We start from the raw sequence: 57,671 nt of genomic DNA, 5'->3' as shown, positions 1-57,671 counted from the left end.
TGGGAAGCACCCCGCCATTACATTGACCTGGATGTGTACGGCGACAGCGCCCTGTATAAGATGCCGCGTTTCTGGCAGCAGGCCGTGGAGCTGTATACTGAAGATACCTTGCAGGCTTACGGCATTGTGCCCTGGCACATCAGCCTGATGAAGTACCAACTGACGCAGGCGTTTAAGGAGCGGGACCTCGACCGTATCCTGCGCCTCAGTACCGAGATGGGGCATTATGTGGCCGATGCCTGTGTGCCGCTGCATACCACCCAAAACTACAACGGCCAGTTTACCGGCCAACGCGGCATACACGGTTTCTGGGAATCGCGCCTGCCAGAGCTGTTCTCCGGCAATTATGACTTTTTTGTAGGCCAGGCACAGTATATTGAGCAGCCACAGCTGCGGGCATGGGATTTAGTAGCCAGTGCTCATACCGGCCTCGACTCTGTGCTTTACTTTGAAAAGCAGCTGACACAGGCGTTTGACGAGGAAAAGAAATACAGCTTTGAGGTGCGAAACAGCCTCACCACCCGCGTTTACTCCCGCGCCTTCTCAGAAGCTTACAGCGACAAACTGAACGGGCAGGTAGAGCGGCAGATGCGCTTGGCCATCCGCACAATTGCCAGTTACTGGTATACCGCCTGGGTAGATGCCGGCCAGCCAGATCTCAGCACTTATCCAAAGGTGCTCACAGCAGAGGAGCAACAGCGGCTCGAAATGGAGAAAAAGGAATATGAAGCAGGTCCGCACAAACCCCGTGAAGAAGGCGACAATTAAGCATCTGGCAATTCTTATAACGCAGGCTCACTTACAGGCTCCGTCTCGTGCAGTTTAAGCAAATCCAATACAATTTCTCCTCTTGTGTCCGAATTATAAACTTCTTTAAAGCGCACATCCCACAGTATTTCATTAAACCGATAGGAGAATCGGGAGTGGACTGTCTGCCCATATGCTTCGTCATAGCCCTTTATCAGGACCAGCACCTCCGCACGCTTCTCTTCTAATTCTTTTGGAGTTACATTGTAAAGCGGACTTTCTTCATCAATGTGATGCATGATTGTCCAGCTTAGCGGGAAGAAATAGAGCGAAGACTGCTCCAGTTTCAGGTTATAGTAGTGCCGACTGAAGTTGGTGTCCTGCACCATCAGCATGACCCTGGCCTCCATCTCAAGCAGTACACTATTGCGCTTATTGGCAAGCCGGAACTGCAGACTCTTTCCCCCTTCATGAGGAGCAATAATCGCGTTATTACTGTATAATATACGAACATGCGGCTTGGCGAAACGGCTGAACACGACACCGGTAATAATTGCAAAACCCACCCAACCCATAAAGGACTCTAGGGTAACCACCAGGTTCGTAGCCATACCGTGCGGTGCTAAGACGCCATACCCTACTGTCGTAAATGTCTGCACACTAAAGAAAAAAGCGTTAAGAAAAGGCGGAAGGCCAGGCTCTATACCATGCAGGTTTTCTACACCACACCACAGGTACAGCAGGGCAAACAGGCTATTAATGAACAGGTAAAAGCACAGCAGAAGAAAAGAAAGCCGCCCTACAGAGATGTTCTTCAGGTATTGGTAGGCATCGTACAGGCGCAGCTCTCTTCCCAGCTTCACAATGTTAAACGAGCCATCCTTGTTTATCAGGCGCTTTGTCCGGCTATTATACTTTTCTCCTAATCCAGGATCTATGGTTCGCCTCCACATCATACTTTTAGGTTCGATCAGTTGCGGTAAGATACAAAAGTATAGTGAAATGTATGTATCTCAGCGCATACCTCTCAGCCTGAAAACAGGCGGCACGGTAGATGCCAGCAGGCTGATTAAAATTGACTCTAACCCCAAAGCTTATACAGCTGAAGCGCTTGCTAACCTCTTAGCCTCCGGACCAGGCGCATCCGGGCTTCCCGCATGAGCTTCACTCCTTTTGGCAGGCGGTTGTACTTTAGCACTGGGATGGGCTTTACTTCGGGGCCGAAGCTTTTGTAAAAGTGGAGGATATCCGGCTCCCGCTCATCAGGGCTCTCAAAGTCGAACAGCACCTCCTGCCCGGCGTGTTCCCGAATCATATGGTCGATGAGAAGGGTGCGGCCATTCTGCTTCCGGCCGTGCTGCGGGGCAGCGTTGAAAATATAGACAATACGCCCGCCCCAGAAAATGAAAAGGCAGCCGCTGTTTTGACGCCCTTGTTTATCCACGGTATAGTAAAGCTTTCCCACCCCCTTCTCCTTCAGCACCTGGTACAACTGCCGAAGCATTTCGTAAGCCCCTTCTGCTACACCGCCATAAATACGCGCTGCTGTTTCTTCTTTAAAAAACCGGATGATGGGTTCTATGTCGTCACTCTCCTCTATTTGCAGGGCTGCATTCTGCGCGCGCTTCAGGTTCATCTTTCTATCGCGGGAGTAGCCCGTATACAGCTGCTCATAGCTGCTGCACAGGTTCAGGTACAGCGTTAAGGTATGCTCTACCTGCACCTCTGGCCGCGGCAAGGTGGGCAATTGGTTATCGGTGTTAAAATGATAGTCTGCCACGTACCGGAAACGCCTGTATATTTCCTCTGTAAAGGCCTGATAGGTAGCTGGGGGTATACTCGTCTCTAAAGCGTAAACTCCCAGCTGCTGGCAAAACAAGGGCTGCTGCACGTAGCGCATGCCCAGCTTACGCCGCCACGGCACTGGCATCACTGCCTTATATATACCTGCTGCGTCTGCTTCCACCACGCCTTCCCAGTCAGGCGACACCACATCAAGGTACCAGGACATGGCGTATACCTGCCGCTGCGGTGAAAGCGCTACCACGGCATTCCACTGCTCCAGGTCAATGTCTGCGTGTTTTAGGTAGAGAACCGGCATGAGGTATAGATGGTAGGGCTTTGAGGAGGGCTGCAAGATACAAAAGTGCGGCAACATCTATAACGCATTCTCTGCTCTATACAGGGCAAACAGAAAAGACGCAGGGTTTCATTTTGAACATGCCATAACCCAGAAGAGGCTGCCCTCTTCGGACAGCCTCTTCTGGGTTACACGTTGGAGTAAAAGATTTAGGATACTACCAAAGCAATAGTACCTACGATGGTAAAATAGCCAGCGATAAGCCAGTAGGCTACCGCATCACTATTGGAGTAAATTTTTTTCATAATTGACATCCATTAAAGTTAGAGAACACTTTAAACCTCTGGCTGTCTATAACTTAGTTTACGAAACGAATTTAACTTTGTTAAATATTATCATATAAAAAAGAAATATTTATACAAAGTTGCAACACTGATGATTAGATAGTCCAATCGCCCCAGGAGCTTCTTCTACTGTTTGAAAATTATCAACAAAGAAAATGGCCTAATTCTTTGGAGTGCGCGTGGTGAAAACCTTGGTAAGCGGAGAGGCCAGGCAATTCTTTTAAGAAAGGAAAAAAACACAAAAGGCCGCTGCAATTAAGCAGCGGCCTTTCCATAAGCAGTATCAGAAATTAGTTAATACTCCTGAATATACTCCTATACCAGTTTTTTATAACGGATGCGCTGCGGCTCTGCATCACCCAAGCGCTTCTTCTTATTCTCCTCGTACTCGGAATAGTTACCCTCAAACCAGTATACCTGAGAGTCGCCTTCAAAAGCAAGGATGTGGGTACAGATACGGTCCAGGAACCAGCGGTCGTGGGAGATGATCACGGCGCAACCGGCAAAATTCTCCAGTCCGTCTTCCAGCGCACGAATGGCGTTTACGTCCAGGTCGTTGGTTGGCTCATCGAGCAGTAGCAGGTTACCACCTTCTTTCAGCGTCATGGCCAGGTGCACGCGGTTACGCTCCCCACCCGACAGTTTGTCTACTTTCTTCTCCTGATCGCCACCCGTAAAGTTAAACTTGCTCACATAGGCGCGGGATACCACCTGGCGGCCAGCCATCATCATGTGCTCGGTACCACCGGAAATCACTTCAAATACAGACTTGTTTGGCTCCAGTTGGGTGTGCTCCTGGTCCACGTAAGAAATCTGCACGGTAGAACCCACTTCAAAGTTACCGGCATCGGGCTTCTCCTGCCCTGTAATGAGTTTGAACAAGGTTGTTTTACCAGCACCGTTCGGGCCGATGATCCCTACAATACCACCCTGCGGCAGCGCAAAGTTCAGGTCTTCAAACAGCAATTTATCGCCATAGGCTTTGCTCACGTGGTTTACCTCAATTACCTGGGAGCCCAGGCGCGGGCCATCCGGGATAAACAGCTCCAGTTTCTCTTCTTTCTGATTAGCGTCTTCTCCGGCTAGCTTATCATACTGGCTGAGACGCGCCTTTGATTTGGCATGGCGTGCTTTTGGAGCCATACGCACCCACTCCAGCTCACGCTGCAGCGTTTTCTGGCGCTTGCTCTCCGATTTCTCCTCCTGCGCCAGGCGATTCGCCTTCTGCTCCAGCCAGCTGCTGTAGTTGCCTTTCCATGGAATACCTTCGCCACGGTCCAGCTCCAGAATCCAGCCGGCCACATTGTCAAGGAAGTAGCGGTCGTGGGTTACGGCAATCACAGTGCCTTTGTATTGCTGCAGGTGCTGCTCCAGCCAATCCACCGACTCTGCGTCGAGGTGGTTGGTTGGCTCATCCAGCAACAGCACGTCCGGCTCCTGCAACAGCAGGCGGCAAAGGGCTACGCGGCGCTTCTCACCACCCGACAGGTTTTCTAACTTCGCATCTTCCGGAGGCGTACGCAACGCATCCATCGCACGCTCCAGGCGGTTGTCCAGTTCCCAAGCGTTCAGCTGGTCCAGTTTCTCCTGCACCTCGCCCTGGCGCTCGATGAGCTTGTTCATCTCATCGTCCGTCATCTCCTCAGCAAACTTCATATTGATTTCGTCGAACTCGCGCAGCAGGTTCACTACTTCGCTCACGCCCTCTTCCACCACCTCACGCACTGTTTTGGTCGGGTCCATCTGCGGCTCCTGCTCCAGGTAACCTACCGTATAGCCCGGAGACCACACCACCTCACCCTGATACTCTTTCTCAACACCTGCAATGATTTTAAGCAAGCTCGACTTACCAGATCCGTTCAGACCCAGCACCCCGATCTTGGCGCCATAGAAAAATGATAGGTAAATGTTTTTAAGCACTTGTTTCTTTGGCGGGTAGATCTTGCTTACCCCAGCCATCGAGAAAATTATGGTTTCGTTACTCATGCCGTAGATTATAGTGTTATGCTAATATTTCAATTAATAAAGCGGAGGTTTGCTGCTCTCTGCCGCTGCCTCCTATCTCTCTGATATTTTATTTGTTAAAGAATTACAAATATCGTAAAAATTCATGCTACGCGCTTCACAAAATTGGTTGAAATCATTAAACTTGTAAAAAAACTGTATGGGTATAGTATGTCCCGACTTATTTTAGCACCAGATAACCGATTAATGTAGTGTTACTAAATTAACTTTACTATATAGAAGTAATTAAAACGCTGCAGGTGAACCTGCGTATGCAAAGGTTAGTCTAATTCTGTCGCCTTACCCTATTTTTTCGACCCATAACCCTATCCAGTTAATGGAAAACAACGATCTATTGGAAGAAGCCAAAAAGTATGGCTTTATTCAGGACCAGCAAGTGTGGCTGAAGCCCTTTATGAACTACCCCGCACGGCAGGTAGGCGAAGTGAAAGAGTCTGAGGATGATTCGCTGGTGTATTTCGCGAAGCGTTTCGAGATGTTTCAGGACAAAGTGAAGAATTTGCTGGAGCGCATTGAAACCTCAGAAAACAAAGGCTCCTTTCTGATGAAAGTGCTGCACATGAAGGAACAGGTAGGAAGCTACGATGCCTTAGGTGACTTTGAGAGAATCTACCATACCCTCAGCAAGGCGGAGGAAGACATAAACGAGACAATAAAGCAGAACCGCGAAAAGAACCTGACCACCAAAATTGCGCTCACACAGGAGGCCGAGGCCCTGACCAACAGCATTGAATGGCAGGAGACAACTGAGAAGCTGAAAGAACTGCGGGGTACCTGGATTAAAACAGGGCCTGTGGAGAAAGAGCTGACAGAGGAGATTGAGGAACGCTTCAGAACGGCTATTGAGAACTTCTTTGAGCGGAAGAAAAACTTCTTCGAGGACAAGAAGAAGATGCAGAACCGCATCTACGACAAGTACCGCGATCTGATTTCGCAGTCAGTAGCCCTGCAGAATTCTGAAGACTGGGAAGGCACCACTGCCAAACTGAAGGCTTTGCAGAACCAATGGAAAGAAGTAGGCGGTACCCTGCCACGCAAAACCATGACGCGGCTATGGACAGATTTCCGGAAGGCGCACAACCATTTCTTTGAGCGCCTGAAGAAGAAAATCAACAACGAGAAAAACGAGTCGAGGGGAAAATACTACGAGACCAACTTTGAGCGTAAAAAAGAACTGGTAGAGGAAGGCGAGCAGCTTTTGCAGAAGCACACCCTCGGAAACGCTGTAAAGCGCGCGAAAGAGCTGCAGGCAGAGTGGAAAAAAGTAGGCCCTGTTAGCCCCGAGGTGTCGGATATGATCTGGGAGCGCTTTATTAAGGCCTGCGACAAGGTGTTTGAGATGAGCAGCCTGGAACATTATATCCGGAAGCGCCAGCAAACCGCTAACGAGCCCCTATCTGAGACAGATGACCTGCAGGCCCGCATCAATGCGCTCAAAGACTTCATTAAATCAGACAGAAACGAGCTGGAGGTACTGGAAGACAACTTAGGCAAGCTGAGTGACACTCCTGGCAACGATACTTTCCGTAACATGCTGCAGGGTAAAATCCGAAACTTTAAGCGCAAGATCAACACGAAGACAGAGATGATCGAAGCATTTCAAAACCAGCTTAGCACTATCAGCAGATAACAATATCCTCCTGTTATAGTCATTGACAACTTTCTTATGAACAGCACCTGTTGCACCCGCAGCAGGTGCTGTTTTACTAGTACTCTGTTCACCCCATGTCTCTCCTGTAGCTGTTGTTATAGATGCTCTAAAAAGGCAAAAAAATATTACACCCTTTTTGAACATTTGCTTATTTTTTGCGTTGTGTTGGTAAAAACAGACAAAAAAAGCAAGTTTATTTATGCTGAAAATTTTTGTTTTTGTTTTTATTCATACTTTTGCAAACCATTTCAAAAAGCCAATATTTTAAAGGAGAAAATACTATGTACTGGACACTAGAATTAGCATCATATCTGGAGGACGCACCTTGGCCAGCCACTAAAGATGAACTTATCGATTTTTCTATTCGCTCAGGTGCCCCAATGGAAGTTGTAGAGAACCTGCAAGCCCTTGAGGACGACGGACAGCCTTACGAGAACATCGAAGAAATCTGGCCTGACTATCCTACCAAAGAGGATTTCATGTTTAACGAAGACGAGTACTAAGATTAGTTATGAATGATGAATTAAGAATTATGAATGGTTTATCTTGAAACTGTCTGTAATTCATAACTCATAATTTGTAGTTCATAATTGATTTAAGCTTGATCATTGAAGTAAAAAACCTGGTTGCGGGCTACGGACAGCGCGTCCTTATCCGCAACCTTTCTTTTTCTGTACCAGCCCCCACTTTTATCGCCATTATAGGGCATAACGGCGCTGGTAAAACTACGTTCTTTAAGGCCTTTCAGCAGAAGGTTGCTTACGAAGGGCAACTGCTGGTGCAGGGCAAAGACCTGAAGCAACTCGCTGACGCGACAGAACAGGGCCTGCTCTCCTACCTTCCTCAAAAGAATACTGTTGGCTTCCCCATCAAAGTACACGACCTCGTGGTGATGGGGCTGTTCCGGAAAAAGCGATTTTTCCAGAACTACAATGCCGCTGATTACGAACTGGCCGCTCAAACACTCGCGCAACTGCAGCTCTCCCACCTCATCGACCATGACTTTACGACACTTTCCGGTGGCGAACAGCAACTGGTGTGGCTGGCACAGCTCATACTACAGGACGCTGCTATAAACCTGCTGGACGAGCCGACGCAGCAGCTCGACGTGTACTATAAAAATCAGGTGTTTAATCTACTACAGCAGTGGGTGCACCAGCAGAAGAAAACGGTGCTCTGCATTACCCACGACCTGCAGAACCTGCCACAGCTGCAAGGTTACCTCCTCAACCTCTCCAAGCCTGCACCAACTTTGGAAGCCATCACACCCGAATCCGTACAGGCCAATCAGGCCTTTCTGGAAGCAGGGCGACAGCCGGTGCTGTAAAACTTAGAAAAAAGGCACTAGATTAAAGACAGAAGACCTCTTTACTGGCGCCGGTATCTAACCGGTGACGCACAGTGGGCGTGAGTCTCCAGACTCACTTGTAATGCAGCCGCTCAAGGAAAATGAGCCTTATAGCGGCTACTGCTCCTTTGCAAAAGCCTCCGCCAATACAAGGTCTTCCGGAGTTGTTATTTTGATGTTGCGGTAACTCCCTTCTACCAGCACAATCTTCTCCCCTAACTGCTCTACCACCGAGGCATCGTCCGTGAAATGCTCCTGTTCCGCTTGTTCATAAGCCCTGCGCAGTATACCTGTCCGGAAACACTGTGGCGTTTGCACCAGCTTATAGTTGGCCCGCGGCACAGCCTGGTTTCCCTCCGGTGTGAGCTCCCTGATGGAGTCTTTGGGCGATACCGCCACAACGGCACTGCCATGTACTGCGGCTGCCTCGAAAGCGGCTTTAATAGTAGTTGTTTCCACAAACGGCCTCACGCCATCGTGCACCGCCACCAGCCCCTCTCCCTGCACCGCATCCAGGCCATTCTTAACAGAGCCAAACCGTGTTGCTCCGCCTGCTACCGCCATATGGAAGATTTTGAAGCCGTGTTTTCGGCAGAGGTCGCGCCATGTATTCAGTTGCTGCTGCGGTAGCACCACAATCAGGCGCAAGTCAGGGTTATACTCATAAAACCGCTCTATGGTATGCATCAGGATGGGCTTGCCAGCCACCTCTATAAATTGCTTGGGCACCTCGTGCTGCATCCGGCTGCCTGAGCCGCCTGCCACTATGATTGCATATTCCGGAAGTTGAGACATGGGGAGTTTGGGAGTTAGAGGGTTTGGGAGTTAGAAAGTTAAAAGGTTAGAAAGTTAGAGAATGTATCTCAGGAGCGAAGCATGTATAAAACAAGATGCCCCGACTTGAGTGGCCGGGGCATTTTTTAAAAGATTTATCTGGCAGCTACTACAGCACCAGCATTACGTCGCCGTAGCTGAAGAAGCGGTATTTCTCCTTAATAGCCTGCTGGTACGCTTCCATAATCAGCTCGTATCCACCAAAGGCAGCCGTCATCATCAGCAGCGTAGACTCCGGCATGTGGAAGTTCGTTACCAGTGAGTTCGCAATTTTAAAATCGTACGGAGGGAAGATAAAACGGTCTGTCCAGCCTTCGTTCGCTTTCAAGCGGTTATTAGCCGACACAGAAGACTCAAGGGCCCGCATGGTAGTGGTACCAATAGCTACTACACGCTTTTTGTTATCAAGCGCATTGTTAACCATGCTTACAGTCTCTGCCGGAACCATAAAGTTTTCTGAGTCCATTTTGTGCTTCGTCAGGTCTTCCACATCCACCGGGCGGAAAGTTCCTAAGCCAACGTGCAGCGTCAGAGGAGTAACGTCCACACCTTTTATTTCAAGGCGCTTCAACACTTCTTTTGTAAAGTGCAAACCAGCAGTAGGGGCAGCCACGGCACCTACGTTCTTGGCATACACTGTCTGGTAACGTTCCCGGTCTTCAGGCTCGGCCTCACGCTTGATGTACTTCGGAAGCGGTGTTTCGCCCAAATCGTTGATGGCTTTGTAGAATTCCTCATCCGAGCCATCGAACAGGAACTTGATCGTGCGGCCGCGGGATGTGGTGTTGTCGATTACTTCGGCCACCAGGTCGCTTTCGCCAAAGTACAGTTTGTTTCCTACACGGATTTTACGGGCAGGGTCTACCAGCACATCCCACAGGTGAATGTCTTTGTTTAGCTCACGCAACAGGAATACTTCTATTTTAGCGCCTGTTTTCTCTTTGTTGCCATAAAGGCGTGCCGGAAATACTTTTGTATCGTTCACCACCATCACGTCGCCTTCGTCAAAGTACTCCAGGATGTCTTTGAAAACGCGGTGCTCAATCTTTCCCGAGTCGCGGTGCACTACCATCATACGGGACTCATCGCGGTTTGCGGAGGGGTGAGTGGCTAAATATTCTTCAGGGAGGTCGAATTTAAATTCGGATAATTTCATATATTAAATATTACGGTATTTAATGTGTTCTGCTTCTGATACGTTAACAGTTAAACCACCCATAGGGGTTCATATATACCCGTTCTGTAGAAACCAAAAAATCAAGCCGCAAATTTACTCAGTTTGGCCGAATATTTATTACTTTTAAGGAAATTACTTAGACCCTTTATAACCTGACTTAGAAAAAAACTATGATATACATCCGCCTTGTAGCAGAAAGCTTTCGGTTTGCGTGGCAGGCGCTTCGGGCAAACATGCTGCGCACTTTTCTTTCCCTGCTGGGGGTAACCATCGGTATCTTCGCCATTATCTCTGTGTTTACGCTGGTAGACTCACTGGAGCGTAACGTACGGGATAGTATGAGCTTTATAGGTGAAAAAGTTATCTATGTTCAGAAATGGCCATGGGCTTTCGGAGGGGGGGGATATCCCTGGTGGAAATATTTTCAGCGTCCGGAGCCTACCATCCGGGAATTTCGCCAGCTGGAGCGGCGCCTCACCATGGATGATGGTATCGCCATCTTCTCTGACAGGGGAAGCAATACCTTTAAGAGTGGCAACAACAGCTTCAGCGATGCCACTTTGATGGGTGTATCTTACCAGTTTAATAATGTGATGGAGGTGCCTGTTGAGAGAGGCCGCTATTTTATACCACAGGAGGTAGACGCGGGCCGGAACGTCATCATTATCGGAAGCGAAGTAGCCGAAACGCTCTTCCCCAGGCAGGAACCAATAGGGCAGCAGATTAAAGTAGGCGGCCAGCGGTTTAGCATTATCGGGGTCTTCGAGAAGCAGGGAGAAAGCTTGTTTGGCGGACCGCCATTCGACCAGATGGGCATGATGCCGTATATGGCGTATAGCAAAATGTTCGCCACCGGGCCCAACGGCGTAGGTTCTACTATTGTGGTAAAAGGCCGAGAGGATGACCCCGGACTACTGGAACTGGAGTATGAGACGCGCGGCATCATGCGCACGATACGCGGCCTGCGGCCCCGCGATGAGGACAGTTTTGCTATGAACCGCCCTGAAATGGCCACACAGGCTATCAGCGGTTTTTTTGAGGTGGTAGGTTTAGCCGGATGGGTAATAGGAGGCTTCGCTATACTTGTAGGAGGGTTCGGCATTGCCAACATCATGTTCGTATCAGTAAAAGAGCGGACCAATATCATCGGGATACAAAAGTCACTGGGTGCCAAAAACTATTTCATCCTGTTTCAGTTCTTGTTTGAGTCGGTGTTCCTGAGTGTGTTAGGCGGCGCTGCCGGCATCCTGCTGGTGTTCCTGCTCACGCTTATTCCGCAGGACATGATGGCGGTAGGACTTTCAGCAAGCAACATTATACTGGGGCTTGGCGTATCGGCCGTGATAGGGATGCTCTCAGGTATCATTCCAGCTGTTCTGGCCTCTAACCTGGACCCTGTTATTGCCATCCGATCCAAATAAACCAAAATTACCAGGCTACTGTAGTTCTCCTCACAATGCTGCAGGCCGTATAAGAATTTTTGATACGAAACGCGCCTGCTATAAAGGTGCTGGGGAGCATTAGCTCCTGATGAAGATGTATAAATTATGACGAAACTTAGAAAGACGAGTAAAACAAAACTGCAGGAGGAAACCGTGAACACGGGAAGTGGACAGACGATTCTAAAACCTGATGTAAACGAAAACAAAGCACGTTCAGTAAGTGATTTGCGCGAAAGTGGCGAGTCTACTGCGGCGCCTGCCTCTGATGAGGATAAAAGAATACGCCAGGCTTTTGTTGACAAAGACTGGAACGAGATAAAAATCGCCGACTCCTGGCAGATATTTAAAGTAATGTCTGAATTTGTGGAGGGCTTTGAGAAGCTGGCTAAAATAGGCCCCTGCGTTTCGATTTTCGGTTCGGCCCGCACTAAAAACACGCACAAGTATTACCAGATGGCAGAGGAAATTGCCGCTAAGCTGGTGCGCCACGGCTATGGAGTGATTACGGGTGGTGGCCCGGGCATTATGGAGGCTGGTAACAAAGGCGCTCACTCTGAGGGTGGCAAGTCTGTTGGTCTTAATATCCAGCTGCCGTTCGAGCAGTTTAACAACATTTATATCGACTCTGATAAGCTCATCAACTTCGACTATTTCTTTGTGCGCAAAGTCATGTTCGTAAAGTATGCGCAGGGTTTTATCGTGATGCCAGGCGGTTTCGGAACACTGGATGAGCTGTTTGAGGCGATCACGCTCATTCAGACAAGAAAAATTGGTGCCTTCCCGATTGTATTGGTGGGCCGCTCTTTCTGGGGAGGCCTGATGGAATGGGTGGAAAATGTGATGCTGAAGGTGGAAAACAACATCAGCCCCGAGGACATGGAATTGGTGCATATTGTGGATGACGCCTCTGAAGCTGTTAAGATCATCGACGACTTCTACAGCCAATACCTGCTGTCTCCAAACTTCTAACGCGATACACTATTTCGGTATACTTAAAACAGAAAAGCAGGCCCTATCAGGGTCTGCTTTTCTGTTTTAGAGGAAAAGATCCGAAATTACCTTATTTTTGCTACACCCACCTTCGGGTACAAATACATTAAACCCTCCTGATGTCTGATAACCGCGCCACTATATTAGATTGCTCCCTCAGCCTGTTTGCCGCCAAAGGATACGATGCCGTGGGGGTGCAGCAGATAGTGGAAGCCGCAGGCATTAAGAAGCCAACGCTTTACCACTACTTCGGCAGCAAGCGCGGCGTGCTGGAGGCGCTCATGCAGGAACAGTTCACTCCTTTTCTGGCGAGAATAAAAGAGGCCGCAACCTACAACGGGGACCTGCCACTGACACTGCAGCGTGTGGTGGAGAGCTATTTTCAGTTTGCCATGCGCGAGCCTACCCTCTACCAGATGCACCTTGCCGCCTGGTATGGCAACCCTGAAAGCGAAGCCTCACAGGTCATCACACCTGCCATCCGGGAGCAGCACCAACTGTTGGAGACTTTGTTTCAGCAGGCGGCGAAAAACCACGGCAACATGCGGGACCGCCACCAGGTATATGCAGCCACTTTCCTGGGTATGATTAACACGTACGTGGTACAGGCAAGCCACCACCAGGTGGAGCTAAACGCAGAGACAGTGAAGAAGGCGCTGCAGCAGTTTTCTTATGGAATTTACTCCTGAATTTTACAGAGTCACTTTTATTTTCTACCTTTGTATACCGAACGGTATGTACAATCAAAATAGAACGTAATAATGAAACATATAGCAGCCTCATGGGCTTCAGAAGCCATCTTCTACCATATCTACCCACTGGGCCTGTGTGGAGCCCCTTCTCATAATGACTTCGCATCTCCGGCAGCGCCACGATTAGAAGCCGTCCATAACTGGATTTCACACATAAAAAACTTAGGCTGCAACGCACTTTACCTCGGGCCTGTATTCGAGTCCGGCACACATGGTTATGATACCGCCGATTACTTCACCGTCGACTGCAGGTTGGGAACAAATGACACGCTAAAAGAACTTATCGTACAATTGCACGCCAATGGCATCAAGGTAATTCTGGATGGGGTGTTCAACCACGTGGGCCGCGACTTCTGGGCTTTCCGTGACCTGCTGGCCAATGGTGAAAACTCTCCGTACCGCGATTGGTTCGCTGGCGTAGACTTTAGCCGGAGCAGCCCCTACGGCGATGCCTTTGCTTACGAGGGTTGGAACGGACACCATATCCTGGTCAAACTGAACCTCGATCATCCGGACGTCCGTGCCCACCTCTTCTCTGCCATACAAATGTGGAAGGATGAGTTTGAAATAGACGGCCTGCGCCTGGATGCCGCTGACGTGATGGACCTCACCTTCCTCCGCGACCTGGCTGGCTTCTGCCATGGGCTGCAGGCCGATTTCTGGCTCTTAGGCGAAGTGATACACGGGGATTACCGCCGCTGGGCAAACCCGGAGATGCTCGACTCCACCACCAATTACGAGTGCTACAAAGGCCTTTTCTCCAGCCACAACGATAAGAACTACTTTGAACTGGCGCACTCGCTCAACCGGCTGTTTGGAGAGCAGGGCATTTATAAAAATCTACCGCTTTACTCCTTTGCCGATAACCACGACGTAAACCGGATTGCCAGCACCCTACAGAACCCAACGCACCTCTACCCGCTCCATATCCTGCTCTTTACCATGCCCGGCGTACCCTCTATTTACTATGGCAGCGAATGGGGAATCAGCGGCACCAAGCTGCCTGACAGTGATGCGCCACTGCGCCCGAAGCTGCTCCAGCCGGAAGCACTGGAGCAGAAGCCTCACCCGGCATTGGCAGATACCATCAGTCGTTTAGCCGGCATTCGTAAAAAGCATGCAGCCTTGAAGTATGGTAGCTATAAGCAGGTGCACGTCGCGCACGAGCAACTTGCCTTTGCCCGGCGCACGAAAGAAGAACATCTCATAGTAATAGTGAACGCTGCCAGTACGCCAGTCAATCTTTCTCTAAAGGTGGAGGAGCCTGATGGGCGCACACTGGTTGACCTGCTGGAGCCGCAACAACAGTTCAGCGTTCGGAACGGACAGGTGCAAATAGACGAAGTGCCGGCATGCTGGGCCAGAATATTACAGGTGCAGTAAGGAAATTTAGCTGAATATTTTAGCGCACCATACACCAGTAGCACGACTTAAGATGCCTGCTACTGGTGTATGGTGCGCTACTTATGTGTGGCATCCGGTTGAGTTGCAGACTTCGTGTAAGTTGACAGAAAAACAAAGCCCGATGTAGGCAAAAAGATGCTTTACCCTTCCCCGCCTCCTTTCGTACACTTCTGCATGAGTATAAGATCACTGCTTCTCGGAAGAGCAAAGAAAAAGATAAAGAAGAGGCTAAAAGTACAGGAAAAGCAAAACCTGGAAATGCGGGACAAGCTGGCCATGGAGCGTACGAAACTGGCGAATGAGCGAACTTTCCTGTCTTATATGCGCACGGGCACGGCGATGGTGCTGGCGGGGCTTACCTTCATTAAAGTTTTTGAGGATGACCCTTTTTATATTGGAGTAGGACTTGCCTTTATTCCTATCGGGTTAGGGATAACTATTTTTGGTTATTCCAGATTTTCCAAAAAGAGGCGGGAGGTGGCACAACACACGTACGCCTATGCCCCTACCAGCACGGCACATGCCGAGGTGGCCGAGCAGGAAGAGCCAGCCCCACAAAATGTATCGCCTTAGCAGCGCAATATTCTGCCTCGCCAAATCTCTTTCTTAACACTATAAAACGCACCGCCTCTAAACCAATTGCTACTGATTTCTGTTAAGAAGGGTTAGGATTTTGCTGCTGCAGAAGCCTGAGATTACGTACCTTTGCTATTTAAAAATTACACACGCTGAATGGCTTTCAACCCAGAGCAACAAATAACTACTGGCACCACTGCACCTAACACTGCCACCACCGCGCCTGCCATGGCCGGGGAAGCGCAACAGATAGAAGTATACGGTGCCCGCGAACATAACCTGAAAAACATTTCCATCAAGCTGCCGCGCTACAAACTGGTGGTGTTTACCGGCATCAGTGGCTCAGGTAAATCATCGCTGGCCTTCGACACAATTTACGCAGAAGGGCAGCGCCGCTACATGGAAACCTTCTCGGCCTACGCCCGCTCGTTTATGGGTGGGCTGGAACGCCCGGATGTAGACAAGATAGAGGGCCTCTCGCCGGTCATCTCTATTGAGCAGAAGACAACGAGCCGTAATCCTCGCTCCACAGTGGGCACCATCACTGAAATCTACGATTTTATGCGCCTGCTTTGGGCGCGTACCGCAGAGGCTTTTAGTTATGTGAGCGGCGATAAGATGGTGCGCCAGAGCGATGACCAGATTGTAAACCACATCCTGGAGAATTTTAGCGAAAAACGCGTCATTGTACTTGCACCGGTGGTGAAAGGCCGCAAGGGCCATTACCGTGAACTGTTCCAGCAGATCCGCAAGATGGGCTTTATACGGGCCCGCATAGATGGCGAACTGGTGGAGATTACGCCGAAGATGCAGGTAGACCGCTACAAAATCCACGATATCGAGATTGTGGTGGATAAGATTGTAGTGAAGGAGGAAGACCGTTTCCGCCTGTCCGGCTCCATACAGAATGCCCTGACGCATGGCAAGGGCACCGTGCTGATTCTGGACGCTGACACAAACCAGACACACTTCTACTCGCGCCACCTGATGGACCCTGCCACTGGTATTGCCTACGATGACCCTGCTCCGAACAGCTTCTCCTTCAACTCTCCTTATGGTGCCTGCCCTGTCTGCAATGGCTTGGGGGAGATACAGGAGATAACCGAGGAAACGGTGATTCCGGACAAGAGCCTGAGCATCCGCCGGGGAGGTATCGCCCCGCTTGGCGAGTACCGCGATATCTGGATTTTCAAGCAGATTGAAGCGTTGTTCAAGCATTTTAAGGCTTCTGTGGCGACACCCATCAAAGACCTGCCGGAAGACCTGCTGCACATCCTGATGTATGGCCTGGAGGAGGATCTGGAGGTAAGCACCAAGAAGGGCAATTATATTGTAGAGTTTGAGGGCATCATTAACTTCCTGAAAGGTCAGATGGAGTCAGATTCCGACAACATCCGCTCCTGGATTGAAGACTTTACCCAGACCTCCGTTTGCCCGGAGTGCAGCGGCTATCGCCTGAAGAAAGAATCGCTGCACTTTAAGATAGACGGCAAAAACATCGGAGAGCTGTCGGTGCTGGATATCAACAAGCTGGCCTCGTGGTTCGAGGGCCTGGAAGACAGGCTGAGTGAGCGCCAGAACGTGATTGCACGGGAACTGCTGAAAGAGATCCGGAAGCGCATTGGTTTCCTGCTGGATGTAGGCCTGGAGTACCTGAGCCTGCACCGCCCGGTGCGTACGCTGTCTGGTGGCGAAAGCCAGCGCATCCGTTTGGCTACGCAGATTGGTACCCAGCTGGTGGGAGTGCTTTATATTATGGATGAGCCAAGCATAGGCCTGCACCAGCGCGACAACGAGCGCCTTATTAATGCCCTGAAAGACCTGCGCGATTTAGGCAACTCCATTATTGTAGTGGAGCACGACAAAGACATGATCATGCAGGCGGATTATGTGGTGGATATCGGCCCTGGCGCCGGTATACATGGTGGCCAGGTGGTAACTGCCGGTACGCCAGCACAGATGCTGCAGGCAGGTACCACCACCGCCGACTTCCTGAGCAATCGCCGCGGCATCTCTGTGATGCGGAAGAAACGCCCGGGAACCGGACAGAAACTGCGCCTGATTGGTGCTACAGGCCATAACCTGAAAAACGTAACGCTGGAGCTGCCTCTGGGCAAAATGATTTGCGTAACGGGTGTGTCAGGTAGTGGCAAGTCCTCGCTGATCCACGACACGCTGTACCCTATTCTGAACACGCACTTCTTTAGGGCGAAGCGGGATCCGCTGTCATACAAAAAGATAGAAGGCCTGGAGCACATCGATAAAGTAATTGAGGTAGACCAGTCACCGATTGGCCGCACGCCGCGCTCCAACCCTGCCACTTATACCGGTGTCTTCACCGATATCAGAACATTGTTTGCGCAGCTGCCGGAGGCGAAGATAAGGGGCTACTCCCCTGGCCGCTTCTCCTTTAACGTGAAAGGCGGGCGCTGCGAGGCCTGTGAAGGCGCTGGAATGCGCACCATCGAGATGAACTTCCTGCCGGATGTATATGTGCCCTGCGAGGTCTGCAAAGGCAAGCGCTACAATCGTGAAACACTGGAAGTGCGCTTCAAAGGCAAATCTATCACAGATGTACTGGACATGACGGTGGAGCAGGCCGTAGTCTTTTTTGATAGCCAGCCACGCATCCTGCGCAGAATACAGACGCTGAATGAAGTGGGCCTGGGCTATATTACTTTAGGCCAGCAGGCAACAACCTTGTCAGGCGGTGAGGCACAACGCGTGAAACTGGCGACAGAACTATCAAAGAAGGATACAGGCCAGACACTTTATATTCTGGATGAGCCTACTACAGGACTGCATTTCCAGGACATCGAGCACCTGTCGGATGTGCTGCACAAACTCACGAACAAGGGCAATACCGTGCTCATTATCGAGCACAACCTCGACCTGATCAAAGTAGCCGACCATATCATCGACATCGGTCCGGAAGGTGGTGAAGCAGGTGGTACCATTGTGGCCACAGGCACACCGGAGGAAGTAGTGGCCGCAGGCAAAGGCTATACCTCCAAGTTCCTGAAGGAAGAGCTGGAGACGAGCCACTACCGTGAAAGCAGCGATGCAAGCTAAGTTATCAACATACTTTAAAAAAGGAGCGGTTATTTAATAGCCGCTCCTTTTTTTATGCATTCTTAATTTTTTCCTCCAACTCTTCCACCAACTGCTGGTGCCGCCGCAGCAGGGGCAGTTGCTTAGAGGCATACTGCTTTAGCTCCATTGCCTGCCCGTTTTCCGCTATATCTTCGTAGCGTTCTATGATCTCCTCCTGCTCATCGCTTAGGCGGTTTACATAAGCCAGGTCAAAAGCAATACCTGTTTTGGCGGTTATTTCCTGGTATATGTCATGATGCCTGGACCCCAGTGTAGTGGGCAGCACAAAGTTGCTCTGGCTGGCTATCTGTTGCAGCTCGTTTAGCATTTGCTGATTGGCTTGCATCATTTCCTGGGCCAGTTCCCGCACTTCAGGGCTTACAGCCGCATCTAGTGCCGCCTCTCCGAGTTGCATCTCCAGCAAACTGGCGCTTGCAGCCTCTGCGACAAACAAGGCATCGTTTCGCATGCCTTCCACACCCGCTGCCTCAAACTGCTGCACACTCTGCTCTGTTGCCTGTTCTATGCTATCGTCGGGGGAGCAGGCGGTGGTAAAGAAGAGGGCGGTGGCGGATAATACAGTTAGTACAGTTTTTTTCATGGTGCCTGTTGGTTTAAAGTATAAAGCATCTGCAAGATAAAACTTACAGATGCTTTTACTATAATGTTACGGATTTAAGTCTCCTTCCTACTGCTCTCTGGGTGTACCTAGATTAGCAGTGTTGTTACCGCCTACTGTCTCATCCAACTGATTGGCCTGTTGGTGGTGTTCTCGCAACTTAGGCAGCGTAGTAGTAGCAAAGTTCTTCACATCCGGGTCCTCCAGGTCCTCGGATGCATCCTCAAACAAGCTTATCGCTTCTTCATGAGAACTAACCATCAGGTCGGCATACTCCTGGTCGAACTCAGCGCCGTTCTTGTCTCTCAGGCTTTGCAACTGGTCCATATGTTCCTGACTCATGCTGTCTGGCAACGTGATATTTTTTTGCGAAGCAATCGATTGTAGCTGTTCGGTTGCCTGTGTGTGGTCTGTCACCATCATCTGCCCGAAGTCTTTTACCGCCTGGTTCTGGCCTTTCTGTTGCGCCAGTTGCCCTGCCTCAATTTCCAGCATGTTGCTTGATGCCGCCTGTGTCATGAACTCAGACTGATCTATCTTGCGATCCTCCATGGCGGTGTCTTCAAACCGCTGCTCATTTGTTTCCTGTGCGTTCTCTACGGCACCTTGCTCCTGGTTACAGGATGCCATTCCAAATACGAAAGCGCCTATTATAAGTCCTGTTGATGCAAATTTTTTCATAGTTCTATTGTTGTTAAGTTCTTGTATCCTGTACAAACAGACTAATTATACGCCTTAACCATTACTGAGTTATAGAAATCTGTTATGCCTGAGCTTTATAGCAGTTAATAGCATCTGAGGGCCTCCTAAGAAAGCACCAAATTAACCTGCAAAAATCACAACTAATATCTGGCTTCTGTAGTATATAATCCATATTATATATAAATATACTATTCTAATAAGTCAATAATTGTGAGCCCTAAAAAATGATGAAGAAAATTCACCTTCACCGAATGTTAGCTGCCGCTGCGCTGCTGCTTGCACCATTGGGTATAGCCAACGCACAGAGCGATGGGGAAGTACCGAGTATGGATAAGTCCTATGACCGGGTGCTGAAAGTTTACCCGCTACAGCTTAGTGAAGTATATCTGGCTTACGAGAAAATGCGCACCGATCGCATCTCCAATGAGCTTGGATTAAGCTACATTTACAGTGTTTATATGAAAGGTGATGCGTCTTCTCCTGAGAGTCAGCCCGTGCAAGGGGCGTCTGTCCGGATGAGTCAGCGCAGGTATACCTTGAAGAACGAGGGCCAGCCATTCGGTTTCTTTCATGGTCCCTTCTTTGGGTATCGATTTCTGGCGTATGAGCAGGATGTTTTTGAACAGTTGACACAAACACCAGACGCCCCAACTTATCATGGTGTTGGCCATCTGTACCAGCACTCACTCGACCTTAGCTACCAACTTGGAATACAGTTTAACCTGATGGGCCTACTGACAGCAGATGTCGCCGCCTCACTTGGCGGGCGGGTGAAGTATGCCCTTGCCAACAACGCAGGCGAACTCCTGACAGACCACATTATTGGCCATGCGGTAATAGCAGAAAACAACTCCGCTATTTTTGCTGTGCCCTTACCGCAGCTAAACCTCTCTGTTGGCTACGCATTTTAAGTTTTGCGCTGCAAATGAACACTTGTAGCACCTTTGCGGCAGCTAGCCGCTAAAGACCTGCATAAGCAGCAGCAACGGCCACTAAGAACCCGCTTACAAAACCGCCATATACTTCGCCGGGTGTATGCGCGTGCAACGACAGCCTGGCAGTGAGCACGGCTCCTGCCAGTAGTATGCCCAGGGCAATAGGCCCCACCATCATAGCGTCCGGGGCAAGCCAGCTCAACACCAGCAGCAAGCCTAAACCACCTCCCATACCCATGCTATGGGCGCTTATTTTCCAGAACTGCGAGATAATGAACGTCAGGAAAACAGAAGCGGCAATAATGCCCATCACAAAGTAAAAGATGGCATCGAAAGAAGACTCGCGGTACAGCAGGTAAGACGTGAGTGCATAGCAGACGCCCGTAAACAGCAGCGGCATACTGCGCTGCTCGCGCCTGTTCATTTCTATGGAATCGAGGTGGCCGAGGCGTACCATACTATAGGCGGCCACACCCGGAATAATAAAGGTGGTAAAAAAGATCATGCTCAGCACTATCCATCTGATCTGATAGGGCAACGTAATGGTGGCCGTGGGCATGTAGTAGAGTATGACTGCGAAAAGGTAAGTCGGAAGCAACAGCGGGTGAAATACAACCGACAGCACCTGCGCAAGGGTACGGTTCACTTTACAGAATTATGAATTACAAATGATGAATTAAGAATGGTTGCCTGTATGAAGGCATCAATAAAGTACTGAATAAATCTGGCACACTGGCACAAATCACACCTTCTGTTATACATCGCAAGCTACTGAACATCGGCGTATATACAGAAAAAAATGTTGGCGCAATTTTATGGTCTTGTGTAAGCAATGCGGATTTACAAATCTAAAACCTGCTTCCAGATTTCCTCATTTACCGGTATGCCTTCTTTTTGATTTCGGTGCCGTGTGGCCAAAGAGCTTTCTCCCGGATACCGGATCTCTCCCCCGTCATCCATTACACCGCTGCTTTTGGTATACTCGATAATGCGGTTGCTAATCGACTCATCCAGTTTGCGGGCATCTATACACAGGAAGAGCTGCGAAACGCCCGCTTCGTTTCCTGCCTCTGTAATCTGCGCTACAGACTTACCGCCACTTAAAGAGGACACCAGCACATCTATCACAAGCGACAACCCCGATCCCTTCCAGAAACCGATTGGCAGGCTCCGCTCTGTTTTTCTAATCTGAGTCGGATCTTTCGTCAACTGCCCCTGCCCATCATATCCACCGTCTACGGGTAGCTCTTTCCCTTTCAGCTCATACTCCTGCAGCTTACCGTACGAGAACTGCGAAATGGCCATGTCCAGCACAATATGTCCTTCTTTTCGAGGAATAGCAACCACGAGTGGGTTATTGCCTAACCGGGGTTCCTTTCCGCCCCAGGGGGGTAGATTGGCAATGCTGTTTGTGGCGCATATACCGATACATCCGGCGTCTGCCGCCTGCCAGCCATAGGTTCCGGCACGCATCCAGTGGTTGGTGTTTTTAACTGCTACGCAGCCTATGCCGTTTTCTTTCGCCAGTGCTACAGCACGCTGCATCGCTTTTGCGGCGGTATACATGCCCGGCGCCAGGTGGCCGTCCCACTGCTCTGTCACACCATTTTGACCTACTTTCTCAGGTTCGGCATGCACATCAATCAGGCCGTCCTTTACCATCTGTACAAAAACCGGAAAACGGTTTAGGCCATGCGAGTATACACCGTCTCTGCTATTCCCGGCAAAAATCTGCGCGCACAGTTCTGCTCTGTCTTCTTTAAAACCTGCCTTTAAGAGCACACGCTTAAACTGCGCTTTTAAATCCTCAAACGATACTTTCATTTTTGCTATTTATAGTTTTCGGGTGTACGAGACAAGCTGTTGCTTTGGTTGATTACATGGTAGCGCTCACTCCCAGCACCCTTGAATAATATACGCAGGGCGCTCCAGACTTTTTCCTGTCATCCTGGAAGGATCTTGTGAGCAAGTAGCATAAGCTTAACCTCCCGGGGTACCTCTATTTCAACCAGGATCCATTTAGGATGACTGATATATTTTGCCCCTATATTAGCGCGGCAAAGGTATGTGGAAAAGCATGATGCACAAGTCCATACTAGCAGTATCACAGTACAACTAGCTGCTGTTTATTTTGTAACAAAAGTTATTTTTGAATTTACTCTAAAGAAACTGTTGATTTCTGGGACTACAGCTCCTTGCGCAGACGAGCTACGGGTATGTTGAGCTGCTCCCGGTATTTGGCAACGGTACGGCGGGCAATATTATAGCCTTTCTCGTTCAGCATTTTCTCAATTTTCTCATCAGAAAGCGGCTTGCGCTTGCTTTCACCCTCAATGATTTCTTTCAGGATATGCTTTACCTCCCGGCTACTGGCGTCCTCGCCCGAATCTGTGGCGATACCTTCGGAGAAGAAGTATTTGAGCGGGTAAATACCGAACTCTGTCTGCACGGCTTTGCTGTTGGCCACGCGGCTCACGGTACTGATGTCCATACCGATTTCCTCGGCAATGTCTTTCAGAATCATCGGGCGCAACTCGCTTTCATCGCCTTCCAGGAAGAAGTTATGCTGGTACTTGATGATGGCCTCCATAGTGCGCAGCAGCGTGTTCTGGCGCTGCCGGATAGCATCTATGAACCATTTGGCGGCATCCAGCTTCTGCTTTACAAAGGTCACCGTTTCCTTCAGCTTCTTGTCCTTCTTGTCTGATTTGTCATAGGCATCAAACATTTCGGAGTAAGAGCGGCTGATGCGCAGGTCAGGTGCATTGCGCGAATTCAGCGACAGCTGCAGTTGCCCGTTCTCGTTGGTGAGAATAAAATCCGGGATGATGTACTGCACCCGCGTCATGCTGGCACCGGCACCACCCGGCTTCGGGTTTAACTTGATGATCAGGTCAATGGCTTTCTTCAGCTCGTCTTCTGAGATGTTGAACTTGCTCTGTATCTTCTGGTAATGCTTTTTTGTGAACTCATCGAACGACTCCCGGATAATACGCTCCGCCAGTACGGTTATCGGGTCCTGCTCCCGGCGCTCGAGTTGTATCAGGAGGCATTCGGGCAGGTCGCGGGCGGCAATACCGGCAGGGTCAAAGCTCTGGATAAGGTGCAGCATCTGCTCGATTTCCTCTTCGCTTGTCTCAATGTTCTGAGAGAAGGCCAGGTCGTTGGCAATGGCACTCAGGTCACGGCGGATATAGCCGTCATGGTCGATGCTGCCGATAAGCTGCATCCCAATAGCATACTCCCTGTCGTCCAGGTCCAGGAAGCCCAACTGGTCCATCAGCGAATCAGTGAGGGTAGAGGTCATGGCGATTGGCATCTCCTTGTCCTCGTCATCACCTCCGCGGTCTCCCTGCATTTTGTAGCCGCTTATCTCGTCGTCATTGAGGTAATCGTTCAGGTCAACATCGTCCTTGCCATATTCCTCTTCGCCTTCGTAGTCGTCGTTCTCGTTATACTCTTCAGTAGATTCCTCACGCCCCTCTTCTAAAGCAGGGTTTATCTCCATCTCTTCTTTTATGCGCGCTTCCAACTCAACAGTAGGTATCTGCAGCAGCTTGATAAATTGTATCTGCTGCGGCGATAACTTCTGAGATAAAAGTTGTCTTAAATCGAGTCGCTGCATAGGTTTATGTGAGAAAAAATGCTGTTAAGTGCACATCCAAATTTAGGATAATTTTACTCGCATTTACAAAAAAGGTTAAAATATCGTTACTTTGAGGGACTTTTAAGAAGACACAAGTATCAGGATATAAGACACAAGACTTCATAAGTATAATTTGCCGACGTGAGAAGGGAATGCTGATACACGCTGTATTGCAACAGTAACACCACGTACCGTTATACTTGTTCAGGAAAACACCTGTGCCGCCTACCGGACTATGCGAATCAGAAGGTATGAAAAAGTCCTTTCTTGTGTCCTGATACTTGTGTCCTGATACTCTACTATAACCGAACACATGCAACGCACAAAAGTAAAAGACCTGCTAACGGGTGCCGAAGCAGGCAAAGAGGTACTGCTGAAAGGCTGGGTGCGCACTAAGCGCGGCAACAAGTTTGTAAGCTTTATCGCCGTGAACGACGGCTCCACCATTCATAATTTACAGGTAGTAGCCGACGCTGAGAAATTCAGCGAAGAAACCCTGAAAGACGTGACCACAGGTGCCAGCATTGCCGTGACCGGTGAGTTGGTGGCATCGCAGGGCAAGGGACAGGCCTACGAGATTCAGGCCAGTTCTATTGAAGTACTGGGCAAAGCTGACCCGGAAACCTATCCGCTGCAGAAGAAGGCGCACTCGCTGGAGTTCCTGCGTGAAATCGCGCACCTGCGCTTCCGCACGAACACCTTCGGAGCAGTTTTCAGAGTGCGTAACTCATTGGCTTTTGCGGTACACAGGTTCTTCAACGAGAAAGGTTTTGTATACATGCACACGCCAATCGTGACCGCTTCCGACGCTGAGGGTGCCGGTGAGATGTTCCGCGTGACCACGCTGGACCTGGACAACCCGCCACGCACCGAAGAAGGCAAGATCAACTTTGAAGAAGATTTCTTCGGCAAAGCCACCAACCTGACGGTATCCGGGCAGTTAGAAGGCGAATTGGCGGCCATGGCTTTCAGCGATATCTATACCTTCGGGCCAACATTCCGGGCTGAGAACTCCAACACCACGCGCCACCTGGCTGAGTTCTGGATGATTGAGCCAGAGATGGCTTTCTATGATCTGAAGATGAATGCAGACCTGGCTGAGGAGTTTATCAAATACATCATCCGTTATGCGCTGGAGAACAACCGCGAGGACATTGAGTTCCTGGGCCAGCGCCTGGCCGAAGAAGACAAAAGTAAGCCTCAAAACGAGCGCCAGGAGATGACTTTGCTGGAGAAGCTGGAGTTTGTGGTGAACAATAGCTTTGAGCGCGTTACCTACACAGAGGCCATTGACATCCTGCTGAACTCAAACCATTATAAAAAGAAGAAGTTCCAGTATGAGGTGGGTTGGGGCGTAGACCTGCAGAGCGAACACGAACGCTACCTGGTGGAGAAACACTTCAAAAAGCCGGTGATCGTGACGGACTATCCGAAAGACATCAAGGCCTTCTATATGCGCGTGAACGACGACGGCAAAACGGTAGCCGCCATGGATATCCTGGCACCGGGCATTGGCGAAATTGTAGGTGGCTCGCAGCGTGAGGAGCGCCTGGATGTACTGGTAGAACGTATGAAAGGCGTAGGCATACACGAAGAAGACCTGTGGTGGTATTTGGATACCCGCCGCTTCGGAGGCTGCCCACACGCTGGCTTTGGTTTAGGCTTTGAGCGTATGGTGCAGTTCGTTACCGGCATGGGCAACATCCGCGATGTGATTCCTTTCCCGAGAACACCGCAGAACGCTGAGTTTTAAAACTGCTGTTTATTCATACTTTCAAGCGTCCGGCTAAGCTTAGCCGGACGCTTTTTTTGTGTCAACAGCTGTAACACAACAAATTATGATATATTTGGTGTACCTGAATAGGCTTGTCGCCCACTTATAGCCTGCGCAAAACAATATGCTGCAGCGCTACCTGTGTAAAGGTGCGTAGGGTGATAATGCTATTTTGCCGCCCCTGCTGTAACATCAGACAGACGAACAAACTGGTTCCCTTAAAATAATTTAAGCTTACCTATTGGTTTTGTATACTTTGGCCAAAAATTTGCACGTTATACTTATAACAATCAAGCCTTTATACTATGCGTAAAATATTCCTAAGCCTGCTCCTGATGGGTGCCTTCGCCACCGTGGCCAATGCCCAGAAAGAGTTCGCAAATATCGAATTACCCATGAACCGGGCCGAGGACCTTGTAACGGTGGCAGACGAGAGCGGCAATGTGTGCATTTACTTTTACCAGAGCGGCAGACTTAACTTTGCATTGCTCTCACCCAACGGGCAGCAGCTGGCGCAGCACCAGATTCCGTACCGCTACTCGCAGGAGCCGCAGATACTGGGTACCCGCGTAACAGACAATGAGTTTATCTTCTATAGCCGCTATACAAACGGCCGCCGGGAGTATGTACGCCCTTTTGCGGTTCACCGCAGAACAGGGGCCTTCCGCAGCATGCAGGACGAGCAACTACAGGTAGCGCGCAACGCCAACTTTTTAGGTGGCTTCGGCAACGATAATCACTTTTACATGCTCTATACCGACAAGGACAACAACATGCACCTGTACCGGGACACGGACGAGGATATGGCGCACTTAGAGCATAAAACTTTTAAACCGGAGATGCCACGCACCCGCGATCGGTATGCCCGCGAAACAGATTTGATTTACATAAGTGATGATATTGAGCACAATGTGTTTACAGGTCACCACCGCAGCAAAATCTATATCCGGGGCGAGAAGATCTATATGATCTATGACGGATTCAACCTGAGAGGCCAAAACAGAAAAGAGGCAACTACAGAGATTCTGACGCTTGACTGGAATACAGGCGAGACAAATTACCGCACGCTTCCATCTGTAGCCCAAGGCAACACCCCGACCTTCAACTCTTTCCTGCATAAGGACAAGTTGTTCAGGGTGCACCTCGAAAAAGACCAGTTTAAACTGACGGCTTTTGATTTTAAAACGCTGAAGCCAATCAAAGACTATTCTTACACCGGCGACGAGGAGATTGCCATAAAGTCTACACCCGTACAGCAACGCGGTGCGAAGTCTATCTTCTCCTCTAACGTCACTGAAATAGAGAAAACGTCGAAGATAATGAAGAACCTGGCCAATGGCGTGCCTGCCATTACCGTGGATGCCTTCAGCGACAGCACACTCCAGTTGACCATCGGCTCTTATAAAGCGCCGGCAGAAAGAAACGGCCGTAACGACATGGGCCGGATGGTGCGCACTCCTGACCGCTATGTAAGAACAGCACGTGGTTTAATGATGGTGCCGGGCCGTTGGACACCGGCTTACAACATCCCGAATTATTACCTGAACTCGCCTTACTACAGCCGCTACTTCTACGACCCGTATGGCCAGAGTAGTGGTTTCAGTTCAGGACCGGGAACCAGCACCTATTTCAGGTCTGTACTCAGCGCTGAAGACCTGGCTAAGGTAGAATCAGGAAAGGAGACGGAAGTGCTGCAGGATAAGATCGAGAACTTTGAGCAGGATCTAAAGCCAGAGCCAGAGTTTAAAACTGTGTACCGCTACGGCGACAAACTCCACTATGGTTACTACGACCGTAAGGCCAGAACTTTCCGGATTATGGAATTTGCACACGGCCAGGAGCAGGACAAGCAAGAGTAATCTTGAATAAAATAAACTCCACTAAAAGTTTAAAGCCCCGCCAGGTATGGCGGGGCTTTTTGATTACTTATAGATAAAGGAGGCGTGTTTACTGCTGCCCCATCATTTGGTTCACTCTCTCCTGCAGTGCAGGATCCTGGCGGTAGACCATCATAATCTGCTCATACTTCTCCAGCGTCATGCCGTCTTTCTGTATAGCAGTCTCCACCTCTTTCTGCATTTCAGGCTGCATGTCCATCATGCGTTGCGCAGCCTTGTTGAAAGCAGCCATTTCTTCTGCTGTGGCATCCACCTCAGTTAGCTTCTGTTGCTGATGTGCCTGTGCCATTTCATTAAATTTATCGATGCTCAGATTTTCTTCCTGAAGAATACCTAACATCGTTTTCTCCCCCTCCTGCTGCACCAGCATCAGGCGGTTGCTGGCATCTGCAAATTGCTGTAGATCAGCATCCGAAAAATTCTGCTGTGCCTCCTGTTGTTGCGCGGGAGGCGTAGTTTCCTGTGCTATTGCTACTGTACCGGCAGTAGAAAAGCCAAGCATAAGTGCAGCAATAGCTGCTCCCTTCAGTTTATTAAATAAGCTCATAAAGTTCTGGATTTAGTAAATAAAAGAAGTAATAAATAGATTTATCAGTCAGGAAAACTTCCCGGTTACATACTAAATTATACCTGTTTTAGGGGCAAATAGTTGCTAAACTGCTTGTTGGCAGTCCAATTCCCGGAGGCTTTCGGATGTGAAATGCCTATCTGAACAGGCAACGTAACTTCTTTGGTACAGCTCTTCTCTCCAAGGCCATACCTGCTCTGTGTTGCTTGCCCATACAATAACAAGCAGCTTCTATTCTGGTATATTACTTAATATACTTATATTTATGTTTCTATTTCCTGGATTTGAAAACAATACAAACTTTTGCCCTTCTTTGCCTTTTAATACTATTTGCCCAAGGGGCCTCTGCACAATCATTTTACAAGGCAGGCTTTATTGTTAGCCATAACAACGACACTACCTCAGGCTACATTAATTATAGGGACAACATAGCAAACGCTAAGCAGTGCAGCTTTAGGAAAAGCCTGGAGGGTGAGGTTACCACCTTTACACCTAACCAAATTAAAGCATACGGTTTTTTAAATGACAAATTCCATCAGGCAGAAAAAATAACAGAGAAGAATGGTGATAGCCTGACAATGTTTCTGGAGGTACTAGTGCAAGGCCAGGTAAGCCTCTATTACTACAAGGGTCGCTACTTTGCCAGGCGCTCCGGTGCACCAATCATTGAGATAAAAGCAGAGAGAAAAGTAGTTACAGTTGAAAGCCGCTCTTATGAAGTAGTCTCTAATAACCACCTTGTGGCACTGTCATCGCTGATGTACGATTGCCCGGATATTAGTGGGTCCATCGAAAGGATTCGCCTCGAAATAAACCCCTTAACGGATTTGTTTCGTCGGTATAACGCTTGTATGGGAGTTCCTGCCGTTATGTTCTCAACTTCTGAAAAGCCATGGTTCTCAATACAGCCAGGTGTACTTACAGGTATAAGCTATTCACAGCTCACTTTCAAAACAAAACATCAAAGCAACAGCAGTAGCAGCAGGCACTTAACCTACCCAAACTATTCTGACATAAGTTTGGTTACCGGTGCTTTCATGAATATTTCCTCTCCCAGGTCCAATGAGCGAGTTTCTTTACAACTAGAAGGTATGTACAGCAAGAACGCGTATAATACTTACATTGAATTGAGGGATGAATCTGGTACTATTAACAGTAGCGTCTCCAGAAATGACATCACCTTACAGCTCTCACAACTAAATACTAATGCTCTGGTACGCTATGGCTTAACTGGCGGCAAACACTTTGTACCCTTCGTTAACATAGGTCTGTCCAACAGTTTTGTATTAACCAGTTCCTCATCCAGAAAAGAGGAAATTGAGTACGCTGGCGCCATAGAACATCGACAGCATGAGCCAGTAAAATTTGCGGGTAACTACACCAGTTACCTGGTTGGTTTTGGGACTTTATATTCGCTCGGAGGCAAAAAAAGGCTGCTCGCGGAGTTAAGATATCAAAGGGGAAGCCGTATTCACAGCACTACAGACAGTTACGCGTTTTTGTATTCCGATTTAAATAGTTTCTCTTGTCTGGTTGGATTGTCTATTTAGATTGGTTTTATTAATCTGATTTTAGAGAAGCGTTTCATTGCCTACAGCAGCGACACCACTTCAGCAGCTAAACTTTCCTTGCCTTATACTTCTTCAGCTTCTCTTTTTTAATGAGCTGTTTCTCCAGTAATTGCTGCACTTCCGGCTTGTTGTAGTCTTCTACTATTTTGATGTGCTTCATTACCTTCTTCATAATCTTCTCCTGCTGCAGGCCTGTTTCCATGGCATAAGAATAAGGCAGATCAGTGAAGGTAACCATGGAGTAGAGTGGAATCCAGATGTCGGGGTACTGCTCTGATATTTTACCTTCAATCTTTTTGCGGAGCAGGAAACTCGGCTTGGCTACCTTATCGCGCATCTCAATAAAGTTCATCACGGCAAGGTCGGCAATGGCATCGGCATCGGGTTTTCGGCGGCGCTCGAACCTGTGGAACAGCTCCTCCCAGTTTTCACCGTCAAAGCTGTCCAGCATCTGGTCCAGCACCGTAATATCCTCAAAACCAGCATTCATGCCTTGTCCGTAGAACGGTACCACCGCGTGGCTGGCATCGCCTATCAACAATGATTTCCCCTCATAGCTCCATGGGAAGCATTTAACAGTCACCAGCGAACCAACGGGATTTTCGAAGTACTCGGTTGCCAACTCCGGCATTAGGGGCACGGCATCAGGGAACACTTCACTGAAGAAATTCAGCAAATCCTCTTCGGTTTTGATGTTGGCAAAAGAGCGTTCGCCCTCGTAGGGGAAGAAAAGGGTACAGGTAAAGCTGCCGTCGATGTTGGGCAGGGCAATCATCATGTAGTTGCCGCGCGGCCAGATGTGCAACGCGTTCTTTTCGATCGCCCAGCCACCGTCTCCTGTGGCTGGTATGGTGAGTTCTTTGTAGCCATACTCGAGGTAATGCTGCTCATAGTTAAAACGCTCGGTTTTCTGCATAGCACCCCGCACCACCGAAAAAGCGCCATCGGCTCCGAAAAGCAGGTCTGGCTGCACGGTCTCAGTTTCGCCTGTCTCCACATTGCGCAGTTGCACCTCATTGGTGCGCAGGTTCACATCCAAAGCCTGGCGGCTGAAGTGGTAGGTGATATCCGGGTTCGGCTCCGAGAGGTTCATCAGCGCAACGTTTAGCCCGCCCCTGGACACAGAGTAGATAGCCTGCCCCTCTTTGCCGTATGGCTGGAAAGTGAGGTTACCCTGCTCATCGTGCATGACGCGGCGGCGCATCGGGATGGCCACCTTGCGCACCTCCTCTTCTATGCCAATACCTTTGAGGGCACGCCAGCCACGGTCGCTGAGGGCGAGGTTGATGGAACGTCCGCCATCTATAATCGTAGTGCGCAGGTCCGGGCGGCGCTCGTAAAGGTCTACTTTGTGGCCGCGCCTGGCCAGGTACAGAGACAGCAACGAGCCCACCAAACCGGCTCCCATGATGGCGATGTTCTTCTTCTCGGTCATAATGTATGCAGGGCCCAGGGCCACTTGACGACGTAAAGTAACGGCTTCCGGCCCGGATTGACAAAAATGCTAGCCTCTCACATTCCGGAAGGTAAGGTTGATGCGTGGTTGTACGGGGCGTTTGGTCTTGGGGATGTGGTGTAGCCAGTGGTGTTGCGTGGGGCCTTGCATCAGCAGCAGACTACCGTGTGTGAGGGTTATACTTACTGGTTTCAGGTCTTTGCGGGTGCGGTGCTTCAAACCGAACCGGCGCTCGCCGCCAAAGCTCAGGCTGGCAATAGCCGGCTCCTCTCCCAACTCCGCTTCATCGTCGGAGTGCCAGCCCATGCTGTCGTTACCGCTGCGGTAAAAGTTCAGGAGCACGCTGTTGTAGCTTTTGCCACTGGCCTGCTCTACCCGCTCTTTTAGCTCCAGCAGCACCGGCAGCCATGGCTGTGGCGCATTGTACAAGCCAGAGTAGGTATAGCCTTTGTCGCCATACCAGGCGGTGAGGCGCGGCATGGGCAGTTTCTTGCCAAACATTCGGATATGCTCCTGCTGCCAGTTTATACGTTGATCCAGTTCTTGGAAAAAAGCATCGCTTTCCTCCAGGCTAAAAAATTGCGGGGCAAAGTACACTTCAGCGTCGGGTAGTGTTAGTTTTTGCAAACTAGTAATTTGTTTATCAGATAGCGTTTGGTAGAAGAAGATGGAGTGGCTCCATTTGCTTCTTATTGAATCTCATCGGGTGTTTGATCAGGTTTAGGAATAGGCCGTCCGCTTTTCTTACGCGCAACGTCCAGGGCTGTAATAACACTTGTAGCGGTTATGCCATGCAGTATAATTGACATCATCACGATAAACGCAACAACAGACCATAGTTCATTGGCCTCTGGCAGGCCAACTTTATCTAAGGCAAAAGAAAGGTAGAAGAATGAGCCTATGCCCCGAATACCAAAGAAACAGACAGCCAGTTTCTCCTTTAAAGTAGAGTAAGTACCCAGCATACTTGGCAAGGCTGTAACTGGCCTTATAAGCAGCAGGAATACGATACCAATCAATGCACCCTGCCAGCTTAAATAATCTAAAATACCTGTTACAAGGCTACCGCCAAACAAGACCAGCAAGATCACCATAACAATTCGCTCCACCTGGTTGATAAAGTTATGCATTTCGATATTATACTCATCTTCTGCTTCAATGCTACTTACAGTAAGCCCTGCAACAAACACGGCAATAAAGCCATAGCCGTGCAGCAGTTCGGTTATTCCGTAAGTTGCCAGTGTAGCAGAAAGTGCCAGGAAACCATGCTTTGCCTTCGGGAAACCAGTTTTTTTGGGAAGAGAAAACAGCAGGTAGGCTAGTCCGCGCCCTATCAAATAGCCCGCTCCGGCACCTACCACTATTCTATACAGCAAGTCCCGTAACACCCAATCCGTGAACCACTCACTACCTGTCCCTGCTGATATGGCCAATACCACCGCCAGCCACGTAAAAGGGAAAGCCGAACCGTCATTCAGCCCAGCCTCCGCTGTAAGCGAAAAGCGAACGACATCCTCCTCTTCATCATCCGGAGGGCCTACCTGCACCTGTTCTGCCAGCACAGGGTCAGTAGGCGCCAGTACGGCTCCCAGCAAAACGGCTCCTGCCACAGAAAAGCCAAGGAAGGTCCACCCCAGGAATGCGATGGCCGCAATGCTCAGCAACATCGTGATGCTTACAAGCCGAAGCGGAATGCGCCAGTTTCTGAAACTAAACTTTCGCCGAATCTTAAGTCCTGTTCCCATCAACGAAATTATAACACTAAGCTCTGTGAGCCGCACCACATACTCTTCGCGCCAGATAGGGTCAGGAGAAGGCAGCCCTAAGGGTAACAGGTAAATGAGTATACCCAGCAACAGGTATACAATAGGGTATGAGAAGGGTGTTTTCTCCATTAAAGCTGGTACCCAGGTCATGGAGAGCGCCGCTAACCCTATCACGGTCATTGCAATTATATAATCATTCATCAGGTATTCTATCCTAAGTTCAGGGACTTAACAGGGTATCACCGCTTATGATAAGCGCTGCATGATACCCTACAGCAGCGCCTGCTACAAATAGGCATACATACGTTATTTAATTCGTGTTGCCGTATTATGTGGACTGATACTCAAAACAGCCAGGATAGTTTCCAACTTTATTATAGCCAGATTACAGCATGATGTGAATTCAAGGCAGTCTGAATAATCCGTTTCTGAAGGAATAACAGGTATGACGGCTTACACCAAACCAGGTATTAGGGCTTTATATATTAGCATTAACCCTGGAACCATGCCTATCTTTATCCTTTGGACACTAATTCAGTAAAACATTGGAAGCGATAGAAAGTTTTTTAGTTGCCTTCAGCAATGCCGCCTGGGGCCTGCCTTTGCTTCTCCTGCTTATGGGAGGCGGCACCTTTTTCATGCTGTACTCCCGATTCCTGCCCTTCCGCTATCTGGGGCATTCGGTAAACGTGCTGCGCGGCAAATACGACGATCCGGACGATCCGGGGGATATCAATCATTTTGAAGCTTTATCCAGCGCCCTGGCCGCCACAGTTGGCATGGGTAACATCAGCGGGGTGGCAGTAGCCATTACCATGGGTGGCCCAGGTGTTTTGTTCTGGATGTGGGTGAGTGCTTTTGTCGGGATGGCTACGAAGTTCTTCACCTGCACGCTGGCTGTGATGTACCGCGGCAAAGACAGTAACGGCCACCTCGAAGGCGGCCCTATGTATGTCATCGTAGAGGGACTGGGCAGGAAATGGAAACCATTGGCGGTATTTTTCGCCATTGCTGGCTTGTTTGGCGCCTTGCCTATTTTCCAGGCAAACCAGTTAACACAGGTCATACGCGAAGTGGTGCTGGTGCCGAATGGCCTCGGCTCTACCGATACTTTCTACTCTGACCTTGCCACAGGTCTTACCCTGGTACTCATCACGTCACTTGTTATTTTCGGAGGTATCAAGCGCATCGGGCAGGTGGCAGGCAAAATGGTCCCGAGCATGGTGGTACTGTATATGCTGGCGGTGTTTTATATCATGTTTGCCAATTACACCAGCATTCCGGGCGCATTTGCCATGATATTCGAAGATGCGTTCACAGCAGAAGCCATGTTGGGCGGAGCCGTTGGAGCCATCATTATTGCCGGCGCACGCAGGGCCGCCTTCTCGAACGAGGCAGGTATAGGCACGGCCGCCATGATGCACGGTGCCGCCAAAACAAGCGAACCTATCCGGGAAGGCCTGGTGGCCATGCTGGGCCCGCTCATCGACACGCTGGTGGTGTGTACCCTAACAGGTGTGGCCATCATCGTGACAGGCACCTGGGACGACTCTCAGGCGAATGGAGTTTCAGTAACGGCAGCGGCTTTCGACGATGCCATGCCTGGCTTCGGGAGCTACATTCTGGTGCTATGCGTGCTTGTCTTCGCCTTTACCTCGCTCTTCTCCTATTCCTATTATGGCACCAAATGCTTTGGTTTCCTTTTCGGCGCAAAGTATAAGTCCTATTACAACTACTTCTATGTGTTTACGATTATACTAGGTGCCACCGCTTCTATCACCGCTGTTATCAGTTTGATTGATGGCATGTACGCCATGATGGCAATTCCGACCATGACTTCTGCCCTGCTCCTTTCGCCGAAGGTGATGGCGGCCGCTAAAGATTATTTCAGACGGATGAGGAAGTTCAGGGAAGAGGAGATGAAGGTGTAGTTTGTGAGAAGCGAACCAAGGCCTTGCTCTTATAAAACAGCAGGAGGCGGGTTTGCATTCAGCAATCAACACAAAAAAGGCTGCAGCGTTTAACCCTGCAGCCTTTCTTTTATAATCTAAATGTCTGTATGCTATCAGGAGCCATAGTACCTGTTGTACCTTCTATCATAATCTTCATTCGTGATTGCACCATCCCGATCGTTGTCCCAAAGGCCAAAGATGCCATCAGAATACTCCCGCTCATTGATCATACCGTCACCGTCTACATCCCACTCACTGAAATAGTTGCTTCTGGCAACTGCGGTGCGAAATTCGTCTTCATTTATCTGGCCATCTCCATCGGTATCCCATTCAGCCATGTTCTGGTTTTCCATTCCAAAGTCTCTGGTGGCATTGTTCCATTCGTCTTCGTCCAGTATATTGTCATTATTCACATCCCAGGTATCGAAGTAACCACTGTAAAACTCGTTTTCATCCAGCATGTTGTCATCATTCTCGTCCCAAACATCGAAACGGCCAGACGAGGTGATGGAGGTGCTAAAGCGCTCCGTATCCCAGTTGTCCATTACACCGGCACTTTCTTCCACCTCAGTGGGCTCTCCTACTGTTGCAGTTTCTGCGTCTTCACCGCCACCGCAAGCCACCATGCTCACCATTAGCGAGCAGCACAGTCCGTTACGAAATAGCCTCCATAAGTTTGATTGATTTTCTTTCATAGTTGTTTGTTTTCGTCTAAGAACTGTTTCTTTCCTCTACGATACCAGTTCGTTATAGGATTAGCGCAACAACTATAGTTCCGGTATAGCGCTGTTGCTAACCGGCAAGAGAAACGGCCGCATCCGCCCACAGATTGCAGCGCTAGCGAATGCGGTAAAGATTTTATAAGCAGTTGAAGGAGCTCAGAAAGAATGAGGACTTGAAGGCGTTAGTAGTGAGAGGGAAAGCGAACGTAGAATGCTTGCCAAAGGCGCTGTTTATTCGCTACCGTTCAGGTTATTTATGCTTTTGCCTGTTAGGTGATGCAGGTTCTGTGTTATTTTCTCTATGTCCCAGTCCCACCATTTTATGGCTAGCAATTCGTTTATCTGTTCTTCTGAAAATCGCTTTTTAATTTCTTTTGCCGGATTTCCTCCCACAATGGTATAAGGCGCTACATCTCTGGTTACCGTAGCATTGGCCGCAATAATTGCTCCGTCGCCTACTTTTACGCCTGCCATGACAGTAGCCTTATACCCTATCCAAACATCATTTCCTATTACCGTGTCGCCTTTGCTGGGATAGGCTTTCCCATTCATGGCATCCTGCCAGCCATTGCCAAAAATGGCGAACGGATATGATGTAATAGCGTCTGACAGGTGGTTGGCCCCGTTCATAATGAAGGTGACTCCTGACGCTATCATACAAAATTTCCCTATTATCAGTTTGTCGCCTATAAAATCAAAATGATACTTTACATTCTTCTCAAAGTTATGCACATCTTCAAAATCATCATAGTATGTATAATCACCTACTATAATGTTTGGATTGGAAATGATGTTTTTAAGGAAGCAAAGTCTGTTGTGGTGGGCTAAGGGAAATATGTCGTCTTTGTTCGGGCCTGTCATTTGTCTTGAGTTGGTTTAGAGGAAGCACTCCTGAAGGAGCCATATTTACTTTTCCAATGTCATTTGCATCTGGTAAAGGTCAAAGCCTTTTGCCCAAAAATCTTTCTCCGTTTTTTCTAAGTCAAACCCCATCTTCTCATAAAACTTATACACGAGTTGGGTTGTCCTGACGACAATCAGATTGATAGCCGGATTCTTTTTGATGTGCTCAATTCGGTGAAGCGTGAGTTGTTTTCCAACGCCTCTTCCCTGGAAATTGGGGTGTACCATGTCCCAGGATATACAGGCCAGCTTTGACTCAGGAAAGTAATTGATACCTCCCGAACCGATGATTTCCCTATTGTCCTCTACGACAAAATAGTCTTCCAACCGGTTGTCAAGATACTCTATAAAGTCGGCTTCCTCGGACTCATCAAAGTACTGTGGTGTGTTAAGCCGGAGCAGGGCCACAAGCTCCTCTTTATCTTTACTTGTGTAGGCTCGAATCATATTTCTCCTGTTGTAAAATTTACCTGTGATCCTTCAGCTTTGCATGTTCGTCCTAATCAGAATTTTTACTTCAGGAATGGGATGGCTGGAACATAGATGCTCTTAAGTTCATTTCGGCTCCTCCAGACATTCAAAGCAATTATAGCAATGTTATAGAAGTAAAGAAAGGTCAAAATCATCCCCAAAAGAGAAGGACTGACAAAGAGCGCGGTGATGAAGTGTTTAAATGATAAACTGTAAAAGATGTACTTCCCTTCTGTGGCGATCAGCATAGTAGCATACAGCATAATGGTCCAGGTCAACTGGAATGATATAAGCTTCCTGCCTGTATCATCCACAAGCTTAATTTTATCCTTTTTTAAAATCCACATAACCAAAGGGATAACTATGCCTAAGAAGGGATTGATAAGAAATCCAAACCCTCCCAGGTTTAACACTGTAAGGTAGCCCCTGTCTTCGGTTGGTGCCCATTCGAGCACGTCATCCGGACGCACCTTCAACGCAGCAGTCAATTTTGTCAGGGTATCGCCCCTCGGAACAGACTCCCCACTCTCTATTCTCTGAACTGTCCTAAGGCTCAACATCGATTCTTCTGCGAGCTGCTCCTGAGAGAATCCATTTCTTTTTCTAAGTTCCTTGATTTTCGTTGCTAATGTAGTATTGTCCATATCACATGTTGTTTAAGTTCATTAGCAAAGGTATTTTGGAACCGGAGCAGGCCTTGCGTCACCATTACGACAATCTTACGTCATTAATGCCAGAGCCTGATTTCATTACTATTTACTTACCTTCCAAAGAGTTATTCCACTATCAAACCTGCATGGCTAGATAAAAAGGACCCGCACTGTTTACAATATCTGTATAGCAATATACACAAAAGAAAGAGCCTATAAAACGAGCAGCGGCTGACATCGTTATGCCAGCCGCTGCTCGTATGCGTGTTGAAAAAGCTACAGTTTACTTATCTCAATATTTTTATGAAGCTTCCTGCCATGCTTATTTCTGCCCCACTGTCTGCAGGCTTCCGTGCAGGATTTCAGAAAAGCGATATACTTCTTCAAAGCTGTTATAGAGTGGCGTGGGGGCCACCCGTATCACGTTTGGCTCCCGGTAGTCCACGATAATGCCGGCTTCCATCAGCCTATCGAATAATTGCCGGGAATTCTGTTTTACCAGCATGGATATCTGGCAGCCGCGGGCCTGCGGGTCGCGCGGCGTAATCATTTCCAGCACATCCTCTCCCACCGGCACATCGTCGATCAGGTACTCCAGATAACCTGTGAGTTTTTCGCTTTTGGCGCGAAGGTTTTCCATACCTGCCTCGTCGAACAGCTCCAGGGAGGCGCGGTGTACAGCCATCGGCAGAATCTGGCTGTTGCTTAGTTGCCAGCCTGCTGCGCCTTCCATTGGTTTAAAGCCTTTTTTCATCTGGAAGCGCTCTTTTGCATTGTGGCCCCACCAACCTGCAAAGCGGGGTATGCTGGAGTCGTTGCCGAACCGCTCGTGCACATACACCCCAGATGTGCCGCCCGGGCCGGAGTTAAGGTACTTATAGCTGCACCACACAGCGAAATCCACATCCCAGTCGTGCAGGTGCAGGGGCACATTACCGGCAGCATGCGCCAGGTCAAAGCCTACAAAAGCGCCTGCTTCGTGGCCTGCCTTTGTGATGGCCTCCATGTCAAACACCTGCCCGGTATAGTAGTTAATGCCGCCCATCATCACTAATGCCAGCTCGTCGGCATGTTCTTTTATGCTTGCCAGAATATCTTCCGTTCGCAGGGCATGCTCGCCCTCGCGCGGGAAAAGCTCTATCACGGCTTCATCCGGGTTATAGCCATGGAATCTAGTTTGCGTCTCCAGGGCATACTGGTCGGATGGGAAAGCCCCTCCCTCCGTGATGATTTTAAAACGCCTGCCCTGCGGCCGATAGAAGGACACCAGCATCAAGTGCAGGTTCACTGTCAGCTGGTTCATGACCACCACCTCGCTTTCTCTGGCACCCACCACACGGGCCGCACCTGGAGCCAGCAGTTCGTGATAGTTCACCCAAGGTTCCTCTCCTTTAAAATGGCCTTCCACCGCCAGATTGGCCCACTTATACATTTCATTGTCGATGTACATCTGTGCCGACTTCGGCTGTAGTCCCAGCGAGTTGCCACAGAGGTAAATAGCGTCCTGCTTGTTTACCTGCGGAAAGTAAAAGCGGTCTTTAAAGTGCCTTAACGGGTCTAGCTGGTCCTGCTCCTGTGCGAAAGCGAGGGTATTCTGATAGTTCATGCTTGTGCGGATGTTTTATAAATAAGCTACTTTACGCAGCTATTGTTTTCTGAATGCTGCTAATATAAGGAAATGCATGTTGAGTTACGAGTAAGAAAGGCTTATGCGGCAGACGCTCGCAGGAGCTGCGCACGCTGCGAGGTCTTTAGAGCAGGCGTGGTTTCGGTAGATTTTGATGAATCTATGTGGAGAAAAGCAGAAGCTACGAAGCAATAGCTTGTAAAAGAGCAACTACAGACTCCCCGCCTTGGACTCTAAAGGGGGCCCCTGCACCCCCAGGAGGAGTTAGGGGTGGTTTGACCCGGTAAAGCAGAAACAGTAAGAAGAATGCTTGACAGTTTGAAGCTTAAGCAAATTGTTGGTGAAAAACACCAACAACGGCGACCAGAGCTAAGCTCCTTCTTCAGCTTTTGTTGCTGAAGAAGGAGCTTCTTTTACAAACTGCTCCTTCTTCAGGTTCAGCCACTCCAGGGCAGTTCCGTGCAGCATGCGGTCTTTGGTGGCGCGGTCGTAGGGCATCGATTCGATGAGTTTGCCAGGCTCCAGTTCACCAAGCGGGAAAGGGTAATCGGTGCCGAGGGCGATGTTGTTTGCTCCCACCAAATCAACCAAATACTCCAGCACCTTTGGTTCATGTACCAGTGAGTCGAGGTAGAACTTACCCAGGTACTCCCGCGGGTTTACATTGTTATCGACGGCACAAAGGTCCGGGCGAACTTCGAAGCCGTGGGCAATGCGGCCGATGGTAGCAGGAAAGGAACCTCCGCCGTGTGCAAAAGCAACACGCAGTTTGGGCAGGCGTTCAAATACGCCTCCAAATATCATGGAGCAGATGGCCAGGCTTGTTTCGGCGGGCATGCCCACCAGCCACGGCAGCCAGTATTTGCTCATATTCTTCTTGCCGTACATATCCCAGGGGTGCACGAAAACAGCAGCACCCAGCGCTTCTGCTGCCTCAAAAACGGGGAAAAGAAACGGAGAATCTAAGTTATGCTCATTGATGTGCGTGCCGATTTGCACGCCCGCCAGGCCCAGTTCTTTCACGCATCGCTCCAGCTCTTTTACCGCCAGTTCAGGCGCCTGCATCGGCAGGGTGCCTAATCCTACGAAGCGGTCGGGGTAATCTGCCACTACGCCTGCGATGTGGTCGTTCAGCATGCGGGAGAGGTCGTAGGTATGCTCTGGTTTAGCCCAGTAGTTAAACATAACCGGCACTGTGCTCAGCACCTGCACTCCCACCTGGTGCTGGTTGCATTCGTGCATCCGCACTTTGGGGTCCCAGCTGTTGTCCTGTATCTCCCTGAAGAATTTATCGTCCATCATCATGCGGGCACAGCAGGGCTTGTGATGCTCCAGCCGTATAAAGCCGCCATAGCCGTAGCGCTCCCGCAGGTCCGGCCACGTGCGCGGCAGAATGTGCGTGTGGATGTCGACCTTAAACAGGTTGGCACCAGCAGTAGGCGTAGCGTGAGGCTTTTTCTTTTGCATGTGAACGAGCAGAATGAAAATGACTTGAATACCGGCAGCGCGGCAAAGAGCAATTCATCAATATACAGCTTTTCTTCTTATTACGCATGTTTCCCGGCAAAAGCTTAGCCGCAAAAGAAAAGGCCTGGCAGCCACTATGTTCCTGCACTACTGCCGGACACTCACCCGCCAGATGGTGTTGCTGGTATCATCGGCCACAAGCATCGAACCGTCTGGCAGCACCGCAATACCGACCGGGCGGCCATACACTTCATCATCTTCTCTATCGGCAAAAAAGCCTGTCAGGAAATCTTCCGGAGGGCCAGCAGGCATCCCATCCCGGAACGGCACAAACACGACCTTGTACCCCACCAACTCTGACCGCCTCCAGGAGCCATGCTGCCCCACAAATGCGCCGTTGTGGTACTTCTCCGGAAAAGCGGTTTTATCATAAAAGGCCAGGCCCAGCGAGGCAGAGTGCGACACCAGGGGTACATCCGGCACAATGGTTTGCTCGACCAGGTCTGGCCGCTGCCCCAGCCACTCCGGGTCTTCGTTCGGACCGAAGTAGGCGTAGGGCCAGCCATAAAAGCCTCCCTCCTGCACACTGGTTAAATAATCCGGCACCAGCTCGTCTCCTAAATCGTCGCGCTCGTTCACAGAGGTCCAGAGGGTGTTGGTGCTAGGTGCCCAACCCATCCCCACCGGGTTGCGAAGGCCGCTGGCATACACCCGCTCGCCCGATCCGTCCGGGTTTACCTCCAGGATATTCGCTCTCCGTTCTTCGTACTCCATACCATGCTCCCCATGGTCGCTCGCCGACCCGACAGCCACGTACAGTCTAGAACCGTCCGCGTTAGCGATAATGTTGCGTGTCCAGTGGTTGTTATAGCCTCCGGCAGGCAGTTCCAGGACTTTCTCTCCCTTTGCCGTAATGTTCGTCTGGCCAGCCTGGTAAGGGTAGCGCCATATACCATCCGTATTAGCCACATAAAACATGTTGTCCAGCACCAGCATACCGAGTGGTTGGTTTAAATCACTCAGGAATTTTTCCCGCATATCTGGTTGGCCATCCGCGTCGGTGTCTCTGAAAAGCGTAATCCGGTTGGCGCTATTGCCAAGGGCCATCGATTTTGTGATGCCTACGATTTTAGCGCCAAGCCGCTTCCAGAAGCCTACCTCTGTGTTTGCCTCTGCTACCAGCACATCGCCGTTCGGAGTAACGTATAGCCAGCGTGGGTTCTCCAGGCCGTCGGCATATTTTGTCACGGTAAAACCTGCGGGTGCTGTTGGTGTACGGCCCTCTTCCCAACCGATGACGTTGCTGAAGTTCCGGCCGGATTCTGTGGCATGTGGCGGAGGCAAGGTTACCTGCTGCCCTGCAGGCGTTTCTACTGTTTTAGGCTGCTCCTGCACCACCGGGTGGTTTGAATTACAACCGGATAAAAGAACTATAGCAGTTAGGAAGGATAAGGTAAGGCGAATGTGTTTTTCCATAATAAGTACTCTTGTCTGATACTTACTAAAGTCTGGCAGGCATGGTTTTGTTTGCCGCTGTACCTAAAGGATTTGATGAGCAGGCAAACAGTCTTAGTTCATTCTTTTCTGTCATCCTGAAAGGATCCTGGTAGAAGGAAGTTAAGCTTTTGCGGCTTGCCCACAAGATCCTTTCAGGATGACAAAGGTGGGAGAGAACCGCTTTCTTTCAGAATGAAGAAGGAATAACAGCTATTAAGCTTTACTATTCAAATAAAACACCCTCGCAAGCCTTCTTTATAAAACAGGTTTGCGAGGGTGTCTTTTACTTCGTTATGAATTCTTACTGCTTCGCCTCAGCAGGCTGAACGGGTGGCTGCATTATCTCACCACAGTTGTTGCAAGTGCGGCGCTCCTCGCTCTTCCAGAAGTTGTCCATTATCACAGGCAGTTGCCCTACAATATCCGTTACGTCGGCGTACTCCTCATACAACTTATTGCCGCAGTTCTCGCAGAACCACAGGAAGCCGTCTTTCTCTCCTGCTTTACGGTAGCGCTCCACCACCAGCCCCACCGTGTTCGCAGGGCGACGTGGAGAATGCGGCACGCGTGGCGGCAGCAGGAAGATCTCACCTTCCTTGATCGGAATATCCACCGGTTTGCCGTCCTCTATTATCTTCAGCACAATGTCGCCCTCCAGTTGGTAAAAAAATTCTTCGCCTTCATCGTAATGATAGTCTTTGCGGGAGTTTGGTCCGCCGACCACCATCACAATAAAATCATCATTGCCTTTAAACACCTGTTGGTTGCCTACTGGCGGCTTCAGCAGGTGGCGGTTCTCTTCTATCCAGCCCTTAAAGTTAAAAGGTCTTGTTATAGCCATCGTTTTGTATCGTTATTTGATTGGGTTGACAAATTGAAGGTACGCAAAAGAGGTTGAAAATGGTAATGCCACTTGCACCTGCGGCGGTATTGCCCGCGCAAGTTTACGCTGTTTTCCGTACATTTAATTTATGAACTTAGACCTGAAAGATAAACGCGCCATTGTGTGTGGCAGCACCCAAGGCATTGGCAAAGCCATTGCTACAGAACTGGCAGCCTTGGGAGCCAGTGTGACACTGATAGCCCGCAACGAGGACAAACTGAAGGAAATAGCCGATGCGCTTGATCAGGCCAGCGGGCAGCAGCATGATTATATTGTGGCTGATTTTTCAAACCCGGATGAAGTATACCTGCAGATAAAGGCCTACGTACAGGAGCAGGATGAAATACACATCCTGGTAAATAATACCGGTGGCCCTCCGGGAGGACCTATCACCGAAGCAAAGCCAGAAGAATTTCTGAACGCCTTCAACATGCACCTTATCAACAACCACCAGTTGGTGCAGGCCGTGGTGCCGCTCATGAAGAAAGCGAGCTACGGACGCATTATCAACATCATCAGCACTTCTGTAAAGGAACCCATTCCAGGCTTAGGTGTATCGAACACCACACGCGGCGCGGTAGCCAGCTGGGCGAAAACGATGGCCAATGAGTTGGGGCAGTTCGGCATTACGGTCAACAATGTGCTTCCCGGCTCTACCAAAACAGGCCGCATCTGGTCGCTGGTGGAAAGCAGGGCAGAGAAATCGGGGCGCAGCAAACAGGAGGTGCAGGAGGAGATGGAAGCAGCTATACCCGCACGACGTTTTGCCGAGCCGGAAGAGGTAGCCGCCGCCGCCGCTTTCTTAGCCACACCTGCCGCCGCCTACATCAACGGTGTTAGCTTGGCGGTGGATGGAGGCAGGACGGGGAGTATTTAACCTCACCCCGGCCCTCTCCTAATAACAGGAGAGGGAGCTCTGGTATTGCTTTCGCAAAGGTAATCCAACCACCCCTGCCCCTCCTTATCTAAGGAGGGGAGCTTTTATTACTTCTTGCGAAGCCTGTGTCATTACAACAAGAGCATAAGAGTTATCAAACATGCTCACTATGAAGAATTCAAGTAGAGCCGGAATAGCAGGCTCCCCTCCTTGGACTCTAAAGGGGGCCCCTGCACCCCCAGGAGGGGCAGGGGTGGTTTGACCCGGAACTGATAACGCTCCCATTCGTAATTCAGAACTGATAATTCATAACCATACAACCGCAGTGAAGCAGCTAAAAAACTACATCAACGGCCAACTGGTGGCACCGGTGGCAGGACAGTACATCGATAACTACAATCCAGCTACTGGCGAGGTATTCTCCCTTATTCCTGATTCTGATGAACAGGATGTGGAGCTGGCGGTGCAGGCAGCGCAGGCAGCTTTTCCGGAGTGGGCTAAAACGCCTGCTGAAAAGCGGGGACAGATGCTGATGCGGATCGCGGACCTGATTGACCAGCACCATGACCGTTTGGCCGAAGCTGAATCGGTGGACAATGGTAAGCCGCTGAAACTGGCGAAGACGGTGGATATACCACGTGCCAGCAGCAACATGCGCTTCTACGGTACGGCTATACAGCATTTTGCCTCTGAGGCGCATTATATGGAAGGAACGGAGGCCATTAATTATACTATCCGGCACCCGCATGGCGTGGCTGGCTGCATCTCGCCCTGGAACCTGCCGCTGTACCTGTTCACCTGGAAAATAGCCCCTGCGCTGGCGGCCGGTAATTGTGTGGTGGCCAAGCCTTCGGAGGTAACCCCTATGACAGCTTACCTGCTATCGGAGTTATGCCAGGAGGCGGGGTTGCCGGCGGGAGTGCTGAACATTGTGCATGGCTACGGGCATAAAGTGGGCGCGGCCATGGTTGCGCACCCGAAAGTACCGGTTATCTCTTTTACCGGCGGCACCGCCACCGGGCGTTCCATTGCGGCTACGGTAGCGCCTATGTTCAAGAAGCTGTCGCTGGAGTTGGGCGGCAAAAACCCGAACATCATCTTTGCAGACTGCGACTTTAATAATGCCCTACATACTTCTATCCACTCGTCGTTTGCGAACCAGGGACAGATTTGCCTCTGTGGCTCCCGTATTTTTATAGAGCGCCCCTTGTACGACAAATTCAGGGATGCTTTTGTAGAGAAGGTAAAAGCCATGTCAGTAGGCGACCCGCTGGAGGATAGCACAAAGCAAGGGGCTGTGGTATCGGAGCAGCACATGCAGAAGGTCCTGTCTTATATAGCGCTGGCCAAAGAGGAAGGTGGCACTATTCTAACGGGCGGCCAGCAGGTGCAGGTAGAAGGCCGTTGCGCCAAAGGCTGGTTCATTGCCCCTACCGTAATTGAAGGTTTGCCCTACAACTGCCGCACCAACACCGAAGAAATTTTCGGCCCTGTCGTCACGCTCACCCCTTTCGACACCGAGGAAGAAGTCATACAATATGCCAACTGCACCGACTACGGCCTCTCCGCCACCATCTGGACGCAAAACCTCCCCCGCGCCCACCATGTGGCGCACCAGGTGCACAGTGGCATTATCTGGATTAACACCTGGCTCCTCCGCGACCTCCGCACGCCTTTCGGAGGCATGAAAAATTCCGGAGTTGGCCGCGAGGGTGGGTTTGAGGCGCTACGTTTTTTTACTGAGCCGCAGAATGTGTGTGTGAAGCTGTAATGCAAATGCCTCGGCACATCCTTTACTTATTAAGCGGAGGCTGCGCGTGGAGAGTGTCTTTGGGAGGATGCTCCTACCACGGCACCAAGCGCCACTGTCACGGCAAAGTCGAATGCGGTTAAGCGGGCAAAGCTCCGAGGGCCAACCAGCCTGCTGAATAAAATAAGCACTACATATATAGCCAGTGCCGCAAGCACAGTAACGCCTGCCTCTACCCATGTCATCTGAAGTTGCTGTTGCATCCTGTATCTGTTTTTCTTCCTTAAACCCTAGAACGTCAGGCAATAAAAAGGGTATACCTTAAGCTGTGGATACCTAGCCCTACAGAACCTGAGGAAATACGGCAAAACGGCTGATAGTACAGGGCTACTTCCTATCTGGCACCAGGTTATGCACCCGCTGCTTCATCACATGCAGCAGCCATCTCCATTTATAGAGCGCGCTCAGAAACTTGCATGACATTGCCTTATAAAAAAGAAAAAGCCCGTCATTTCTGGCGGGCTTTTTCTTTTATCAATTTACAGCAATTACAGCTGGTTATTTTTAGCATCCGGGTTTATCAACTTACGCTCCAGAAAATCTGTCATCATTTTAAAGCGGTGCATGTAGGTGTTGCCGCCGTAGATGCCATGGTTACGGTTCGGGTAGTAGAAACTCTCAAACTGCTTGTCTGCATCAATCAGGGCATCCTGCATCGCCACCGCGTTCTGGAAGTGCACGTTATCGTCGCCGGTACCGTGAATCAGCAAAAGGTCGCCCTGCAGTTGGTCAGCAAACGAAAGCGGTGAATTCTGGTCGTAGCCGGCAGCATTCTCCTGTGGTGTTTTCAGGTAACGCTCTGTATAAATGCTGTCGTAGAAGCGCCAGTTGGTAACCGGAGCCACGGAGATACCGGCACGGAAGATACCATCACCTTTCGTAAGGCCCAGCAGCGTCATGTAACCACCGAAGCTATGGCCCCAGATACCGATGCGGTCTTTGTCCACGTAAGGCTGGTTGCCCAGCCATTTAGCCGCTTCAATCTGGTCTTCTATTTCATACTTGCCCAAATTGGCATACGTCACTTTCTTAAACTCAGCACCACGGGCACCTGTACCACGGTTGTCCACACTCACTACCATCACGCCTTTGTCAGCCAGCACTTGGTACCACAGGTAATTGTTGCCGCCCCAGCTGTTGGTTACCGTTTGGGAACCCGGGCCACCGTACACAAACATCAGCACCGGGTACCTCTTGTTCGGGTCAAAATCGCTTGGCTTAATCATCCAGCCGTTCAGTTGCGTGCCATCTGTTGTGTTCATAGTAAAGAACTCCTGCTCTGCAATATCATACTGGGCCAGCGTGTTCTTCAGCTTCTGGTTATCCTCCAGCACTTTGATTAGTTTACCGTCTTTGGCAGTGTGCAGGTTGACTGTTGGTGGCACATTGGCAGCAGAATGGTAATCCAAGTAATACTTGAAGTCGTTGCTCATATTCACGCGGTGTGTACCGGCTTCGTCAGTCAGGCGCTTTTTACTCTTGCCTTTGCTGCTGATGCTGTACAGGTGGCGGTCCAGCGGCGATACTTCTGTAGACATGTAGTACAGGCGGTCGTTCTTCTCGTCGTAGCCCACATAGCTGCTTACCTCCCAGTTACCGTTCGTAATCTGGCGCACCAGCTTTCCGTTCATATTGTACAGGTACAGGTGGTTGTAGCCGTCTTTCTCAGAAGAGTGAATGAAGTTCTTGCCGTCGTTCAGGTAGGTCAGGTCATCGGTTATATCGATGTAAGCCTTGTCTGTTTCTTTCAGCACCACATCCGCTTTACCGGTAGTGGCATTGGCATGCAAAATCTCCAGGGTGTTCTGCAGGCGGTTCATCTTTTGGATAGACAGCAGGTTTGGGTTGTTCGTCCACTTGATGCGCGGGATGTAGATATCTGCCTCGTTGCCAGTATCCATCTTCACCGTTTTGCCGCTGGCTACATCATACACCGATACTTTTACCGCTGAGTTAGCCTCACCGGCCTTGGGGTACTTAAACTTGTAATCCTGCGGGTAAAGGTCGCCCCACATCTGCATGTTAAACTCCGGCACGTTGGCCTCATCAAAGGTATAGAAGGCAATCTTCTTACCGTCCGGTGACCAGGCGAAACCTTTCGCAAAAGAAAACTCCTCCTCGTACACCCAATCCGCATATCCGTTGATGATGGAGTTGAACTTACCATCAGCGGTAATCTGCGTTTCCTGCATGTTGCTCAGGTCTACTACAAACATGTTGTTTTCGCGGGCAAAGGCCACACGGTTCGCATCCGGAGAAAAAGAAGCATACAGCTGCTTGCCACCATCGCTGAGCTTCGTCAGCTTCTTGGTGGGTATATCATAAATGTAAAAGTCAGCTTTGGAAGAGCGGCGGTAAATCTGCTCACTCTCTGTTGCAAACAGTACCTTCTGTTCATCTGAGCTGAAGGTATAGTCGTCGAACTGGATAGGAGTACTGCCGCCTGCTGGTATAAGGTTCTCGCCTTCAATGATGGTGCTGACAGGCTGCCCGGTGGTGACATTATACTTCACAATGTCGTACACCTTATTCTGCTCGTCAGGCACCTGGGAGCTGTAAAACTGGCCGTCTTTCATCCAGTTTACTCCATACACCGACTGTGCCCGGAAAGTACCGTCACGGTAAATATCCTCCAGCGTAATATCCTTCTTCTGCTGCGCCTGCGCCACAAAGGCGAAGCAGAGAAGCACAGCAGCTAAAAGGTTTGTCTTTAGTTTGATTTGCATGCGTTTTATTTATGTTTTTTTCCTTCCTCTAAATTATAGGAATAATATTGTTTCACCATACATCATAGCCAAAACCATACCTATACCTCTTGCAGTGGGTACAAAACCAGCCATAAACACAAAAAAACAGGCAGCTCTTTAGCAGAGTTGCCTGTTTCAAAATTGTTTTGCGTTATGCCTAGAAGTTATACCCTACAGTTAGCAGCACAGAGTTTTGCGTGTTGCTAATGTCTACCACAGGCTCACCGCCGCCGGAACTGAACTGGTATGGCGAGTAACGGGTGTCGCTCGTGCTTCTTACATAGGCCAGGTCGGCATAATAATTCAGCAAGCGTACGCCTGCTCCTACTGAGACAGAGTTAACCGCACCATTTAAGTCTGAGCTAGCATACGGGTCTCCTGTGTGCGCATATCCTGCACGCACCCTGAATGCCTCATAACGGCCTTCTGCCCCTATTCTGTAGCTCATAGCTGACTGGTACATGTTGGAGATGCTGTTGTTCAGGTTAGAATAGAAATTGCCTGAGCCATTCCCAAAGCTTTCATCTGCTGAAAAACGGGTGCCGGCGTAGTTCACATATTCTATATCGCCGCTTATAAAGCCATACTTACCCAGGAAAACACCTACGCCACCGGACGCTCTGAAGGGAGTGGTAAGGCTATAGGAAAAATCTCCTGGCAGCTCAGAGGCATCGTAATTTTCCGATGCGCCTGTGTTCGGGTTGACTGAGGTGGTATATAGTGAGCGCCTGTAAGTATCTGTAAGCGTATATGCTGTTGGCGTCTGCACAGACACTCCGATACGTAACGCATCGATTGGCCTGGCGATAACTCCGACTTTCAGGTTTACGCCTGCTCCGCGTGTAGTAAACTGATCAAACAACTCCAGACTATAATTACCATCTACAGCTGGTTCGCCGTCTTCGTCAAAGCTGGCTATATAGTAACCTGATTCAAGAAAAGTGCTTTCCTGCGTCAGATTTGTTGTTATAATTCCAACAGATGCCCCTACATATATCCTGTCCCGATAACTGGTACCCACACCTATGTCAATCTGGTTTTGAGAGCCTCTGCGCTCAATCGTTTCACTTTGGGCTATATCACCCAGGCTATACAGCGGAGCAGCATACTGCCCCATATCATCCTCCAGAATATCAATCAGGTAAGTACTGAAGGCTAAACCTTCTATGGTGACTTCCCGCCCAAACTCAGCATCTAAACTTTGTTCAAGCGTCTCGCCACCCATTAAGGTTCTGTTATTTGCCTGATCCGCGAAGTAATCTACAATTGTATTGGGCGGGGAAGCGGTGTTGTTGTAGCTAATGCGCTGGTTAAAGTTGTTAAGCCTGGTAAGACCTATACCAAAGTTAAGGCCACGCCAGTCGCTGAGGTCCTCATCGCCTTTGCGGTTAGAAAGCACTATACCTGCCTGCGGAATGGTGAGCAGGTTGCGCTCATCTGACTGCCGCGCCCCGTTTATATTGGTATCTGTTGTATTAAACTGTAATGCCGGTGTAAAACTGAACTCTGACCGGCGGAACATACCCAGACCGGCAGGGTTTGATGAAAGGCTGGAAATATCAGCACCTAATGCGGTTTGTGCACCTCCTAAACCTTGTATACGTGCAGAGCCTGTTACGCCCAGTTGAGTGTAGCGCAGGGCATCCACCTCGGTTTGAGCAAAAGCAGTTCCGCTCCAGCCTAGCGCAAGCGCCAGACTGGCCAAAACTATCTTCTTCATGTTATCTTGGTTTTTGCTTTACTGATAGATTAATTTCCCCCTCTTGGTGGACGACCACCTCCACCGCTGCTACCAGAGGAACCGCTGCTACGTGGTGTTGGAGAACTGCGTACCGGGCTCTCGTAAGTACGGGTCGGACGACTCTCATACGTACGGGTTGGGCGGCTTTCAGTAGGGCGCACACGTTGCTGCTGTCGCTGTTGTGGTCTGGATTCCTGCGTACGGGTTCTTGTCGGCGTAGCACGACGTTGCTCCTGCTGGTTATTGATGGCAGGTGTGCGTCTGGTACGGCTTGGGCGATTTGGCAGGGCTCTTTTTTCTCCTTCAGCGGATCTTACGTTGCCTTCTGTTCTTGTAGGAGAAGTTACTGTCTCGCCTCTGCGGGCAGGACGACCAACACTCTCTGAGCCTACTGTTTGTCTGCCGACGCTCTCTCCCTGGTTCACGCCACCTCTTGCAGGTCTGCGCAAAGCCGGGTTATCTGTTACCACCGCGCTGCGGGAGTTTCTTGGGCTATTCTGCATTCTTACAGGGTTTCCGATTACAACAGGGCGGTCATAGAAAACACCACCGTAAGGGTGTCCTCCATAAAATCCGTTGTTAAAACCATTTCGGAAGCCATTGTAATGACCGTATCCGTAGCTGTTAGGCCACCAGCCGCCCATGCCCATGCCCATGCCCATCATGGGCTGGTTGTAAAAACCACCACCCCAGGCCATCGGCATACCCATGCCCATGCCATAACCGATGCTAACATTCAGGCCGCGGTTAAAGCCGCCTCCCCAGTAAGGGCTGCGTCGGAATGAGTTATAATAAAAAGGGTCTCCGAAAAAAGGATCGTAGAACGGATCATAGAAGGCAATACTGGACATGCGCGGAGCATACGCTGCGCCCCAGTAAGGGTCTACAAAAGAGTAGCTTGGCTGGTACCAGTTATTACGGGCATCATATTCCCGTCCGTCGTAGTACTCATCACCGGCATAGTCATCCGTTCTGGCGGTGCTACCTGAATATTCAGGATTTAGCACCTCGCCTTCGGCAAATGCCTCGTCTACGGTCAGTTCATCATATCTTTGAGATGTTGTCGCCTCTGGCTCCACATACTGAGTTTTGTCTGATGAACTATAATACATATCATCATACTCTGTAGATTGCATGGCAATAGGAGTGCTGCATCCTGCTGCCAATAGTGTGAGCATGGGGGCTATCGTAAGTAATTTATATTTTTTCATGGCCTGCTGCTGTAAGAGAATGTGTCTATTTTCAAGCTATATCAAAGATAAACACACAATGGTGCAAAACCTTATCTATAGTATAATATATTAACGTAATTTTAAGCCAGAATGATATGTGGCTTTTGTCTATAAAGTAGCAAAATCTGTTCCAAAAGCCTTAAAAAGAAGCTATATATAATAAAATTAGTTTAAAAGATGAGTAAAGGGTTACCTAAAAGAAGCGAAGATTACTCCTTGTGGTATAATGAACTGGTAAAAAAAGCTGGCCTGGCTGAAAATTCTGCCGTTCGCGGCTGTATGGTCATCAAACCATACGGTTTCGCTATCTGGGAGAAAATGCAGCGCGTACTGGATGATATGTTTAAAGCAACAGGACACCAGAACGCTTACTTCCCGCTATTTGTACCCAAGAGCCTGTTTGAAGCCGAGGAGCAAAATGCAGAGGGCTTTGCGAAAGAATGCGCCGTAGTTACCCATTACCGTCTGCAAACCGACCCCGACAACCCCGGCAAACTGCGTGTTGATCCGAATGCGAAACTGGAGGAAGAGCTTATCGTGCGTCCTACCTCTGAGGCGATTATCTGGAGCACCTATAAAAACTGGATCCAGAGTTACCGCGACCTGCCCCTGCTGATTAATCAGTGGGCGAACGTGGTGCGCTGGGAAATGCGTACGCGCCTGTTCCTGCGCACAGCCGAATTCCTGTGGCAGGAAGGCCACACGGCGCACGCCACTGCCGAAGAAGCCATTGCCGAGACAAAGCAGATGATGGAGGTGTACGCCACTTTTGCAGAGCAATACATAGCCCTGCCAGTAGTAAGAGGCGTGAAAACACCAAGCGAACGTTTCGCCGGTGCCCTCGACACCTACTGCATCGAAGGGTTGATGCAGGATGGCAAAGCATTGCAGGCGGGCACATCGCATTTCCTGGGGCAGAACTTCGCCCAGGCGTTTGACGTGAAGTTTGCCACAAAAGAAGGAGGCTTGGAGCATGTGTGGGGTACATCCTGGGGCGTGAGCACCCGCCTGATGGGTGCGCTCGTAATGGCCCACTCCGACGATGAAGGCTTGGTACTGCCTCCGAAGCTGGCGCCTATCCAGGTGGTGATTGTGCCGATTTACAAAGGCGAAGAGCAACTGGCTCAAATCAGCGAAAAGGTAATTGCCCTGAAAAAAGAACTGGAGAGCAAAGGCATCAGCGTGAAGTTCGACGACCGCGACACCGAGCGCCCTGGCTTTAAATTTGCTGAGTGGGAGCTGAAGGGTGTGCCGGTGCGTTTAGCCATCGGCGCCCGTGACCTGGAGAACGGCACGGCCGAAGTCGCCCGCCGCGACACTAAAGAGAAGAGCACGCAGGCATTCGATTCGCTAGTTGACTATATCCCTGCCCTACTGGACGAGATACAGGAGAACATCTACAACAGGGCCTTCACTTACCGGGAGGAGCACACCACCAAAGTAGATTCTTATGAGGAGTTTAAGGAGGTGCTGGAAAACAAGGGCGGTTTTGTATTGGCGCACTGGGACGGCACTCCGGAGACAGAGGAGCGCATCAAAGAAGAAACAAAGGCAACTATCCGCTGCATCGCTCTGGACACAGAGGAGGAAGAGGGCGTGGACATGCTAACAGGTAAGCCAAGCAAGCAGCGCGTGTATTTTGCGAAAGCATACTAGTTTCGTTACTCGTTTAGCGTTGTTCGTTTTTCGAGAGCTCCGTTAGCAACAGTCTTATACAAACGCCGCCTCCTGCACAGGGAGGCGGCGTTTTGCTTTAGGTTGAGTTCCGAACACTGCCTGCTTCCTCTCTCATGCTTCAATAAACTATTTGCGCACAAAGCGGTTCAATAGCAACAAAACTAGGCTGGCTAACAGGTAAGCGTTCTTTACTTTGTTAAAAGCAGGCCTTACCCATAAATATTCCTTCATCCTTATGGAGAATTAGCTATATTTACCTACATAAAAGCACCGCACGATGTTACTCGACTGGGTTACAGTTATATTACTCATTGGTATTGGCCTGCTCCTCATTATTGTGGAGTTAATCTTTGTGCCCGGCACTACCATTGTGGGTATTCTGGGTCTTATACTTGCTGCCATTGGCATCTGGATCGGCTATACCGCGCTGGGCTCCACCATCGGGCACATCATTCTTGCCAGTACGGTTTTGGTAAGCGCGTTAGCCTTTGTCTACAGCTTCCGCTCCGAAAGCTGGTCGCAGTTTGCTTTGAAAGGCCAGAACCGCGGCCATGTAAACGAAGATAACCCTCACCTATTAGCAGTAGGCGAGGTTGGTAAAACAGTATCGGCGCTGCGCCCACAGGGCACTGCACTGTTTGCAGAGCGCCACCACGAGGTGCAAACCCAGGGCGGGTTTGTAGCGCCAAACAAAGCAGTCCGCATCATCAGAATAAGTCAAAATAAGATTATAGTAGAAGAAGTCAGCTAAACCAACATATATGGAAAACCTATCGGTATTGTTAATTATTGCAGGGGTCATCGTGGCCCTGATGATATTCCTGTACTTTGTGCCTATCAGCCTCTGGATCACGGCCCTCTTCTCCGGCGTAAAAGTTGGCCTGGCGGAACTGGTGTTTATGCGCATCCGGAAAGTACCACCCAGCCTTATCGTCAATTCCATGATCAACGCCACCAAAGCAGGCATCGATCTCACCACCACAGAGCTGGAAACACACTACCTGGCAGGCGGCAATGTACCGACCGTTATCAAAGCGCTTATTTCTGCTGACAAGGCCAATATTCCGCTTACCTTTAAGCAGGCCACCGCTATAGATCTGGCAGGCCGTAACGTGTTTGAGGCCGTGACTACTTCTGTTAACCCGAAAGTAATCAATACGCCCAACGTGGCCGCAGTGGCGCAGGATGGTATTCAGTTGATTGCAAAAGCCCGCGTTACAGTGCGTGCCAACATCAACCAACTGGTAGGTGGTGCCGGCGAAGAAACCATCTTGGCTCGTGTGGGTGAGGGTATTGTAACTTCCATTGGTTCTTCTACCTCTCACAAGAGCGTTTTGGAGAACCCGGATATCATCTCTAAATTGGTTTTACAGAAGGGCTTGGATGCAGGCACAGCCTATGAGATTCTTTCCATTGATATTGCCGACATCGATGTGGGCGAAAACATTGGCGCCAAACTCCAGATTGACCAGGCGGGTGCCGATTTAAAGGTGGCTGAAGCAAAAGCCGAAGAGCGCCGTGCCATGGCCGTAGCAGTTGAGCAGGAGATGCGCGCCAAAGCGCAGGAAGCCCGCGCCAACGTAATCCAAGCGGAGGTAGAAGTGCCGCAGGCCATTGCAGCAGCCTTCCGAAGCGGCCAGTTGGGCATTATGGACTACTACCGTATGCAGAACATCCAGTCCGACACTGACATGCGAAATTCTATCGCTAACCCAGGAGGGGGAGGGCAGAACAAGCCTAAAGAATAGTGGAAGTTTAAAGAATTATAAATGCGGCTACACTTTATCATGAGGTGTAGCCGCATTCTTTATAGGGTCTAGAGGTTTAAAAGGAGATGCTTTCTGGTGGTCTATAAGCCGCTTTACGTCAAGCAAGAGTAACGAACAAGTATAAGAGGAGTGCGGGATTTCGGAGCAACTTACTTTCCGCCTGCACAAAGTTCGATGAAAGCAAAAAGCTCAGTTTTAGCTGCTCAGCCCGCATTACGCGTGTGCGATGTTGGCAGTAGCCTTACTTCTTAAACATTTGTTCTAGATTTTCCTTTGCAAGTTTCAGCCCTTCCCCACTCGTCTGGTAGAAATTATAGGTTTGAATCCCAGCAATTTTATCCTCCCTGAATTCCAGTTCAGGCTCTGTCGACAAATACTTACTTTGAGCTTTTGGAATATGAAATTCAACTGTTTCAATGTTGGCAAGTTGTAGACCTTTTTTAAAATCTACTTCAACCGTTACAAAAAAATCAATTGCACCCATTCTGAATTTCAATACTCCTTCTGAAAATGGTTCTGCTTTAAAAAGCTCAATCAGTTCATTGGTTAATTCAGCTCTTCTTTTTGGAAGATACTTTGCGTCGAGATAGTAAAGCAAGAATTCAATCAAACCAACAAAAAGGAGAGTGGCTATCAGTTTTGATTTACCAAAATAAAAGATTGTACATGCTACAATTATCAAAACCAGTAAATGGCCAATAAAAAATCTCCTGAAATAGCTTTCCATATTACTGCAGGTTAATGCTAACGGCCTCGTACATGAGGTGAGCGAGGCATCGCCGCAGCTTTACTCATATGCATTGTCACCTCCCCTCGTAGCTTTAAATGGTCATGAGAAATAGCTTTACCACGCTCAGAACTATTCTACTTTTTGCAACCTATAGTTGACGCCAAGTGCTAACGATTTGTAGATACGTCTTGATCTTGTTGCAAACTGCTCCCAATCGTAATGCATAGAGTTTCCTCCTGTCAGGTTCTTCTTAAAGAAATAGTATTCTAGGTAGCCCGTAAACCTATTGCTGATTTTGTATCTGCCACCTAATCCTGCTATGGCAAATATGTCCATGCCCTTGTCTTTTGTGTCTGAGACAACAATACTGTTTTCGGTGACTGATGCCTTAGTTGTTCCGAAGACGGGTATCATAGATGCTGTGGCGTAGACAGGAAACCTCTTGAAAGCGTTGAGCAGAATGAACTGTCCTGACACTGGGAACGCTATGGCATTGGTGCGAGAACGGGCTGTAAAATGAACAGGATTATCAAAAGTTCCTCCAATCCCTTCTATCTCATGTGTGTCACCTCCATAGCCAATACTTACCTGCACGCTTGCCCGTTCACTTAATTCATAACGAAGCGCAATGGTTATAGGGGTGAAGTAGCCTGACCTAACTAAACCCGTATTTTTTCTCTCTTTATAGTATATGTGATATGGTATGGTGGTGATACCAGCCCCAATGTACAGTCTACCATCGTCAGGACTAACTTCATCAGGCTGCTGGGCTATTGCACTTGATGCGAAAAGAATCAAAAGAAAAAGCAATAACGATGTCTTCATATGTGTAGAGTTAGTAAGAAGGAGCAGCAGGAGGTGAGCCTAATGCTTTATCATTTTAATGCTATTTTCTGATGATATCAAGTAATTCATCAACAATGAAGTTTAGAGTTCCTTGCAAACGTATAAACCAGTTACTGTAAAGAGAGTCTTGTTCAACGGACTTAGTTAAGGCACGCTTTAGGTGTGGTTAGCACCTGTTATTTTATAAATCTAATTATACTTGGATACATCTTTAGTGATTCTCCCTTATTCTGTTTGAGAGCAAAAACTACAGGAAGAACTATATTCAAGGCACAAAGGCTCATAAACACATAAAGCATAACGTCCATAAAGGGGAAGTGTAGAATCTTTGAAAGAGCGTAAGCAGTTGCAGAAAGGAAAGTAAAGAATGTCCACACTATCTGGAAGTTAAGAATGTTTGCCCCTGTCTCTTTGAGTCCCACTATCTTTTCTTTCTTAGTCAACCACAGTATCAAGGGCAAAACTATGTTTCCTATAGGTATAGCGATAAAGGAAATAACAGAGAGGTGGAGCAGCATTAGGTAGCTTTTGTCTTCCTGCTTTCCATAGTCTAATATGTCTTCTGCACTTATACCGAGAGCTTCACATATCAGATTGAGTGTCTTACCTCTCGGCTCACTTTCATTCTTCTCTATTCTCTGGATAGTTCTCAGATTGACTTTTGAAGCTTCA

The 57,671-nt window shown here is 49.4% G+C and carries 49 protein-coding genes (2 of these 49 cut by a window edge); 20 read left to right on the top strand and 29 right to left on the bottom strand.

What is annotated here, in order from left to right; all coding sequences use genetic code 11:
* Positions 1-768, top strand: partial view of a zinc dependent phospholipase C family protein gene (locus DXT99_RS17685; RefSeq protein ID WP_115566911.1) — the 3' portion only. The gene continues 210 nt to the left of window position 1, outside the view; only the last 768 of its 978 coding nucleotides appear in the window; its start codon lies beyond the left edge, outside the window; the stop codon is at positions 766-768.
* A gap of 14 nt (positions 769-782) precedes the next feature.
* Here DXT99_RS17685 and DXT99_RS17680 read toward each other — a convergent pair whose 3' ends face one another.
* The 3 genes from DXT99_RS17680 to ettA all read right to left on the bottom strand — a co-directional run bounded on the left by DXT99_RS17680 (position 783) and on the right by ettA (position 5,157).
* On the bottom strand, positions 783-1,703 hold the full coding sequence (locus tag DXT99_RS17680) for an ion channel (protein ID WP_115566910.1): 921 nt from the start codon (positions 1,701-1,703) through the stop codon (positions 783-785).
* 158 nt (positions 1,704-1,861) lie between these two features.
* Positions 1,862-2,848 (bottom strand): GNAT family N-acetyltransferase, encoded by a 987-nt coding sequence (locus DXT99_RS17675; protein WP_181885158.1) that lies wholly within the window; start codon positions 2,846-2,848, stop codon positions 1,862-1,864.
* A gap of 638 nt (positions 2,849-3,486) precedes the next feature.
* Positions 3,487-5,157: an energy-dependent translational throttle protein EttA gene (gene ettA / locus DXT99_RS17670; protein WP_115566908.1), complete on the bottom strand. Its 1,671-nt coding sequence runs from the start codon at positions 5,155-5,157 to the stop codon at positions 3,487-3,489.
* A 355-nt stretch (positions 5,158-5,512) separates the two neighbouring features.
* On the opposite strand from ettA, the gene DXT99_RS17665 reads away from it, so the two are divergent.
* The 3 genes from DXT99_RS17665 to DXT99_RS17655 all read left to right on the top strand — a co-directional run bounded on the left by DXT99_RS17665 (position 5,513) and on the right by DXT99_RS17655 (position 8,174).
* Positions 5,513-6,826 (top strand): DUF349 domain-containing protein, encoded by a 1,314-nt coding sequence (locus DXT99_RS17665; protein ID WP_115566907.1) that lies wholly within the window; start codon positions 5,513-5,515, stop codon positions 6,824-6,826.
* 302 nt (positions 6,827-7,128) lie between these two features.
* Positions 7,129-7,350, top strand: a complete 222-nt coding sequence (locus DXT99_RS17660; RefSeq protein ID WP_025608825.1) for a DUF2795 domain-containing protein — start codon at positions 7,129-7,131, stop codon at positions 7,348-7,350.
* Positions 7,351-7,448: 98 nt separating this feature from the next.
* On the top strand, positions 7,449-8,174 hold the full coding sequence (locus DXT99_RS17655) for an ABC transporter ATP-binding protein (RefSeq protein ID WP_115566906.1): 726 nt from the start codon (positions 7,449-7,451) through the stop codon (positions 8,172-8,174).
* A 138-nt stretch (positions 8,175-8,312) separates the two neighbouring features.
* On the opposite strand, the gene DXT99_RS17650 is transcribed toward DXT99_RS17655, so the two are convergent.
* Both DXT99_RS17650 and queA read right to left on the bottom strand, forming a co-directional pair.
* Positions 8,313-8,990: a 2-C-methyl-D-erythritol 4-phosphate cytidylyltransferase gene (locus DXT99_RS17650; protein ID WP_115566905.1), complete on the bottom strand. Its 678-nt coding sequence runs from the start codon at positions 8,988-8,990 to the stop codon at positions 8,313-8,315.
* A 148-nt stretch (positions 8,991-9,138) separates the two neighbouring features.
* Complete coding sequence (gene queA, locus DXT99_RS17645) at positions 9,139-10,185, bottom strand: tRNA preQ1(34) S-adenosylmethionine ribosyltransferase-isomerase QueA (RefSeq protein WP_115566904.1); 1,047 nt, start codon at positions 10,183-10,185, stop codon at positions 9,139-9,141.
* A gap of 191 nt (positions 10,186-10,376) precedes the next feature.
* Between queA and DXT99_RS17640 the strand changes: the two genes are divergently transcribed.
* The 6 genes from DXT99_RS17640 (at position 10,377) to uvrA (ending at position 18,442) form a co-directional block, all read left to right on the top strand.
* Positions 10,377-11,627 carry an ABC transporter permease gene (locus DXT99_RS17640; RefSeq protein ID WP_115566903.1) on the top strand — a complete coding sequence of 417 codons (1,251 nt, stop codon included), beginning with the start codon at positions 10,377-10,379 and terminating at the stop codon, positions 11,625-11,627.
* A gap of 126 nt (positions 11,628-11,753) precedes the next feature.
* On the top strand, positions 11,754-12,617 hold the full coding sequence (locus DXT99_RS17635) for an LOG family protein (protein WP_115566902.1): 864 nt from the start codon (positions 11,754-11,756) through the stop codon (positions 12,615-12,617).
* Between the two features lie 140 nt (positions 12,618-12,757).
* Complete coding sequence (locus DXT99_RS17630) at positions 12,758-13,327, top strand: TetR/AcrR family transcriptional regulator (RefSeq protein ID WP_115566901.1); 570 nt, start codon at positions 12,758-12,760, stop codon at positions 13,325-13,327.
* Positions 13,328-13,399: 72 nt separating this feature from the next.
* Positions 13,400-14,773 (top strand): alpha-amylase family glycosyl hydrolase, encoded by a 1,374-nt coding sequence (locus DXT99_RS17625; RefSeq protein ID WP_115566900.1) that lies wholly within the window; start codon positions 13,400-13,402, stop codon positions 14,771-14,773.
* Between the two features lie 195 nt (positions 14,774-14,968).
* On the top strand, positions 14,969-15,367 hold the full coding sequence (locus tag DXT99_RS17620; RefSeq protein WP_115566953.1) for a DUF202 domain-containing protein: 399 nt from the start codon (positions 14,969-14,971) through the stop codon (positions 15,365-15,367).
* Between the two features lie 159 nt (positions 15,368-15,526).
* Complete coding sequence (gene uvrA, locus DXT99_RS17615; protein ID WP_115566899.1) at positions 15,527-18,442, top strand: excinuclease ABC subunit UvrA; 2,916 nt, start codon at positions 15,527-15,529, stop codon at positions 18,440-18,442.
* A gap of 52 nt (positions 18,443-18,494) precedes the next feature.
* Here uvrA and DXT99_RS17610 read toward each other — a convergent pair whose 3' ends face one another.
* Entirely contained in the window at positions 18,495-19,064 is a 570-nt protein-coding gene (locus tag DXT99_RS17610; protein ID WP_115566898.1) for a DUF4142 domain-containing protein, read from the bottom strand.
* An 87-nt stretch (positions 19,065-19,151) separates the two neighbouring features.
* Positions 19,152-19,763 carry a DUF4142 domain-containing protein gene (locus tag DXT99_RS17605; RefSeq protein WP_115566897.1) on the bottom strand — a complete coding sequence of 204 codons (612 nt, stop codon included), beginning with the start codon at positions 19,761-19,763 and terminating at the stop codon, positions 19,152-19,154.
* 245 nt (positions 19,764-20,008) lie between these two features.
* Between DXT99_RS17605 and DXT99_RS17600 the strand changes: the two genes are divergently transcribed.
* Complete coding sequence (locus DXT99_RS17600; protein WP_147294246.1) at positions 20,009-20,695, top strand: ABC transporter ATP-binding protein; 687 nt, start codon at positions 20,009-20,011, stop codon at positions 20,693-20,695.
* 49 nt (positions 20,696-20,744) lie between these two features.
* Here the strand turns inward: DXT99_RS17600 and DXT99_RS17595 are convergent, their stop codons facing one another.
* The 3 genes from DXT99_RS17595 to rpoN all read right to left on the bottom strand — a co-directional run bounded on the left by DXT99_RS17595 (position 20,745) and on the right by rpoN (position 24,344).
* Positions 20,745-21,365, bottom strand: coding sequence for a hypothetical protein (locus DXT99_RS17595; RefSeq protein ID WP_115566895.1), 621 nt, complete (start codon positions 21,363-21,365; stop codon positions 20,745-20,747).
* A gap of 194 nt (positions 21,366-21,559) precedes the next feature.
* Positions 21,560-22,543, bottom strand: coding sequence for a 3-dehydro-L-gulonate 2-dehydrogenase (yiaK, locus tag DXT99_RS17590; protein ID WP_115566894.1), 984 nt, complete (start codon positions 22,541-22,543; stop codon positions 21,560-21,562).
* Positions 22,544-22,904: 361 nt separating this feature from the next.
* On the bottom strand, positions 22,905-24,344 hold the full coding sequence (rpoN, locus tag DXT99_RS17585) for an RNA polymerase factor sigma-54 (RefSeq protein ID WP_115566893.1): 1,440 nt from the start codon (positions 24,342-24,344) through the stop codon (positions 22,905-22,907).
* 334 nt (positions 24,345-24,678) lie between these two features.
* Between rpoN and asnS the strand changes: the two genes are divergently transcribed.
* Positions 24,679-26,118: an asparagine--tRNA ligase gene (gene asnS / locus DXT99_RS17580; RefSeq protein WP_115566892.1), complete on the top strand. Its 1,440-nt coding sequence runs from the start codon at positions 24,679-24,681 to the stop codon at positions 26,116-26,118.
* A gap of 326 nt (positions 26,119-26,444) precedes the next feature.
* Entirely contained in the window at positions 26,445-27,998 is a 1,554-nt protein-coding gene (locus tag DXT99_RS17575) for a hypothetical protein (protein ID WP_115566891.1), read from the top strand.
* 88 nt (positions 27,999-28,086) lie between these two features.
* On the opposite strand, the gene DXT99_RS17570 is transcribed toward DXT99_RS17575, so the two are convergent.
* Positions 28,087-28,584 carry a DUF4168 domain-containing protein gene (locus DXT99_RS17570; protein ID WP_115566890.1) on the bottom strand — a complete coding sequence of 166 codons (498 nt, stop codon included), beginning with the start codon at positions 28,582-28,584 and terminating at the stop codon, positions 28,087-28,089.
* Between the two features lie 305 nt (positions 28,585-28,889).
* On the opposite strand from DXT99_RS17570, the gene DXT99_RS17565 reads away from it, so the two are divergent.
* Positions 28,890-30,155: a hypothetical protein gene (locus tag DXT99_RS17565; protein ID WP_115566889.1), complete on the top strand. Its 1,266-nt coding sequence runs from the start codon at positions 28,890-28,892 to the stop codon at positions 30,153-30,155.
* 67 nt (positions 30,156-30,222) lie between these two features.
* Here the strand turns inward: DXT99_RS17565 and DXT99_RS17560 are convergent, their stop codons facing one another.
* The 3 genes from DXT99_RS17560 to DXT99_RS17550 all read right to left on the bottom strand — a co-directional run bounded on the left by DXT99_RS17560 (position 30,223) and on the right by DXT99_RS17550 (position 33,599).
* The gene (locus DXT99_RS17560) at positions 30,223-31,611 is read right to left on the bottom strand and encodes an FAD-dependent oxidoreductase (RefSeq protein ID WP_115566952.1); all 1,389 of its coding nucleotides are present in this window, start codon (positions 31,609-31,611) and stop codon (positions 30,223-30,225) included.
* Between the two features lie 69 nt (positions 31,612-31,680).
* Positions 31,681-32,259, bottom strand: a complete 579-nt coding sequence (locus tag DXT99_RS17555; protein WP_246000813.1) for an alpha-ketoglutarate-dependent dioxygenase AlkB family protein — start codon at positions 32,257-32,259, stop codon at positions 31,681-31,683.
* Between the two features lie 62 nt (positions 32,260-32,321).
* A complete protein-coding gene (locus DXT99_RS17550; protein ID WP_246000812.1) occupies positions 32,322-33,599 on the bottom strand; it encodes a cation:proton antiporter in 1,278 nt (425 codons plus the stop codon).
* 353 nt (positions 33,600-33,952) lie between these two features.
* On the opposite strand from DXT99_RS17550, the gene DXT99_RS17545 reads away from it, so the two are divergent.
* Positions 33,953-35,329 carry an alanine/glycine:cation symporter family protein gene (locus tag DXT99_RS17545; RefSeq protein WP_220273404.1) on the top strand — a complete coding sequence of 459 codons (1,377 nt, stop codon included), beginning with the start codon at positions 33,953-33,955 and terminating at the stop codon, positions 35,327-35,329.
* Between the two features lie 134 nt (positions 35,330-35,463).
* Here the strand turns inward: DXT99_RS17545 and DXT99_RS17540 are convergent, their stop codons facing one another.
* From DXT99_RS17540 to DXT99_RS17505, 8 genes are all read right to left on the bottom strand, one after another.
* A complete protein-coding gene (locus DXT99_RS17540) occupies positions 35,464-36,045 on the bottom strand; it encodes an EF-hand domain-containing protein (protein WP_147294245.1) in 582 nt (193 codons plus the stop codon).
* A gap of 258 nt (positions 36,046-36,303) precedes the next feature.
* The gene (locus DXT99_RS17535; protein ID WP_115566885.1) at positions 36,304-36,933 is read right to left on the bottom strand and encodes a CatB-related O-acetyltransferase; all 630 of its coding nucleotides are present in this window, start codon (positions 36,931-36,933) and stop codon (positions 36,304-36,306) included.
* Positions 36,934-36,978: 45 nt separating this feature from the next.
* Positions 36,979-37,422, bottom strand: a complete 444-nt coding sequence (locus DXT99_RS17530; RefSeq protein ID WP_115566884.1) for a GNAT family N-acetyltransferase — start codon at positions 37,420-37,422, stop codon at positions 36,979-36,981.
* A gap of 65 nt (positions 37,423-37,487) precedes the next feature.
* Positions 37,488-38,090: a helix-turn-helix domain-containing protein gene (locus DXT99_RS17525; protein WP_115566883.1), complete on the bottom strand. Its 603-nt coding sequence runs from the start codon at positions 38,088-38,090 to the stop codon at positions 37,488-37,490.
* Positions 38,091-38,418: 328 nt separating this feature from the next.
* Positions 38,419-39,702, bottom strand: coding sequence for a kynureninase (gene kynU / locus DXT99_RS17520; RefSeq protein WP_115566882.1), 1,284 nt, complete (start codon positions 39,700-39,702; stop codon positions 38,419-38,421).
* A gap of 390 nt (positions 39,703-40,092) precedes the next feature.
* Positions 40,093-41,190: an amidohydrolase family protein gene (locus DXT99_RS17515; RefSeq protein ID WP_115566881.1), complete on the bottom strand. Its 1,098-nt coding sequence runs from the start codon at positions 41,188-41,190 to the stop codon at positions 40,093-40,095.
* Between the two features lie 147 nt (positions 41,191-41,337).
* Positions 41,338-42,666: a PQQ-dependent sugar dehydrogenase gene (locus DXT99_RS17510; RefSeq protein ID WP_115566880.1), complete on the bottom strand. Its 1,329-nt coding sequence runs from the start codon at positions 42,664-42,666 to the stop codon at positions 41,338-41,340.
* Positions 42,667-42,988: 322 nt separating this feature from the next.
* Positions 42,989-43,528, bottom strand: a complete 540-nt coding sequence (locus DXT99_RS17505) for a 3-hydroxyanthranilate 3,4-dioxygenase (RefSeq protein WP_115566879.1) — start codon at positions 43,526-43,528, stop codon at positions 42,989-42,991.
* Positions 43,529-43,658: 130 nt separating this feature from the next.
* On the opposite strand from DXT99_RS17505, the gene DXT99_RS17500 reads away from it, so the two are divergent.
* Together DXT99_RS17500 and DXT99_RS17495 are read left to right on the top strand one after the other, a co-directional pair.
* A complete protein-coding gene (locus DXT99_RS17500) occupies positions 43,659-44,447 on the top strand; it encodes an SDR family oxidoreductase (protein ID WP_115566878.1) in 789 nt (262 codons plus the stop codon).
* A gap of 325 nt (positions 44,448-44,772) precedes the next feature.
* Positions 44,773-46,218 (top strand): aldehyde dehydrogenase, encoded by a 1,446-nt coding sequence (locus DXT99_RS17495; protein ID WP_115566877.1) that lies wholly within the window; start codon positions 44,773-44,775, stop codon positions 46,216-46,218.
* Positions 46,219-46,247: 29 nt separating this feature from the next.
* On the opposite strand, the gene DXT99_RS17490 is transcribed toward DXT99_RS17495, so the two are convergent.
* The 4 genes from DXT99_RS17490 to DXT99_RS17475 all read right to left on the bottom strand — a co-directional run bounded on the left by DXT99_RS17490 (position 46,248) and on the right by DXT99_RS17475 (position 51,956).
* A complete protein-coding gene (locus DXT99_RS17490) occupies positions 46,248-46,460 on the bottom strand; it encodes a DUF421 domain-containing protein (protein WP_147294244.1) in 213 nt (70 codons plus the stop codon).
* Between the two features lie 285 nt (positions 46,461-46,745).
* Positions 46,746-48,983 carry a S9 family peptidase gene (locus DXT99_RS17485; RefSeq protein WP_115566875.1) on the bottom strand — a complete coding sequence of 746 codons (2,238 nt, stop codon included), beginning with the start codon at positions 48,981-48,983 and terminating at the stop codon, positions 46,746-46,748.
* Between the two features lie 178 nt (positions 48,984-49,161).
* Positions 49,162-50,724 carry an OmpP1/FadL family transporter gene (locus DXT99_RS17480; protein ID WP_115566874.1) on the bottom strand — a complete coding sequence of 521 codons (1,563 nt, stop codon included), beginning with the start codon at positions 50,722-50,724 and terminating at the stop codon, positions 49,162-49,164.
* A 29-nt stretch (positions 50,725-50,753) separates the two neighbouring features.
* The gene (locus tag DXT99_RS17475; RefSeq protein WP_115566873.1) at positions 50,754-51,956 is read right to left on the bottom strand and encodes a hypothetical protein; all 1,203 of its coding nucleotides are present in this window, start codon (positions 51,954-51,956) and stop codon (positions 50,754-50,756) included.
* A 198-nt stretch (positions 51,957-52,154) separates the two neighbouring features.
* Here DXT99_RS17475 and proS point away from each other — a divergent pair, with 198 nt between their 5' ends.
* The 3 genes from proS (at position 52,155) to floA (ending at position 55,402) form a co-directional block, all read left to right on the top strand.
* Entirely contained in the window at positions 52,155-53,633 is a 1,479-nt protein-coding gene (gene proS / locus DXT99_RS17470) for a proline--tRNA ligase (protein WP_115566872.1), read from the top strand.
* 298 nt (positions 53,634-53,931) lie between these two features.
* Entirely contained in the window at positions 53,932-54,405 is a 474-nt protein-coding gene (locus tag DXT99_RS17465) for an NfeD family protein (protein ID WP_115566871.1), read from the top strand.
* Between the two features lie 10 nt (positions 54,406-54,415).
* Complete coding sequence (gene floA / locus DXT99_RS17460; protein ID WP_115566870.1) at positions 54,416-55,402, top strand: flotillin-like protein FloA; 987 nt, start codon at positions 54,416-54,418, stop codon at positions 55,400-55,402.
* Between the two features lie 262 nt (positions 55,403-55,664).
* On the opposite strand, the gene DXT99_RS17455 is transcribed toward floA, so the two are convergent.
* The 3 genes from DXT99_RS17455 to DXT99_RS17445 all read right to left on the bottom strand — a co-directional run.
* A complete protein-coding gene (locus tag DXT99_RS17455) occupies positions 55,665-56,150 on the bottom strand; it encodes a hypothetical protein (protein WP_115566869.1) in 486 nt (161 codons plus the stop codon).
* Between the two features lie 132 nt (positions 56,151-56,282).
* On the bottom strand, positions 56,283-56,978 hold the full coding sequence (locus DXT99_RS17450) for an outer membrane beta-barrel protein (protein WP_115566868.1): 696 nt from the start codon (positions 56,976-56,978) through the stop codon (positions 56,283-56,285).
* Positions 56,979-57,175: 197 nt separating this feature from the next.
* Positions 57,176-57,671 carry the 3' portion of a helix-turn-helix domain-containing protein gene (locus DXT99_RS17445; protein ID WP_115566867.1) on the bottom strand. It continues 68 nt past the right edge of the window, so 496 of the gene's 564 nt are visible here — the last part of the coding sequence; the start codon falls outside the window, past its right edge; its stop codon occupies positions 57,176-57,178.

The organism is Pontibacter diazotrophicus (genome assembly GCF_003367245.1).
Classification (GTDB): Bacteria; Bacteroidota; Bacteroidia; order Cytophagales; family Hymenobacteraceae; genus Pontibacter; species Pontibacter diazotrophicus.
This window is presented reverse-complemented; position numbering and strand designations above follow the sequence as displayed.

Bases quoted from the DNA above. Each gene is read 5' to 3' on its own strand.
- rpoN (WP_115566893.1), bottom strand. From the start codon at position 24,344: ATGCAGCGACTCGATTTAAGACAACTTTTATCTCAGAAGTTATCGCCG.
- DXT99_RS17455 (WP_115566869.1), bottom strand. From the start codon at position 56,150: ATGGAAAGCTATTTCAGGAGATTTTTTATTGGCCATTTACTGGTTTTG.
- DXT99_RS17665 (WP_115566907.1), top strand. From the start codon at position 5,513: ATGGAAAACAACGATCTATTGGAAGAAGCCAAAAAGTATGGCTTTATT.
- asnS (WP_115566892.1), top strand. From the start codon at position 24,679: ATGCAACGCACAAAAGTAAAAGACCTGCTAACGGGTGCCGAAGCAGGC.
- queA (WP_115566904.1), bottom strand. From the start codon at position 10,185: ATGAAATTATCCGAATTTAAATTCGACCTCCCTGAAGAATATTTAGCC.
- DXT99_RS17490 (WP_147294244.1), bottom strand. From the start codon at position 46,460: ATGCAACAGCAACTTCAGATGACATGGGTAGAGGCAGGCGTTACTGTG.
- DXT99_RS17530 (WP_115566884.1), bottom strand. From the start codon at position 37,422: ATGATTCGAGCCTACACAAGTAAAGATAAAGAGGAGCTTGTGGCCCTG.
- DXT99_RS17450 (WP_115566868.1), bottom strand. From the start codon at position 56,978: ATGAAGACATCGTTATTGCTTTTTCTTTTGATTCTTTTCGCATCAAGT.
- DXT99_RS17600 (WP_147294246.1), top strand. From the start codon at position 20,009: ATGATGAAGAAAATTCACCTTCACCGAATGTTAGCTGCCGCTGCGCTG.
- DXT99_RS17625 (WP_115566900.1), top strand. From the start codon at position 13,400: ATGAAACATATAGCAGCCTCATGGGCTTCAGAAGCCATCTTCTACCAT.
- DXT99_RS17465 (WP_115566871.1), top strand. From the start codon at position 53,932: ATGTTACTCGACTGGGTTACAGTTATATTACTCATTGGTATTGGCCTG.
- DXT99_RS17680 (WP_115566910.1), bottom strand. From the start codon at position 1,703: ATGATGTGGAGGCGAACCATAGATCCTGGATTAGGAGAAAAGTATAAT.
- DXT99_RS17550 (WP_246000812.1), bottom strand. From the start codon at position 33,599: ATGAATGATTATATAATTGCAATGACCGTGATAGGGTTAGCGGCGCTC.
- DXT99_RS17660 (WP_025608825.1), top strand. From the start codon at position 7,129: ATGTACTGGACACTAGAATTAGCATCATATCTGGAGGACGCACCTTGG.
- kynU (WP_115566882.1), bottom strand. From the start codon at position 39,702: ATGAACTATCAGAATACCCTCGCTTTCGCACAGGAGCAGGACCAGCTA.
- DXT99_RS17505 (WP_115566879.1), bottom strand. From the start codon at position 43,528: ATGGCTATAACAAGACCTTTTAACTTTAAGGGCTGGATAGAAGAGAAC.
- DXT99_RS17525 (WP_115566883.1), bottom strand. From the start codon at position 38,090: ATGGACAATACTACATTAGCAACGAAAATCAAGGAACTTAGAAAAAGA.
- floA (WP_115566870.1), top strand. From the start codon at position 54,416: ATGGAAAACCTATCGGTATTGTTAATTATTGCAGGGGTCATCGTGGCC.
- DXT99_RS17570 (WP_115566890.1), bottom strand. From the start codon at position 28,584: ATGAGCTTATTTAATAAACTGAAGGGAGCAGCTATTGCTGCACTTATG.
- DXT99_RS17620 (WP_115566953.1), top strand. From the start codon at position 14,969: ATGAGTATAAGATCACTGCTTCTCGGAAGAGCAAAGAAAAAGATAAAG.
- DXT99_RS17510 (WP_115566880.1), bottom strand. From the start codon at position 42,666: ATGGAAAAACACATTCGCCTTACCTTATCCTTCCTAACTGCTATAGTT.
- DXT99_RS17650 (WP_115566905.1), bottom strand. From the start codon at position 8,990: ATGTCTCAACTTCCGGAATATGCAATCATAGTGGCAGGCGGCTCAGGC.
- yiaK (WP_115566894.1), bottom strand. From the start codon at position 22,543: ATGAAAGTATCGTTTGAGGATTTAAAAGCGCAGTTTAAGCGTGTGCTC.
- DXT99_RS17630 (WP_115566901.1), top strand. From the start codon at position 12,758: ATGTCTGATAACCGCGCCACTATATTAGATTGCTCCCTCAGCCTGTTT.
- DXT99_RS17515 (WP_115566881.1), bottom strand. From the start codon at position 41,190: ATGCAAAAGAAAAAGCCTCACGCTACGCCTACTGCTGGTGCCAACCTG.
- DXT99_RS17575 (WP_115566891.1), top strand. From the start codon at position 26,445: ATGCGTAAAATATTCCTAAGCCTGCTCCTGATGGGTGCCTTCGCCACC.
- DXT99_RS17475 (WP_115566873.1), bottom strand. From the start codon at position 51,956: ATGAAAAAATATAAATTACTTACGATAGCCCCCATGCTCACACTATTG.
- uvrA (WP_115566899.1), top strand. From the start codon at position 15,527: ATGGCTTTCAACCCAGAGCAACAAATAACTACTGGCACCACTGCACCT.
- DXT99_RS17635 (WP_115566902.1), top strand. From the start codon at position 11,754: ATGACGAAACTTAGAAAGACGAGTAAAACAAAACTGCAGGAGGAAACC.
- DXT99_RS17480 (WP_115566874.1), bottom strand. From the start codon at position 50,724: ATGAAGAAGATAGTTTTGGCCAGTCTGGCGCTTGCGCTAGGCTGGAGC.
- ettA (WP_115566908.1), bottom strand. From the start codon at position 5,157: ATGAGTAACGAAACCATAATTTTCTCGATGGCTGGGGTAAGCAAGATC.
- DXT99_RS17535 (WP_115566885.1), bottom strand. From the start codon at position 36,933: ATGACAGGCCCGAACAAAGACGACATATTTCCCTTAGCCCACCACAAC.
- DXT99_RS17540 (WP_147294245.1), bottom strand. From the start codon at position 36,045: ATGAAAGAAAATCAATCAAACTTATGGAGGCTATTTCGTAACGGACTG.
- DXT99_RS17675 (WP_181885158.1), bottom strand. From the start codon at position 2,848: ATGCCGGTTCTCTACCTAAAACACGCAGACATTGACCTGGAGCAGTGG.
- DXT99_RS17640 (WP_115566903.1), top strand. From the start codon at position 10,377: ATGATATACATCCGCCTTGTAGCAGAAAGCTTTCGGTTTGCGTGGCAG.
- DXT99_RS17485 (WP_115566875.1), bottom strand. From the start codon at position 48,983: ATGCAAATCAAACTAAAGACAAACCTTTTAGCTGCTGTGCTTCTCTGC.
- proS (WP_115566872.1), top strand. From the start codon at position 52,155: ATGAGTAAAGGGTTACCTAAAAGAAGCGAAGATTACTCCTTGTGGTAT.
- DXT99_RS17560 (WP_115566952.1), bottom strand. From the start codon at position 31,611: ATGACCGAGAAGAAGAACATCGCCATCATGGGAGCCGGTTTGGTGGGC.
- DXT99_RS17605 (WP_115566897.1), bottom strand. From the start codon at position 19,763: ATGAAAAAATTTGCATCAACAGGACTTATAATAGGCGCTTTCGTATTT.
- DXT99_RS17610 (WP_115566898.1), bottom strand. From the start codon at position 19,064: ATGAAAAAAACTGTACTAACTGTATTATCCGCCACCGCCCTCTTCTTT.
- DXT99_RS17500 (WP_115566878.1), top strand. From the start codon at position 43,659: ATGAACTTAGACCTGAAAGATAAACGCGCCATTGTGTGTGGCAGCACC.